50 protein-coding genes, 1 tRNA gene and 1 pseudogene (1 of these 52 only partly in view) are annotated in these 57,225 nt (G+C 70.0%); 27 read left to right on the forward strand and 25 right to left on the reverse strand.

Features of this window, described 5'->3' with window-relative positions; genetic code table 11:
- The 6 genes from pflA to EV684_RS24645 all read left to right on the forward strand — a co-directional run.
- A partial coding sequence (gene pflA / locus EV684_RS07285; RefSeq protein WP_132645707.1) for a pyruvate formate-lyase-activating protein occupies positions 1-699 on the forward strand: 699 nt, incomplete at its 5' end.
- A 91-nt stretch (positions 700-790) separates the two neighbouring features.
- Positions 791-2,278 (forward strand): bifunctional enoyl-CoA hydratase/phosphate acetyltransferase, encoded by a 1,488-nt coding sequence (locus tag EV684_RS07290; protein ID WP_132645709.1) that lies wholly within the window; start codon positions 791-793, stop codon positions 2,276-2,278.
- A 7-nt stretch (positions 2,279-2,285) separates the two neighbouring features.
- The gene (locus EV684_RS07295) at positions 2,286-3,548 is read left to right on the forward strand and encodes an acetate/propionate family kinase (protein WP_132645711.1); all 1,263 of its coding nucleotides are present in this window, start codon (positions 2,286-2,288) and stop codon (positions 3,546-3,548) included.
- Positions 3,515-4,450, forward strand: coding sequence for a formate/nitrite transporter family protein (locus tag EV684_RS07300; RefSeq protein ID WP_132645713.1), 936 nt, complete (start codon positions 3,515-3,517; stop codon positions 4,448-4,450). The genes EV684_RS07295 and EV684_RS07300 overlap by 34 nt, the downstream gene beginning before the upstream one ends.
- Before the next feature lie 15 nt (positions 4,451-4,465).
- Positions 4,466-4,798, forward strand: coding sequence for a hypothetical protein (locus EV684_RS07305; protein WP_132645715.1), 333 nt, complete (start codon positions 4,466-4,468; stop codon positions 4,796-4,798).
- A gap of 8 nt (positions 4,799-4,806) precedes the next feature.
- On the forward strand, positions 4,807-5,451 hold the full coding sequence (locus tag EV684_RS24645; protein ID WP_375138634.1) for a YidB family protein: 645 nt from the start codon (positions 4,807-4,809) through the stop codon (positions 5,449-5,451).
- On the opposite strand, the gene btsR is transcribed toward EV684_RS24645, so the two are convergent.
- The 12 genes from btsR to ilvD all read right to left on the reverse strand — a co-directional run bounded on the left by btsR (position 5,452) and on the right by ilvD (position 22,637).
- The gene (btsR, locus tag EV684_RS07315) at positions 5,452-6,165 is read right to left on the reverse strand and encodes a two-component system response regulator BtsR (RefSeq protein ID WP_132645719.1); all 714 of its coding nucleotides are present in this window, start codon (positions 6,163-6,165) and stop codon (positions 5,452-5,454) included.
- A 14-nt stretch (positions 6,166-6,179) separates the two neighbouring features.
- Positions 6,180-7,877 carry a sensor histidine kinase gene (locus EV684_RS07320; protein ID WP_132645721.1) on the reverse strand — a complete coding sequence of 566 codons (1,698 nt, stop codon included), beginning with the start codon at positions 7,875-7,877 and terminating at the stop codon, positions 6,180-6,182.
- A gap of 153 nt (positions 7,878-8,030) precedes the next feature.
- Positions 8,031-10,172 (reverse strand): putative bifunctional diguanylate cyclase/phosphodiesterase, encoded by a 2,142-nt coding sequence (locus EV684_RS07325; RefSeq protein ID WP_243651097.1) that lies wholly within the window; start codon positions 10,170-10,172, stop codon positions 8,031-8,033.
- A gap of 181 nt (positions 10,173-10,353) precedes the next feature.
- Positions 10,354-12,108, reverse strand: a complete 1,755-nt coding sequence (locus EV684_RS07330) for a methyl-accepting chemotaxis protein (RefSeq protein ID WP_132645723.1) — start codon at positions 12,106-12,108, stop codon at positions 10,354-10,356.
- A gap of 268 nt (positions 12,109-12,376) precedes the next feature.
- The gene (locus tag EV684_RS07335; RefSeq protein ID WP_132645725.1) at positions 12,377-14,137 is read right to left on the reverse strand and encodes a methyl-accepting chemotaxis protein; all 1,761 of its coding nucleotides are present in this window, start codon (positions 14,135-14,137) and stop codon (positions 12,377-12,379) included.
- 14 nt (positions 14,138-14,151) lie between these two features.
- Entirely contained in the window at positions 14,152-15,864 is a 1,713-nt protein-coding gene (locus tag EV684_RS07340; RefSeq protein WP_132646291.1) for a methyl-accepting chemotaxis protein, read from the reverse strand.
- Positions 15,865-16,246: 382 nt separating this feature from the next.
- Positions 16,247-16,753, reverse strand: coding sequence for a copper chaperone PCu(A)C (locus tag EV684_RS07345; protein ID WP_132645727.1), 507 nt, complete (start codon positions 16,751-16,753; stop codon positions 16,247-16,249).
- A complete protein-coding gene (locus tag EV684_RS07350; RefSeq protein WP_132645729.1) occupies positions 16,750-17,976 on the reverse strand; it encodes a hypothetical protein in 1,227 nt (408 codons plus the stop codon). Before EV684_RS07350 ends, EV684_RS07345 begins: the two co-directional genes overlap by 4 nt.
- Entirely contained in the window at positions 17,951-19,132 is a 1,182-nt protein-coding gene (locus tag EV684_RS07355; protein ID WP_132645731.1) for a methanobactin export MATE transporter MbnM, read from the reverse strand. The genes EV684_RS07350 and EV684_RS07355 overlap by 26 nt, the downstream gene beginning before the upstream one ends.
- Entirely contained in the window at positions 19,129-20,055 is a 927-nt protein-coding gene (locus EV684_RS07360; protein ID WP_132645733.1) for an MbnP family copper-binding protein, read from the reverse strand. Before EV684_RS07360 ends, EV684_RS07355 begins: the two co-directional genes overlap by 4 nt.
- A 209-nt stretch (positions 20,056-20,264) precedes the next feature.
- Positions 20,265-20,651, reverse strand: coding sequence for a DUF2946 domain-containing protein (locus EV684_RS07365; protein WP_132645735.1), 387 nt, complete (start codon positions 20,649-20,651; stop codon positions 20,265-20,267).
- 126 nt (positions 20,652-20,777) lie between these two features.
- Entirely contained in the window at positions 20,778-22,637 is a 1,860-nt protein-coding gene (gene ilvD, locus EV684_RS07370) for a dihydroxy-acid dehydratase (protein ID WP_132645737.1), read from the reverse strand.
- Between the two features lie 157 nt (positions 22,638-22,794).
- On the opposite strand from ilvD, the gene EV684_RS07375 reads away from it, so the two are divergent.
- Positions 22,795-23,562 (forward strand): hypothetical protein, encoded by a 768-nt coding sequence (locus EV684_RS07375; protein WP_132645739.1) that lies wholly within the window; start codon positions 22,795-22,797, stop codon positions 23,560-23,562.
- Positions 23,563-23,590: 28 nt separating this feature from the next.
- Here the strand turns inward: EV684_RS07375 and EV684_RS07380 are convergent, their stop codons facing one another.
- The 6 genes from EV684_RS07380 to EV684_RS07405 form a co-directional block, all read right to left on the reverse strand.
- Positions 23,591-24,136 (reverse strand): DUF2062 domain-containing protein, encoded by a 546-nt coding sequence (locus EV684_RS07380; RefSeq protein WP_132645741.1) that lies wholly within the window; start codon positions 24,134-24,136, stop codon positions 23,591-23,593.
- Complete coding sequence (locus EV684_RS07385; protein ID WP_207896846.1) at positions 24,133-24,390, reverse strand: type 2 periplasmic-binding domain-containing protein; 258 nt, start codon at positions 24,388-24,390, stop codon at positions 24,133-24,135. The genes EV684_RS07380 and EV684_RS07385 overlap by 4 nt, the downstream gene beginning before the upstream one ends.
- Positions 24,375-24,497: a hypothetical protein gene (locus EV684_RS24535; protein WP_259375548.1), complete on the reverse strand. Its 123-nt coding sequence runs from the start codon at positions 24,495-24,497 to the stop codon at positions 24,375-24,377. Before EV684_RS24535 ends, EV684_RS07385 begins: the two co-directional genes overlap by 16 nt.
- A 377-nt stretch (positions 24,498-24,874) precedes the next feature.
- Positions 24,875-25,021: a hypothetical protein gene (locus EV684_RS24305; protein WP_242478567.1), complete on the reverse strand. Its 147-nt coding sequence runs from the start codon at positions 25,019-25,021 to the stop codon at positions 24,875-24,877.
- Between the two features lie 54 nt (positions 25,022-25,075).
- On the reverse strand, positions 25,076-26,347 hold the full coding sequence (locus EV684_RS07400; protein WP_243651098.1) for an MFS transporter: 1,272 nt from the start codon (positions 26,345-26,347) through the stop codon (positions 25,076-25,078).
- A gap of 10 nt (positions 26,348-26,357) precedes the next feature.
- Positions 26,358-27,704 (reverse strand): LysR substrate-binding domain-containing protein, encoded by a 1,347-nt coding sequence (locus tag EV684_RS07405; RefSeq protein WP_132645743.1) that lies wholly within the window; start codon positions 27,702-27,704, stop codon positions 26,358-26,360.
- Between the two features lie 164 nt (positions 27,705-27,868).
- Between EV684_RS07405 and EV684_RS07410 the strand changes: the two genes are divergently transcribed.
- From EV684_RS07410 to EV684_RS07435, 6 genes are all read left to right on the forward strand, one after another.
- Positions 27,869-28,819, forward strand: a complete 951-nt coding sequence (locus tag EV684_RS07410; RefSeq protein ID WP_200222372.1) for a carbamate kinase — start codon at positions 27,869-27,871, stop codon at positions 28,817-28,819.
- A gap of 8 nt (positions 28,820-28,827) precedes the next feature.
- On the forward strand, positions 28,828-30,357 hold the full coding sequence (gene fdrA / locus EV684_RS07415) for an acyl-CoA synthetase FdrA (protein WP_132645745.1): 1,530 nt from the start codon (positions 28,828-28,830) through the stop codon (positions 30,355-30,357).
- A gap of 2 nt (positions 30,358-30,359) precedes the next feature.
- A complete protein-coding gene (locus tag EV684_RS07420; RefSeq protein WP_132645747.1) occupies positions 30,360-31,778 on the forward strand; it encodes a YlbE family protein in 1,419 nt (472 codons plus the stop codon).
- A gap of 9 nt (positions 31,779-31,787) precedes the next feature.
- Positions 31,788-32,483, forward strand: coding sequence for a DUF5058 family protein (locus EV684_RS07425; RefSeq protein WP_132645749.1), 696 nt, complete (start codon positions 31,788-31,790; stop codon positions 32,481-32,483).
- Positions 32,458-33,183, forward strand: a complete 726-nt coding sequence (locus EV684_RS07430; protein ID WP_207896848.1) for a hypothetical protein — start codon at positions 32,458-32,460, stop codon at positions 33,181-33,183. Before EV684_RS07425 ends, EV684_RS07430 begins: the two co-directional genes overlap by 26 nt.
- A gap of 122 nt (positions 33,184-33,305) precedes the next feature.
- Positions 33,306-34,055, forward strand: coding sequence for a DUF2877 domain-containing protein (locus tag EV684_RS07435; RefSeq protein ID WP_165908422.1), 750 nt, complete (start codon positions 33,306-33,308; stop codon positions 34,053-34,055).
- A 213-nt stretch (positions 34,056-34,268) separates the two neighbouring features.
- Here EV684_RS07435 and EV684_RS07440 read toward each other — a convergent pair whose 3' ends face one another.
- Positions 34,269-35,033 carry a WYL domain-containing protein gene (locus EV684_RS07440; protein WP_200222373.1) on the reverse strand — a complete coding sequence of 255 codons (765 nt, stop codon included), beginning with the start codon at positions 35,031-35,033 and terminating at the stop codon, positions 34,269-34,271.
- Positions 35,034-35,281: 248 nt separating this feature from the next.
- On the opposite strand from EV684_RS07440, the gene EV684_RS07445 reads away from it, so the two are divergent.
- The 6 genes from EV684_RS07445 (at position 35,282) to EV684_RS24650 (ending at position 44,714) form a co-directional block, all read left to right on the forward strand.
- Positions 35,282-36,766, forward strand: a complete 1,485-nt coding sequence (locus EV684_RS07445) for a DUF3375 domain-containing protein (RefSeq protein ID WP_207184493.1) — start codon at positions 35,282-35,284, stop codon at positions 36,764-36,766.
- Positions 36,747-37,487 carry a DUF4194 domain-containing protein gene (locus EV684_RS07450; RefSeq protein WP_132645755.1) on the forward strand — a complete coding sequence of 247 codons (741 nt, stop codon included), beginning with the start codon at positions 36,747-36,749 and terminating at the stop codon, positions 37,485-37,487. The genes EV684_RS07445 and EV684_RS07450 overlap by 20 nt, the downstream gene beginning before the upstream one ends.
- Complete coding sequence (locus EV684_RS07455; protein ID WP_132645757.1) at positions 37,484-40,840, forward strand: ATP-binding protein; 3,357 nt, start codon at positions 37,484-37,486, stop codon at positions 40,838-40,840. Before EV684_RS07450 ends, EV684_RS07455 begins: the two co-directional genes overlap by 4 nt.
- The gene (locus EV684_RS07460) at positions 40,815-42,050 is read left to right on the forward strand and encodes a Wadjet anti-phage system protein JetD domain-containing protein (protein ID WP_132645759.1); all 1,236 of its coding nucleotides are present in this window, start codon (positions 40,815-40,817) and stop codon (positions 42,048-42,050) included. The genes EV684_RS07455 and EV684_RS07460 overlap by 26 nt, the downstream gene beginning before the upstream one ends.
- An 897-nt stretch (positions 42,051-42,947) precedes the next feature.
- Positions 42,948-44,483, forward strand: coding sequence for a DNA recombination protein RmuC (locus EV684_RS07465; protein WP_455431287.1), 1,536 nt, complete (start codon positions 42,948-42,950; stop codon positions 44,481-44,483).
- A 57-nt stretch (positions 44,484-44,540) separates the two neighbouring features.
- Positions 44,541-44,714, forward strand: coding sequence for a metallophosphoesterase family protein (locus EV684_RS24650; protein ID WP_338100672.1), 174 nt, complete (start codon positions 44,541-44,543; stop codon positions 44,712-44,714).
- Positions 44,715-44,778: 64 nt separating this feature from the next.
- Here EV684_RS24650 and EV684_RS07475 read toward each other — a convergent pair.
- Together EV684_RS07475 and EV684_RS07480 are read right to left on the reverse strand one after the other, a co-directional pair.
- Positions 44,779-44,866, reverse strand: a tRNA-Ser gene (locus EV684_RS07475).
- Between the two features lie 65 nt (positions 44,867-44,931).
- Positions 44,932-45,756, reverse strand: coding sequence for a symmetrical bis(5'-nucleosyl)-tetraphosphatase (locus EV684_RS07480; protein ID WP_132645761.1), 825 nt, complete (start codon positions 45,754-45,756; stop codon positions 44,932-44,934).
- Positions 45,757-45,822: 66 nt separating this feature from the next.
- On the opposite strand from EV684_RS07480, the gene EV684_RS07485 reads away from it, so the two are divergent.
- Entirely contained in the window at positions 45,823-47,121 is a 1,299-nt protein-coding gene (locus EV684_RS07485) for a hemolysin family protein (protein ID WP_132645763.1), read from the forward strand.
- Positions 47,118-47,876, forward strand: a complete 759-nt coding sequence (locus tag EV684_RS07490) for a SapC family protein (RefSeq protein WP_132645765.1) — start codon at positions 47,118-47,120, stop codon at positions 47,874-47,876. The genes EV684_RS07485 and EV684_RS07490 overlap by 4 nt, the downstream gene beginning before the upstream one ends.
- 4 nt (positions 47,877-47,880) lie before the next feature.
- Here EV684_RS07490 and EV684_RS07495 read toward each other — a convergent pair whose 3' ends face one another.
- Positions 47,881-48,861: a tRNA dihydrouridine synthase gene (locus EV684_RS07495; protein WP_132645777.1), complete on the reverse strand. Its 981-nt coding sequence runs from the start codon at positions 48,859-48,861 to the stop codon at positions 47,881-47,883.
- 96 nt (positions 48,862-48,957) lie between these two features.
- On the opposite strand from EV684_RS07495, the gene EV684_RS07500 reads away from it, so the two are divergent.
- A complete protein-coding gene (locus EV684_RS07500; protein ID WP_132645779.1) occupies positions 48,958-50,331 on the forward strand; it encodes a leucyl aminopeptidase family protein in 1,374 nt (457 codons plus the stop codon).
- Here EV684_RS07500 and EV684_RS07505 read toward each other — a convergent pair whose 3' ends face one another.
- The 3 genes from EV684_RS07505 to EV684_RS07515 all read right to left on the reverse strand — a co-directional run bounded on the left by EV684_RS07505 (position 50,332) and on the right by EV684_RS07515 (position 53,143).
- Positions 50,332-51,396, reverse strand: coding sequence for a hypothetical protein (locus EV684_RS07505; RefSeq protein WP_132645781.1), 1,065 nt, complete (start codon positions 51,394-51,396; stop codon positions 50,332-50,334).
- A gap of 97 nt (positions 51,397-51,493) precedes the next feature.
- Positions 51,494-51,796 carry a VanZ family protein gene (locus EV684_RS07510; RefSeq protein WP_243651100.1) on the reverse strand — a complete coding sequence of 101 codons (303 nt, stop codon included), beginning with the start codon at positions 51,794-51,796 and terminating at the stop codon, positions 51,494-51,496.
- A 54-nt stretch (positions 51,797-51,850) separates the two neighbouring features.
- Positions 51,851-53,143 (reverse strand): DUF4397 domain-containing protein, encoded by a 1,293-nt coding sequence (locus EV684_RS07515; protein WP_132645785.1) that lies wholly within the window; start codon positions 53,141-53,143, stop codon positions 51,851-51,853.
- A 196-nt stretch (positions 53,144-53,339) separates the two neighbouring features.
- Between EV684_RS07515 and EV684_RS07520 the strand changes: the two genes are divergently transcribed.
- The 5 genes and pseudogenes from EV684_RS07520 to mdeB all read left to right on the forward strand — a co-directional run.
- Positions 53,340-54,071: a response regulator gene (locus EV684_RS07520; RefSeq protein WP_132645787.1), complete on the forward strand. Its 732-nt coding sequence runs from the start codon at positions 53,340-53,342 to the stop codon at positions 54,069-54,071.
- Between the two features lie 366 nt (positions 54,072-54,437).
- Positions 54,438-55,010: pseudogene (locus tag EV684_RS24655) on the forward strand (histidine kinase dimerization/phospho-acceptor domain-containing protein); the annotation flags it as partial.
- A gap of 268 nt (positions 55,011-55,278) precedes the next feature.
- Entirely contained in the window at positions 55,279-55,467 is a 189-nt protein-coding gene (locus EV684_RS24660; protein WP_132645791.1) for an ATP-binding protein, read from the forward strand.
- A 127-nt stretch (positions 55,468-55,594) separates the two neighbouring features.
- Positions 55,595-55,807, forward strand: coding sequence for a hypothetical protein (locus tag EV684_RS07535; RefSeq protein WP_132645793.1), 213 nt, complete (start codon positions 55,595-55,597; stop codon positions 55,805-55,807).
- A gap of 40 nt (positions 55,808-55,847) precedes the next feature.
- Positions 55,848-57,225, forward strand: the 5' portion of a protein-coding gene (mdeB, locus tag EV684_RS07540) for an alpha-ketoglutarate dehydrogenase (protein ID WP_132645795.1). Its footprint extends 1,217 nt past the window's final position; 1,378 of the gene's 2,595 nt are visible here — the first part of the coding sequence; it begins with the start codon at positions 55,848-55,850; its stop codon lies beyond the right edge, outside the window.

Consider the following 57,225-nt stretch of genomic DNA (forward strand, 5'->3'; position numbering starts at 1 on the left):
GAGACCTGCGGGACGGTGGATGGCCCGGGGATCCGCTACGTGCTGTTCCTCTCGGGCTGTCCGCTGCGCTGCGCGTACTGCCACAACCCCGACACTTGGCATCGTCACGACGGCACGCTCACCAGCGTCGCCGAGATCCTGACGGACATCGGCCGCTACCGCGGCTTCATCCAGGCCAAGGGGGGCGTGACGCTCAGCGGCGGCGAGCCGCTGACGCAGCCGCGCTTCGTCAAGGCGCTGCTGCGCGGCTGCAAGGCGATGGGCCTGCACACCGCGCTGGACACCTCGGGCTACCTGGGCGCCAAGGTCGACGACGAGATGATGGCCGACCTGGACCTGGTGCTGCTGGACATCAAGGCCTTCAGCGAGAAGAGCTACCACCGGCTGACCGGCGCCGAGCTCAAACCCACGCTGGACTTCGCGCGCCGGCTGGCCGCCGCGGCCAAGCCGATCATCCTGCGCTACGTGCTGGTGCCCGGCTGGACCGACCACGACAGCGAGATCCGCGCGCTGGCTGCCTTCGCCGCCCGGCTGGGCAACGTGCAGCGTGTGGATGTGCTGCCCTTCCACCAGATGGGCGAGCACAAGTGGCACGAGCGTGAGCTGAACTACCGCCTGGCCGGCGTGGCGCCGCCGTCCGAAGAGCTCGTCGAGCGCACGCGCTCGATGTTCCGCGAGGCCGGATTGCAGGTCACCTGAGCGCCCGCCGAACCCCGCCCCCGACCGAATCAAGACACCGGGCACGACCCCGGTCGGGCCTCCTGTTGCCCGCGAAACCGCACAGACCGCCATGCTGACCGAAACCCGCCCCACCGCCGCGCTGCACGACGGCGCCCGTTTCCAGGCCGCCGCCGCGACGCCGCGCCCTCCCGTGATCGACGCCGACGACGGCGTCAGCGAGAACCTGCCCTACGACGAGATCCTCGTCGGCCAGTCGGCCGCCCGCACGCGGGCGCTGACGATGGACGACGTGCGGCTGTTCGCCACGGTCTCCGAGAACCGCAACCCGGTGCATCTGGACCCGCGTTTCGCCGCCGGCAGCGGCCACGGCAAGGTCATCGCCCACGGCATGTGGACCGGCGCGCTGGTCTCGGGCCTGATCGGTTCGCGCCTGCCGGGCCCGGGCACGGTCTACCTCAGCCAGGACCTGCACTTCCTGCACCCGATCAGCGTCGGCGACCGCATCACCGCCACGGTGACGGTGGTCGAGAAACGCGACGCCGACCGTGTGGTCGTGCTCGATTGCGGCTGCGTCAACCAGGACGGCATCCTCGTGGCCGGCGGCATCGCCGAAGTCGTGGCGCCCGTGGCCAAGGTCCGGACCGCGCCGGTCGATCTGCCCGAGGTGCAGCTCATCGGCCACCACCAGCACGACGCGCTGCTGAAGAAGTGCGAGCGCCTGGCGCCGGTGCCCACCGCGGTGGCCTACCCCTGCAACGAACCCTCGTTGCGCGCTGCGGTCGACGCCGCCGAGGCCGGGCTGATCGAGCCGGTGCTGGTCGGGCCGGCGCGGCAGATGAAGGCCATCGCCGCCGAACACGGGCTGGACATCTCGGCCTGCCGCATCGTCGACGTCGAGTTCCCGAAGGACGCCGCCGAAGCCGCCGCGCGCCTGGCACGCGACGGCGAGGTGCAGGCGCTGATGAAGGGCTCGCTGCACACCGACGAGCTGATGGGCGCGGTGGTGCGCAAGGACAACGCGCTGCGCACCGCGGCGCGCATCAGCCACGTCTTCGTGATGCACGTGCCGACCTACGAACGCACGCTGCTGATCACCGACGCGGCGATCAACATCTCGCCGACGCTGGACGACAAGATGCACATCGTCCAGAACGCGATCCACCTCGCGCAGGCGCTGGGCGTGAAGACGCCCAAGGTGGCGATCCTGTCGGCGGTCGAGAACGTCAACCCGAAGATCCCGTCGACGCTGGAAGCGGCGGTGCTCTGCAAGATGGCCGACCGCGGCCAGATCACCGGCGGCGTGCTCGACGGCCCGCTGGCCTTCGACAACGCGATCTCGGCCGAGGCCGCACGCACCAAGGGCATCGTGTCGCCGGTGGCCGGGCAGGCCGACATCCTGCTCGTGCCCGACATGGTGGCGGGCAACATGCTCGCCAAGCAGCTCAGCTTCCTGGCCAACGCCGACGCCGCGGGCATCGTGCTGGGCGCCAAGGTGCCGGTGATCCTGACCAGCCGCGCCGACAGCCAGCGTTCGCGCCTGGCCTCGTGCGCCATTGCCGCGCTGCTGGCCCAGGCCCGGCGCGCCGCCGCCGAGTGAGGCCGCGATGAGCCGACACCAATCCTGCCTGGTGCTCAACGCGGGCTCGTCGAGCCTGAAGTTCGCGGTGCTGCGCCGCGACGAGGCCACCGAGGACCTGCATCAGGTGCTGAACGGCCAGATCGCCGGCATCGGCACCGACGCCCGCTTCGAGGCCCGGGACGCCAACCGGCGCGTCGTCGCCCAGCGCCGCTGGAGCGCCGAGGACTCGCAGCGCCGCCCGGCGCTGCTGGAGTACCTGCTGGCCTGGCTGGGCCAGGCGCTGCCCGAGGACCGCATCGTCGCCGCCGGCCACCGTGTCGTGCACGGCGGGCGCGGTTTCAGCCGCCCGGTGCGCGTGACGCCCGAGGTGCTCGCCGAACTGCAGGCCCTGGTGCCGCTGGCGCCGCTGCACCAGCCACACAACCTGGCGCCGATGCGCGCGCTGGCGGCCAGCCACCCCGAACTGCCGCAGGTCGCGTGTTTCGACACCGCCTTCCATGCCGAGCTGCCCTGGGTGGCGAGCACCTACGCGCTGCCACAGGAACTGAGCTACGAAGGCGTGCAGCGCTACGGCTTCCACGGCCTGTCCTACGAGTACGTCTCGCAACGGCTGGCGGCGCTGCGGCCCGAGCTGGCCAACGCGCGCGTCGTCGTCTGCCACCTGGGCAATGGCTCCAGCCTGGCGGCCGTGCACGCCGGCCGCGGCGTCGACACGACGATGGGTTTCACGGCGCTGGACGGCGTGCCGATGGGCACCCGCAGCGGCTCGCTGGACCCCGGCGTGCTGCTGTACCTGATGCGCGAGAAAGGCATGGGCGCCGACGCGCTGGAGGACCTGCTGTACCGGCGCTCGGGCCTGCTCGGCGTCTCGGGCGTGTCCAGCGACATGCGCGCGCTGGAGCAGTCCACCGACCCGGCGGCGCGCCGCGCGATCGAGCTGTTCTGCTTTCGTGTCGCCAAGGAGGTGGCGGCGATGGCCGGCTCGATGGGCGGCATCGACGCCCTCGTGTTCACCGCCGGCATCGGCGAGAACTCGCCCGGCGTGCGCGCCGAGGTCTGTTCGCGCCTGGGCTGGATGGGCCTGGCGATCGACGACTACGCCAACGGCCGCAGCGCGCTCGAGATCTCCGCCGACGACTCGGTCGTGCCGGTGTTCGTGCTGCCGACGAACGAGGAAAAGATGATCGCGCTGCATACGCTGGCCGTGCTGGCCGCAAGCGCGCCGAACGGCCGTGAGGCCGATGAAGGACAACCATGCTCGACCGCACGCACCCCCGCCACCTGCTGAACGGCGAGGAGCCGGCTGCCGCCTACGGCGCGGCCGCCCCGCGTTCGCTGTTCGATCCGCTGGCGCCCGACGCGGTGGCCTGCGCCGCCGAGGAGATGGGCGTCAAGAAGGCCAAGGCCGCGCCGGCCCAGCAGTTCGGCCTGGCCGTGCTCGGCGGCGCCTTCGTCGCGCTGGGCGCGATGTTCGCCACGATTGCCATCGCCGGCGCCGAGCACATGCTGCCCTGGGGCGTGATGCGCCTGCTGATGGGCGCGGCGTTCTCGATGGGGCTGATGCTGGTCGTCGTCGCCGGCGCGCAGCTCTTCACCAGCGACGCGCTGATGGTCATGGCCTGGGCCAGCGGCCGGCTGGACACGCGGCGCATGCTGCGGGTCTGGACCCTCGTCTGGTTCGGCAACCTGGTCGGTGCGCTCGGCACCGCGGTCATCGTCTTCCTCGGCGGCCAGTACGGCTTCGGTCACGGCGAGGTCGGCGCCAGCGCGCTGTACCTGGCCGCCAGCAAGGCCAGCCTGCCGCCGTTGAAGGCGTTTTCGCTGGCCATCCTGTGCAACGTGCTCGTGTGTCTCGCGACCTGGCTGTCGCTGGCCGCACGCAGCGTGACCGACAAGATCGTCGCGATGTTCCTGCCGATCACGGCCTTCGTCGCCGCCGGCTTCGAGCACTGCGTGGCCAACATGTACTTCGTGCCCTACGGCCTGATGGTCAAGTGGTTCGCGCCGGCGAGCTTCTGGGCCGAGCCCGCGGCGCAGGCCCGGGCGGCCGCCGAGATCCCGGTGGGCCAGTACCTGATCAACCTGGGCGTCGTGACGCTGGGCAACTGGGTCGGCGGCGCGCTGCTCGTCGCCGGCGCCTATTGGTGGCTGTTCCGGCGCGGCGCACGCGCCGCGGCCAAGACCGCCTGAACGGAGGAGGACGCGATGTCCGGATTCATCGACTACACCGCCACCGCGCGCGAGACCGAACGCGCGCTGCTGCGCGCCGGGCTGGCGCTGGGCCTGGACTGGGACGATGCCGTCGCGGTGCAGGCGCTGGCACGCGAAACGCTGGACCGCCGCCAGGGCCGACGCCGCGCCGCCGCGCGCGTGCCACACGGGCCCGAGCGCCAGCGGCTGAACCTGTGTGCGCTGGTCGTGCTGCGCCGGCGCATCGAGGTCGAGTACGACCATGCCGGAGCCTGCGTCGCCGGCCGGGCCTGGCAGGCGATGTCGCAGGCGCTGGACCGCGAACTCGAGGGTCGCCTCGTCGCCTGAGGTCCGGCGTGGCGCCGGCGAGACGCGCCGCCGGACTTTCCGGCGAGCGGTCGCAGATCGGCCCCGAGCGGTTCCCGGGCAGGCCCCGGCGGTATTTTCTCCGGGGTTTCTTCGGTGAATTTCGGGGGGCATCCGGCGGCCGCTTCGCGGGAGCCCTGGACAGTATCTCCGGGCTGGATTATGTTGGAACCAGAAGATTCTCCGGGGAGACCGGAGCGAAACCAGTCGAGGTTGTGATGTGCTGTGAATTCGAAGAAATGGCGATCGGTCTCGCGCGCAAGGCGCGGCGTTGTGGCGGCGAGAACAGCAAGCTCGTGCAGTCGCTGATGCGCCTGCTGCGCCAGCACGACGGCGGCCTCACGTCGCTGGCGGCACGTTTCGACGCCGAAGGCTGCGGCGAGGCGATGCGTGGCTGGATCACCCACGGCGCCGACAACACGATGGACGGCGCGACGATGCGCCGCGCGCTCGGCGAGCGCCTGTACGACAAGCTGGTGCGTCGCCTGGACCTGGACCCGGTCGACGCCGCCCAGGTGCTGGCCGAGATCGTGCCGATGGCCGTGAACCGCCTGACACCCGATGGCCGCATCGACGTGCAGCCGGTGCGCGCGGGCGTGCAGGGCTGGTTCGCGCGCGTCGTCGCCGCGGTCTGATCAGGCGAAGCCCAGCTTCTCCTTCAGTTCGCCGAGCAGCCGGCGGCTGACCGGCACGCGCCGGCCGCCGTGGGTGACGATCTCGGCGCCGCCGAGCTCCTGGAACACGATCTCGAGGATCTGCTCCGGGTTCACGAGGTACTGGCGGTGGCAGCGCAGCAGCGGCGTGCGCTCCTCCAGCGTGCGCAGCGTCAGCTCGGTGAAGTGCTCGACGCCGTCGGTCGTCACGAGGAAGACCCCGGTGCCGGTGGAGTTGGCGTACTCCACCTGCTCGACCTTGACCAGCTGCACGCGCTGGTGGCCGGGGCAGGGAATCTGGCGCAGCGGTGCTGCCAGCTTGGAGAGGTCGGCCGTCGGCGCGGCGTCGCGGCGCAGGCGCTGCAGCGTGACGTCCAGCCGCGCCGGGTCCACGGGCTTCAACAGGTAGTCGAAGGCGTCCTGCTCGAAGGCCTTCAGCGCGTACTCGCTGTACGCGGTGAGGAAGACCACGCGAGGCATCTCCTCGGGGTCGAGCATGCCCAGCAGTTCCAGGCCGCTGATCTGCGGCATGTTGATGTCGAGGAAGACGACGTCCGGGTGCAGGTGGTTGATCGCCGCCAGCGCCTCGACGGCGTTGGCGCACTGGCCGACGATGCTCACGTCGGCCACCCGGGACAGCAGGCGCGCGATCTCCTCGCGTGCCGGGGTTTCGTCGTCGACGATCAGGACGTTCATCACAGCCTCGCGGTTCAGGGCTCGCCGGTGGACAAGGGCATGCGCAGCGTCACGCGCGTCATGACCTCGGGCTCGCATTCGATGTCCATGCCGTAGCCGGCGCCGTAGCGGTTGGCGATGCGGCGGCGCACCAGGTTCACGCCCAGGCCGTCGTTGCCTTCGGCCGGCGGCTTGTACAGGCCGGCATTGTCCTCGACGCACAGCCGCAGGTCGTGGCCTTCCTGGCGCGCCGAGATCTTCACCCGGCCGATGCCCAGCAGCTGCGAGGTGCCGTGCTTGATCGCGTTCTCGACCACCGGCTGCAGCGAGAACGCCGGCAGGCGCACGTGCTGCAGCCGGTCGGGCACGTCGAACTCGACCTGCAGCCGGTCGCCGAAACGCGCCTGCTCGATCTCCAGGTAGGACGAGACGTGGGCCAGTTCCTCGATCAGGCGCGCGTCCTCGCTGGGGCGCTTGAGGTTGCTGCGGAAGAAGGTCGACAGGCTGAAGACCAGCGTGCAGGCGCGTTCCGGGTCGCGGCGGATCACCGCGATCAGCGTGTTCAGCGCGTTGAACAGGAAGTGCGGGTTGATCTGGGCCTGCAGCAGCTTGATCTCCGACTGCGCCAGCATCTCGCGCTGACGCAGGTAGCGCCCGGCGAGGATCTGGTTGGACAGCAGCCGGCCGATGCCTTCGCCGAGCGTGCGGTTGATGTTGGAGAACAGCCGGCTGCGCGGCTCGTAGAGCTTGATCGTGCCGATGACCTGGTTCTCCTCGTCGGTCAGCGGGATGATCAGGCACGAGGCCAGCGGGCAGCGGGCGTGGATCGAGCAGCGGTAGGGCACCTCGTTGCCGTCGGCGTAGACGACTTCGTTGCGCTCGATCGCCTGCTGCGTCAGCTTGGACTCGATCAGCGTGCCCGGCAGGTGGTGGTCGGCGCCGATGCCGGTGAAGGCGACGAGCTGGCGGGTGTCGGTCATCGCCACCGCGCCGACGCCGGTCTCCTCCTGGATGACCTTGACGACGCGGGTCGCACGCGCCGATCCGTCGGGGTCGAAACCTTCGCGCAGCAGGCCCTCGACGCGCGCGGCGATCGCCAGCGCCTTGGTCGAGAAGACGGTCGACTGGCGTTCGTAGAGCTTGCGCCGGTCGACGAGGATGCGCATGAACATGCCCGCGCCCAGCGTGTTGGCCACGCCCATCGGGATCGCGATCTGCTCGACCAGGTGCCAGTTCGCCGGTGCCTTGAGCATCAGCAGCAGGATCGCCATCTCGACGACGATCGACGCCAGCGTCACCAGCGCCACCGGCACCGGGCGGAAGACGGTGGCGGCCTTGCCGCGGCGGATCATGTAGAGGTGGTAGCCGCCGCCGATCAGGCCGCCGACGACGGTGGCGATGGCGCAGGGCAGGGCGGAGCTGCCGCCCAGCGAATAGCGGTGCAGGCCGCCGGTCAGGCCCACCGCCAGGCCGACCACCGGGCCGCCGAGCACGCCGCCGAGCACCGAGCCGATGGCGCGCGTGTGCGCGATCGAGTCGTCGATGTGCAGCCCGAGGTAGGTGCCCATGATGCAGAACAGCGAGCAGACGACGTAGCAGGCCGTGCGCTGCGGCAGCCGGATCGTCACGTGCATCAGCGGAATGAATATCCGGGTGCCCGCCAGGAGATAGGCCACGACGAGGTAGACGCAGGTTTGCTGCAGTAGCGTGAGGCTTAGCGCAATGGAATTCATGAAAATCGGCCCCAACGACCGAAAACCGCCTGCGATGCAGCGTGACAACCGTCAGTTTGGCAGTCGCCGGGTATTCCGGCAACCGCTTCCAGATATCTCGCGGAGAAACACTGCGGTGTTCCCCGGGAAGCGTGCCGCGGGCTGCGTCCGGCGTCAGCCCACGGGGCCGGCCGAGGCACCACGAATCAGCGCCTCGAGGTCCGCCGCCGGCATCGGCCGGCCGTACAGCCAGCCCTGCGCCGACTCGCAGCCGGCCTCGAGCAGCAGCTCGCGCTGCGTCGGCGTCTCGACGCCTTCGGCGACGGTGTGCATGCGCAGCGTGCGCGCGAGGTTGACGATCGCGGCGACGACGCTGTTCTCGCTGGCGCCGGGCGCCAGGCGCGAGACCAGCGAGCGGTCGATCTTCAGCGTGCCGGCCTGGAACAGGCTCAGGTGCGAGAACGAGGTGTAGCCCGAGCCGAAGTCGTCCAGCGCGATGCGCAGCCCCATCGCACGCAGCCGTGCGATCTGGCGCGCCGAGCCTTCGGGGTCGTCCCAGGCCATGGTCTCGGTGAGCTCGATCTCCAGCCAGGCCGGGTCGACGCGGTGGCGCTGCAGCAGCTCGGCGACGAGGTCGGCCAGCCCGGCCTGGCGCAGCTGCACGGCCGACAGGTTGACCGCCATGCGCAGCGGCCGCAGCCCGGCGTCCAGCCACGCACGCTGCTGACGCAGCGCGGTGTCCAGCACCCAGCGGCCGATGACCGCGATCTGGCCGCTGCTCTCGGCCAGCGGCACGAACTCGGCCGGGCCGATCCAGCCCAGCTCGGCGTGGTTCCAGCGCAGCAGCGCCTCGACGCCGACGACGTGGCCGTCGGCCGCCGAACACTGCGGCTGGTAGTGCAGCTGCATCTCGTGGCGTTCGAGCGCGCGGCGCAGCGCGTTCTCCACCCGCAGCGTGCGCGCCATCTGGGCCTGCATCTCGGCGGTGTAGAAGCTGAACGTGGCGCGGCCGGACATCTTGGCGCGGTACATCGCCGCGTCGGCGAAGGCGAACAGCGTGTCGTAGTCGGCCGCGTCGGTGGGGAAGATCGCGACGCCGATCGACGGCGTCACGGTCAGCTCGTGGCCCTCCAGCTGCAGCGGCTCCTGCACGATCTGCAGCAGCTTGTGCGCGACGTGGGTGGCGCCGGCCGCGTCGGTGCCGGGCAGCACCAGCACGAACTCGTCGCCGCCGACGCGCGCCAGCGTGTCCTGGTCGCGCAGCACCGGGCGCATGCGCTGCGCCAGCGCGACGAGCAGGCGGTCGCCGACCGGGTGGCCCAGCGTGTCGTTGACGTTCTTGAAGTGGTCCAGGTCGAGGAACATCAGCGCGACCGTCTCGCCGTGGCGCACCGCGATCTGCAGCGCCTGGGCGGCGCGCTGCTGCAGCAGCGCGCGGTTGGGCAGGCCCGTCAGCGGGTCGTAGTACGCCAGGCGGCGCACGTTCTCCTCGGCATGCTTGCGCGCGGTGATGTCGCTGAACGAGGCGACGTAGTTCTGCGTCTGCCCGGCCTCGTCGACGACGCGGCCGACGGACAGCCACTCCGGATACACCGTGCCGTCCTTGCGCCGGTTCCAGATCTCGCCTTCCCAGCGCCCGCGTGTCTGCAGCTCCTGCCAGAAGCGGCGGTAGAAGTCGTCGTCGTGCAGCCCGGACTTCAGCAGCCTCGGGTTCTGGCCGATGACCTCGTGCTCGGCGTAGCCGGTGATGCGCGTGAAGGCGTTGTTGACGGCGACGAAGCGGCCGCCGAGGTCGGCGATCGCCAGCGCCTCGTTGCTCTGCTCGAACACGCGTGCGGCCAGCGACAGCTTGTTCATCGCGTCGCGGCGCGCCGTCACGTCACGCTGCACGCCGACGAACTGCGTCAGCGTGCCGTCGTCGCCGCACACCGGGACGATCTTCAGCTCGTTCCAGAAGGGCGTGCCGTCCTTGCGGTAGTTCAGCAGTTCGGCACGGAAGGGCTCGCCGCGGTCCAGTGCCGCGCGCATCGCCTGCACCGTCTCGGCCGAGGTGCCGGGGCCCTGCAGCAGCGCGCACGACGAGCCGATCATTTCCTCGGCCGTGTAGCCGGTGAGCTCGACGAACGCGGCGTTGACGTAGGTGATGCGCCGGTTGGCGTCGGTGATCAGCACACCCTGCGAGATCGCGTCGAGCGCGCTCTGGTGCAGCTTGAGCAGGCGCAGCACGGCGTCGTGCACGGCATGGAACTCGGCGTCCCCGCCTGCGGGGTGGCCGGTCTCGTCCATGCCCGGGCGGGCCGGGTGGGGGGTGCGCACCGGGGCGGTCTTTCGATTCGTGGGTCCGCCGGCCTGACGAAGACAGTCCGGGAGAACCCCGATTCTGGCCCCGTCGGCGCGGGTCACGGCGCCGGAATCGATGAAGTCGTGAGTTGCTGCCGCGATTGATTCGATTCACGGGACGTCCGGCGCCTGGCGGCGCCGGACATCGGGCCGCGGCTCAGAAGCTGGTCCAGTCGTCCTCGCCTGCGGGCGCGGCCACGCGTGCCGCATTCGGGCGTGCCGGGGCGACCGGGGCGGCCGGCGCGGTGGCCGTGGTCGACGCGGGGGCGGTCTGGCGTGTGGCCGCTGCCGCGGGGCGCGGCGCGGTCGGGCGCGGCGCGTGCAGCTTCGCCGCCGCCGGGGCGGCCGCCGCCGGCGTCGTCGCGGCGCCGCCTTGCGCGAGCTTGAAGACGCCGACGAGTTCGGTCAGGCGCGCGGCCTGCACCCGCAGGCTCTCGGCGGCGGCGGCACTTTCTTCCACCAGCGCGGCGTTCTGCTGCGTGACCTGGTCGAGCTGGCCGACGGCGTCACCGACCTGGCCGATGCCCGAGGACTGCTCGACGGTGGCGTTGGTGATCTCGCCGATGAGCTGGCTGACCCGCTGCACCTGCGAGACGATGTGCGTCATCGACTCGCCGGCCTCGTCGACCTGGCGCGTGCCGATCTCGACCTTCTCGACGCTGGCGCCGATCAGACTCTTGATCTCCTTGGCCGCTTCGGCCGAACGGCTGGCCAGCGTGCGCACCTCGCCGGCGACGACGGCGAAGCCGCGGCCCTGCTCGCCCGCGCGGGCGGCTTCCACCGCCGCGTTGAGCGCCAGGATGTTGGTCTGGAAGGCGATGCCGTCGATGGTGCCGATGATCTCGGCGATCTTGCGCGACGACTGGGCGATGTCCTGCATCGTCGTGACGACGGTGCCGACGAGGGCACCGCCCTGCGAGGCGGCGTCGGCAGCGGCACCGGCCATGCGGTTGGCTTCACGGGCGGTTTCGGCGTTCTGCTTGACGGTGCTGGAGAGCTGCTCCATCGAAGCCGCGGTTTCCTGCAGGTTGCTCGCCTGTTCCTCGGTTCGCTGGCTCAGGTCGGCGTTGCCGGTGGCGATCTGCGAGGAGCCGGTGGCGATGCTGTCGCTGCTGGCGCGCACCTGCGCGACGATGCGGCTCAGGCTCTGCTGCATCGCGGCCAGCGACTCGAGCACGCTGTTCCTGGGCGCGTGCTCCGCGCCGGCCACCGGGCTCAGGTCGCCTTCGGCGACACGCTGGGCGATGCGGCCCAGCTCACCCGGCTCGGCCCCGAGCGCGGCCTTCAGGTTGCGTACCACCAGCCAGGTGGCGGCGGCGCCGATGGCGGCCATCAGCAGTGCCAGGACGGCGAAGACCATCGAGTCGAAGCCGGCCTTGGCCACCGCGCTCGCGCCCAGTTCCCTGGCCAGTTGCTGCTGCATGTGCATGGAGTCGTCGACGGCCTTGAAGACGATGCGCTGCTTCTGCAGCGACTCGCCCATCAGCAGCACGGCGGCGGCCTGCGCCTCGCCCTTGTCGTCCAGCGCCAGCGCCTCGTCGATGAGGCGGTTGTAGTCGGGGCGCGTGTCGTTGATCGTCTTCAGCAGGGCCCGGCCCTCGGGCATGACGATGATCTTGTCGAGTTCCCCGAGCAGGCGGCCGTTCTCGGCGCGCATCTCGGCGATCTTCTTGCGTTCGGCGGCTTCGATGGCCGGATCGGCGACGATGACGATGTTGCGCGCATAGCGCGCGATCGCGTTCATGTTGTCCTTGACCGCGGAGAACTTCTCCACCTTGCTCATGCGGTCGGACGCGAGCGTGTCGATGTCGGACGACAGGCCCCGCAGTTGCAGGGCCGAGTAGAGCGCCGTCGCGACGCCGAGCGTGGCGACGGCGGCAAAGCCGATGATCAAGCGGGTGGCAACCCTCATTTCAGATTTCTGGGCCATCGCGGACTCCTGATGCGACGTGGTCGGGCGCGTGGCGCCCTGATGGAACAAGTCAGTTCTAGCAAGCGAGATCGGCTTGTTTCCATACACGCTATAGGGAGTCTTTCGGTGCCACGTGACGCGCTTCACGGGTGCTGAACTTCGTCGCGGAGCCGCCGGGGCCGTGGCAGCGCGCAGCCATGTCCAGGTGTTTGGCCGGCCATGGGCGCGCGCGCCTGCGAACCGGCGCCGGGCGCCGGAGCGTCGTCTGTCAGAAGCTGGTCCAGTCGTCCTCGCCTGCGGGCGCGGCCACGCGTGCCGCATTCGGGCGTGCCGGGGCGGCCGGGGCGGCCGGGGCGGTGGCCGTGGTCGACGCGGGGGCGGTCTGGCGTGCGGCCGGTGCCACGGTGCGTGGCGCGGTCGGGCGCGGCGTGGGCAGCTTTGCCGCGGCCGGCGCCGTCGCGGCGCCGCCCTGCGCGAGCTTGAAGACGCCGACGAGTTCGGTCAGGCGCGCGGCCTGCACCCGCAGGCTCTCGGCGGCGGCGGCACTTTCTTCCACCAGCGCGGCGTTCTGCTGCGTGACCTGGTCGAGCTGGCCGACGGCGTCACCGACCTGGCCGATGCCAGAGGACTGCTCGACGGTGGCGTTGGTGATCTCGCCGATCAGCTGGCTGACCCGCTGCACCTGCGAGACGATGTGCGTCATCGACTCGCCGGCCTCGTCGACCTGGCGCGTGCCGACCTCGACCTTCTCGACACTGGCGCCAATCAGGCTCTTGATCTCCTTGGCCGCTTCGGCCGAACGGCTGGCCAGCGTGCGCACCTCGCCGGCGACGACGGCGAAGCCGCGGCCCTGCTCGCCGGCACGGGCGGCTTCCACCGCCGCGTTGAGCGCCAGGATGTTGGTCTGGAAGGCGATGCCGTCGATGGTGCCGATGATCTCGGCGATCTTGCGCGACGACTGGGCGATGTCCTGCATCGTCGTGACGACGGTGCCGACGAGGGCACCGCCCTGCGAGGCGGCGTCGGCGGCGGCGCCGGCCATGCGGTTGGCCTCCTTGGCGGTCTCGGCGTTCTGCTTGACGGTGCTGGAGAGCTGCTCCATCGAGGCGGCGGTCTGCTGCAGGTTGCTCGCCTGTTCCTCGGTGCGCTGGCTCAGGTCGGCGTTGCCGGTGGCGATCTCCGACGAACCGGTGGCGATGCTGTCACTGCTGGCGCGCACCTGGCCGACGATGCGGCACAGGTTGTCGTTCATCTGGCCCAGCGAGCGCATCAGGTCGGCCATCTCGTCGCGGCCCTCGGCTTCGATGCGGCGGCTGAGGTCACCCTCGGCGACCGCAGCGGCCAGGTCGACGGCACGGCGCACCGGGGCGACGATGGAGCGGGTGATCAGCACCGCGGCGCCGATGCCCAGCGCCAAGGCCGTGACGACCATCGCGATCAGCACCATCCGGGCCTGCGAGTAGGTGGCGGCCGAGTTGTCAGCCTGCGCCTCGGACAGCTTGACGTTGTAGTCCCACCATTGGCCGACGGCCGAGAGCGCAGCCTCGTACGCCGCGGTGGATTCGCCGGAGTACGCCGCCGCCGCCTTCGCGGCCATCGATGCGTCGGCCGACATCTGGCGCGACATCGGTTGCAGCGTCTGCCAGGTGGCGAAGTAGGCACCGATGGTCTTGCGTGTCTGGGCGAGCAGTTCGCGGTCCTTGTCGTCAGACGTCAGCGACTTCTCGTAGAGGTCGAGCTTGTCGTGGACGATCTTCTGGCGCTCGGTGATCAGCTTTTCGAGCCGGTCCATGTCGCTCGTGCGATCCGACAGGATGTGCTGGGCCTCGAAGCGCCGCGAGTCGCCGAGTGCGACCGACAGTTCGCGCTGCGCCTCGTACGAGGGCACGAGGTTCTCGGCGTAGTAGGTCGAGTTGTCCGCCAGCTTGGACATCTGGAACGCGGCCACAGCGGCCATGACGCCCAGCAGCGCGAGCAGGAGGCCGAAGGCGAGCGCCAGGCGCTGGCCGATCTTGAGGTAGCTGAGCATGGTGATGAAGGCTCTCAGAAGCTGGTCCAGTCGTCGGCCCCGGCGGGGGTCGACACACGTTCGGCCGGAGTGCCGGAGACCGGCGCGGCCTTGCGGCGGGCGGCCACCGGCGGCACGGTCGGCTGGGTGCGCGCCGGCGCGGCCGGGCGTGCCGCGGCGGTCGTGGCGGTCGCGGTGGGGGGCGCGCCGGCGTCGGTCTTGAAGACGCCGACGAGCTCGGTCAGGCGGGCGGCCTGCAGGCGCAGGCTCTCGGCCGCGGCGGCGCTCTCCTCGACGAGCGCGGCGTTCTGCTGGGTGACCTGGTCGAGCTGGCCGACGGCGTCGCCGACCTGGCTGATGCCCGAGGACTGCTCGACGGTGGCGTTGGTGATCTCGCCGATCAACTGGCTGACACGCTGGACCTGCGAGACGATGGCGGTCATCGACTCGCCGGTCTCGTCGACCTGGCGGGCGCCGATCTCGACCTTCTCGACGCTGGCGCCGATCAGGCTCTTGATCTCCTTGGCCGCTTCGGCCGAGCGGCTGGCGAGGTTGCGCACCTCGCTGGCGACGACGGCGAAGCCGCGGCCCTGTTCACCGGCACGCGCGGCTTCGACGGCGGCGTTGAGCGCCAGGATGTTGGTCTGGAAGGCGATGCCGTCGATGGTGCCGATGATCTCGGCGATGCGCTTGGAGGAGTGGCTGATCTCCTGCATCGTGTTGACGACGGTGCCGACCATCTCGCCGCCGCGCGCGGCGGCCGCGGCGGCCGAGGAGGCCATGCGGTTGGCTTCCTGGGCGGTCTCGGCGTTCTGCTTGACGGTGCTGGAGAGCTGCTCCATCGAGGCGGCGGTCTGCTGCAGGTTGCTGGCCTGTTCCTCGGTGCGCTGGCTCAGGTCGGCGTTGCCGGTGGCGATCTGCGAGGAGCCGGTGGCGATGCTGTCGCTGCTGGCACGCACCTGGCCGACGATGCGCGTCAGGCTCTGCTGCATCGCGGCCAGCGACTCGAGCACGCTGCTCCGGGGCGCGCTGTCCGCGCCGTCGACCGGGCTCAGGTCGCCTTCGGCGACACGCTGGGCGATCAGCCCCAGATCGGCCGGCTCGGCACCCAATGCGGCCTTCAGGTTGCGCACCATCAGCCAGGTCACCACCGCGCCGGCCGCCGCCATCAGCAGCGCCAGGCCGGCCATCAGCATGCCGCTGGTGCTCGCCGAGGCGAGGGCGTTCTTCGCCAGCGTTTCGGCTTTGGTCTGCTGCAGATCGATCGACTCGTCGACGGCCTTGAAGACGATGTTCTGCTTCTCCCGCGCGACGTTCATCAGCAGATCGCCGGCGGCCTGCGCGTCGCCCTTGGCGTCCAGCGCCAGCGCATCGTCGACGAGACGGTTGTACTCGGGGCGCGTGTCGTTGATCGTCTTCAACAGCGCCCGGCCTTCGGGCAGCACGACGGACTTGTCCAGTTCGCCCAGCAGCTTGCCGTTCTCGGCGCGCAGGTCCGCGATCTTCTTGCGTTCGCCGTCTTCGAAGGCCTTGTCCTCGGTGATGACGATGTTGCGCGCATAGCGCGCGATGGCGTTCAGGTTGTCCTTGACGCGCGAGAACTTCTGAACCTTCACCATGCGGTCGTTGGCAACTTCGTCGATGTCGTGGGACATCGTTCTCATCTCGACCGTGCCGACCACCGCGGCGGTGACGCCGAGGGTGGTGACGACTGCGAAGCCGATGATCAGCCGCGTGGCGACTTTCATGTTGGACGTGGTGGCGCGCACGGGACCTCCGGGGGGCGTTGGGGGCTCGGCGCACGGTGATAGGCGCCGTCATATCTGCACAAATGATCGGCGTGGCGTCCTCATGATTGAGGGTGGTGGGCGCCGACCAAGGGTTAACCTCCACATGACGAGAGGCTTATTCGCCAACTCGGACACGCCGAAGCCTGCTCTTTCCGCCTCGTGGAGTCATCTGCTGCAGCGTCCTCCTGCGTGAACGGGCGTCGTCCCGCACACGGGGTTGCGCTCCGTTCTCGCCGACGGACTGCCGCTGTCAGCAAATGCGTCAGATATTAGAAATGAGTTATTTGTTCAGTGTGCGACGCTGGCCGTGAAGGTCGTCACGGCCTCCCGATCGGCGTGATCAGTGCTCGTGTCCGCCGGCGCTCTTGCGCGGGCGTTGCACCCACACCGTGACCTCGACCGTGCCCGCGTGCTCGAAACGCAGCGTCAGCGGGAAACGCTCTCCGTCGCGCAGCGGCGCCGACAGGCCGAACAGCATCAGGTGGGCGCCGGCTTCGCCGTGGCGCAGCCGGACGCTGGCGCCGGCCGGCAGCTCCAGCGCCTCGATGGCGCGCATGCGCATCACGTTGCCGTCCATCGTGCTCAGGTGGACCTCCACGCGTTCGGCGCGCGGCGTCGAAGCGCCGAGCAGGCGGTCGGCCTGGCGCCCGCGGTTCTCGATCTTGCGGAAGTAGACCGCTCCGGTGGCCAGCCCTGCGGGTGTCGGCGTGGCGTACGGGTGGTCGATGGCGAGTTCGCCGGCGCGTGTGCCGTGCGCCCGCGCGCTGCCGGCGCAGGCGGCGGCCAGCAGCAGGCCGAAACGGCGGCGCGTCAGGCGCGAACGGTCGGCGGTGTCGTGGGCATTCACGGCCTGATCTCCTTCAGGTCGGGTTCGCTCCAGATCAGGCGCAGCGCGAGCTGCGACAGGTGTTCGCCGGCCCCCCACTCGCGCCCGGTCTCCAGCGCCAGCGTCAGGCCCGGACGCCAGGTCCAGAGCGCCGCGGCGGTGGCGCGGTGGCGGCTGTCGGCCGCGTCGAACCCGGCGGCGCGCGCCAGCGACACGGTGCCGACGCCGTCCAGCTTCTGGCGCGGCACCAGCCGCTCCAGGCGGCCGGCCAGCGTCCAGGCCGGCGCCGCGCGCCAGGCGGCGTCGACCCAGCCGCCGGTCACGCGCGAGCGCAGCCCGGCGCTGCCGTCGGTGGCGTAGAGCTCGCCGCGCTCGCGGCGCAGCATCCCGGCGGCGGCCAGCGTCCAGTCGCCCGCGTCGTTCTGCCACTGCAGGCTGGCGGCCAGCACGTCGGCCGTGCCGTCGAAACACACGCGCTGCTGCAGGCTGGCGCGGCAGTCCAGCGTGCCGTGCGTGTGCGCCGGCGCGCCGACGGTGGCGGCTGCCGAGCCGCGTGCGTCGGGCTGGAAACGTGCCGCGCTCAGCTGCGCGTCGACGTGGCCCCAGCCCAGGTGCAGGCGCAGCGACGGCACCGCCGGGCCGTGTTCGGCGCCGGGGAAAACGCGGCCGCGCCACAGCCCGGCCTCGACGCCGCGCAGCCCGTCGGCCAGCGGGTCGCGCCAGGCGAGCGAGGCGCCGTCGTCGATCCACTCGTCGTCGAACACGGCGCGTTTGGCCAGCGGCGTCTGGATGAAGCGGTCGTAGTGGCCGGCGCCGTCGATCACGCCACCCAGGCGCACCGTGTCGCGGCCGAGCTGCAGCGCGTACTCGCCGCCGTGGCCGGCCCAGCGCAGGTGCAGCCCGGCGGCCTCGACGTGGGCGCCGTCGCCGTCGTGCCAGCCGACGGCCGCGGCGGCGCCGAAGTGGGGCGTGAAGCGGGCCGCGGCGTCCAGCGTCGCGTGTTCCAGTGTCAGGCCGCCGCGCTGATCCTCGGGCGGGCTGCCGCGCTGCAGCACGCCGGGCAGCGTGGCGGCGGGCCAGCGGCGGCCGGCGTCGGCGGCGAAGACGGCTGCGGCGGCGCCGACGCGCCAGCCCGGGTCTTCGGGCAGCGGGTCGGCACCCGCCTCGTGGGCCTGGGCGGCACCGGCCAGCAGGGCGGCGGCCAGGGCGCACAGCGCGTCAGTGCGTGGTGAACGGGTCGGCATGGTTCGGGTCGGTGAGGAAGTCGTGGTCGGTCAGCGTCTTCAGGAAGGCGACGATGTCGGCCTGTTCCTGCGCGTCGAGTTCGATGCGGCTGACCAGCGGGTCCTTGTAGGGGTTGGCGCGCCCGTCGCCGGCGTAGGGGCCCGAGGCGATGTGGCGCCCGCCGGCGGCGTAGGTGGCGACGACCTCGGCCAGCGTCGCGATGCTGCCGTCGTGCATGTAGGGCGCCGTGACCTCGACGTTGCGCAGGCTGGGCGCGCGGAAGGCGCCCATGTCGGCGGCCTTGGCGGTGAGTTCGAAGACGCCGCGGTTGTCTTCCGGATAGGCGCCGGTGCCGCCCAGGTTGTAGAGGCCGGTGTTGTGGAACGGCGTCTCCACGACGCGGCTGCGCGCGTGCACGATCTGGTCGTTGAAGTTGAAGCTGCCGTGGCAGTGGAAACACTCGGCCTTCTCGCCGAAGAACAGCTTCATGCCGCGCTGTTCGGCCTCGGACAGCGCGGCCTGGCCGGCCAGCCACTGGTCGTAGCGGCTGCGGCCCGAGATCAGCGTGCGCTCGAAGGCGGCGATCGCCTTGATGACGTTGGCCCAGCTGACGGGTTCGGCCTCGCCGGCGAAGACCGCGGCAAAACGCGCCGGGTAGCCGGCAATGCCGCTGTCCGCGCGCAGGCGCTGCAGCACCGCGGCCTTGTTGGCGTCGTTGACGCCCATCTCGACCGGACGCTCGCCGAACAGCGGCGTCTCCATCTGCCGCTCCAGCGTCACCAGCGACGGGTTGGCCCAGGTCAGCGTCGCGTTGTAGACGACGTTGGACAGCGGCTGCGCCGCACGCGGGTGGGCCTCGCCGGTGGAGCCGACGGCGGTGGCGCGGCCGTCGGTGAAGGCCAGCGCCTGCAGGTGGCAGCTGCCGCAGGACTGCTCGCCGTTGCCCGACAGACGCGGGTCGTAGAACAGGAAGCGGCCGAGCTCGACCTTGGCCGCCGACATCGGGTTGTCGGCCGGCACCTTGGGCTCGGGGAAGTGGGCCGGCAGCGTCCAGGTCCACGCGGCGCTGCCGCCGGTCTCCTCGTTGAGCGTCGTGCCGCCGCCGCCGCAGGCCGCGACGGCGGCCAGCACGGCGGCGGCGGCGCCCGCCGCGATGACGGGGGCGCCGCGCTTCACTTGGCCACCGCCCGGAACAGCGTCTGCGCCGCGCCGCCGTCGACCGGCAGCCCGCTGCCGCTGCCGTCGGCCTTCCAGGCTATGGCCAGCGCCTCGAACACCGCGGCGCACTCGGGGTCGGTGCCGCCGGACATGCAGCCCGGGGCGCCGGCCTGGTTGCGCGTGATGTCGTTGCCGGCCAGCAGCGCACGCAGGTCGACGGCGATCTTCTGCGTCGCCGGGTCGAAGGCGGCGAGCGCGAAGTCCATGCGGTTGGCGGCGACGCAGGAGACGGTCTCGCCGTTGGCCGGGTTGCCGCTGCAGCCGGTCGAGCCCAGATGCACGTAGAAGCTGTGCGCCGTCCAGTCGCCTTCGGCGCCATCGGGGTCGACGACCTCGATCTTGGCGAACTTGCGCCCCGACTGCCAGCTCCAGGCCATGGCCTGCACGTCCAGCGGCGCCGGGGCCGAGGCGTAGTCGGTGTGGTTCAGCGCGAACGGCACGCCCATCGTCATCTTGACGCCGACGTAGTCGCCCGCGGGTACCGTGCCGGTGAGCGTGGCGTGGGTTTCGGCGGTGCCGGCGCTGCAGCCGCCGCTGCCGTCCTCGAGGTCGATCAGCGTCACGGCGTTGCCGCCGGCGCTGTAGTTCCAGTCGTCGTTGGCCGGCAGGGTGAGCGCGACTTCGCTGCCGTTGGCCTTCACCAGCTTCACGTTGGAGACGTAGAAGCGGAAGTCCTGCACCTTGGCGTCGACGGCGCCGCTGCCCAGGCCGCTGACGGTGCTGCCGCAGCCGATCGGCGTGCTGCCGGCGACGGCGGCGAACTCGATCGTGACGGTCCTGGGCGTGTCGTCGCCGTCGCTGCCGCCGCCACCGCCGCAGGCGGCGAGCGTGGCGAGGGCGGCCAGGGGCAGGGCGGAAAGAATGAAGCCTTGTCGGGTCATGGGAATCTCGTGTTCGGAGGGCGGCACCACGTGTCGCGGGGCCGCATGCGGGCTCGGGAGGCGGCGGACGCGGACGGCTGCCGCAGGCCCCGCGCGTGTCGCGCTGGCCTCGGGCTTGTCCGATGGGTCCGGGGGCGGTCAGTCCGCCGCGATGAAACGGCGCCGGCCGGCGCGCCGCGTGCTGCAGCGCGTGGTGGCGCGTCGGGCGTTCAGCTCAGCACGAACGGCGGCGCGCGCGGCTGTGCGCTGCGCCAGGCGTGCGCTGTGCGCGGCGCGTGCCGAAAGGCGGGGGGCAGGGTGGCGTCGCGGCCGGCGGGCGGCACGACGAGCCGGTCCGCCGGCGGCAGGCCCGGCGTGGGCGCGTGCAGTGAGCAGAAAGGGCAGTGCTCCAGGCCATGGGCCTGGGCGGGGAGCGAGTCGGTGTCTTCGGCGCCGGCGGCGACCCAGCGCGAGCCTTCCGCGGTGCAGACCTCGACCCAGCCGACGCCGCGCGAGAACTGCAGCGCATGCGAGACCGAAGGCGCCAGAGCCGCGAACAGCAGCACCAGGCACGACAGCCAGGTGGCGAAGCGGCGGTTGACGCAGGTCCACGACATTGCAAAGAAGTGTACGTGGACCTCGCCAATGCGCAGTGTTTTTGCGCTGGCGCAACCGACTGCGCCGCTGCGGCATGCGGCGCCCGGTGCGAATCGGTGTTAGCCGGGCCCGAGGCCCGGCCCTGGTCAGCCTTCGAGCTTGGACAGGTCGCGCACCGCGCCCTTGTCGGCCGAGGTGGCCAAGAGCGCGTAGGCCTTCAGCGCCGCCGAGACCTTGCGCGGGCGCGGCTGGGCCGGCTTCCAGCCGAGCACGTCCTGCTCGGCGCGGCGCGCGGCCAGCGTCTTGTCGTCGACGAGCACGTCGATGCGGCGGTTGGGGATGTCGATGCGGATGCGGTCGCCGGTCTTCACCAGGCCGATCGTGCCGCCGGCCGCCGCCTCGGGCGAGCAGTGGCCGATCGACAGCCCCGAGGTGCCGCCGGAGAAGCGCCCGTCGGTCAGCAGCGCGCAGGCCTTGCCCAGGCCCTTGCTCTTGATGTAGCTCGTCGGGTAGAGCATCTCCTGCATGCCGGGGCCGCCCTTGGGGCCCTCGTAGCGCACGACGACGACGTCGCCGGCCTTCACCTGGTCACCGAGGATGTGCTCGACGGCCTCGTCCTGGCTCTCGACGACGTGCGCCGGACCTTCGAAGACCAGCAGGCTGTCGTCGACGCCGGCGGTCTTGACGACGCAGCCGTCGGGCGCGATGTTGCCGCGCAGCACCGCCAGCCCGCCTTCGCGCGAGAACGCGTGTTCGTTGGAGCGGATGCAGCCTTCAGCGCGGTCCAGGTCCAGGCTGGGCCAGCGGCTGGCCTGGCTGAATGCGACCTGGCTGGGCACGCCGGCGGGGCCGGCGAGGTAGAAGGTCTTCACCGCGTCGCTGGGCGCGCGCGCGATGTCCCACTCGTCGAGCGCGTGCTTGAGCGTCGGCGCGTGCACCGTCGGCACGTCGGTGTGCAGCTTGCCGGCGCGGTCGAGCTCACCCAGGATGGCCATGATGCCGCCAGCGCGGTGCACGTCCTCGATGTGGTACTTCTGCGTGTTCGGCGCCACCTTGCACAGCTGCGGCACGTGGCGCGACAGGCGGTCGATGTCGGCCATCGTGAAGTCGATGCCGGCTTCCTGGGCGATCGCCAGCAGGTGCAGGATGGTGTTGGTCGAGCCGCCCATCGCGATGTCCAGCGTCATCGCGTTCTCGAAGGCCTTGAAGCCGACCGCACGCGGCAGCACGCTCTCGTCGCCGCCTTCGTAGTGGCGCCTGGCGAGTTCGACGACCAGGCGGCCGGCGCGCTTGAACAGCTGCTCGCGGTCGGCGTGCGTCGCCACCACCGTGCCGTTGCCCGGCAGCGCCAGGCCCAGCGCCTCGGTCAGGCAGTTCATCGAGTTGGCGGTGAACATGCCCGAGCACGAGCCGCAGGTCGGGCAGGCCGAACGTTCGACCTCGGCGACGGTCTCGTCCGAGACCTTGGGGTCGGCGGCCATGATCATCGCGTCGATCAGGTCGAGCTTGCGGAACTCGACGGTCTGCGTCGCCGGGTTGGCCAGCCGCGTCTTGCCGGCTTCCATCGGCCCGCCGGAGACGAAGACCACGGGGATGTTCAGCCGCATCGCGGCCATCAGCATGCCCGGGGTGATCTTGTCGCAGTTGGAGATGCACACCAGCGCGTCGGCGCAGTGCGCGTTGACCATGTACTCGACCGAGTCGGCAATGATGTCGCGGCTGGGCAGCGAGTACAGCATGCCGTCGTGGCCCATCGCGATGCCGTCGTCGACGGCGATGGTGTTGAACTCCTTGGCGACGCCGCCGGCGGCCTCGATCTCGCGCGCGACGAGCTGCCCCAGGTCCTTCAGGTGCACGTGGCCCGGCACGAACTGCGTGAAGCTGTTGGCGACGGCGACGATGGGCTTGTCGAAGTCGCCGTCCTGCATGCCGGTGGCGCGCCACAGCGAGCGTGCACCCGCCATGTTGCGGCCGGCGGTGGAGGTCTTGGAACGGTAGGCGGGCATGGGCGGCACTCGTGGCTGGGGTTGTCCTGGCGGCGACGGCCCCGCAGCGCGGGGCGGGCCGACCCGGGATTCTCGCGCAGGCGTGCGCGGGTGGCCGGGGCGACTTGTATACCGTTGACAGTTGGTGGGGGCGGAGCTCGCCAGGGGGAGGCGTGGCATGAGCAGCCTACTCCCTGCGGTGGAAGCCCGCGTGGTGGTGGCCCGCCTCGGCGCCGTGGCGAGCGGCGACGCGAACAGAATGGCCAGCGCATCCATCGTCACACTCGAGGAATTTCCCGATATGTTGCCGCGCCTGCTGATCGGACTTTTTGCTGCCACCTCGATCTTTCTATCCGGTTGCGCTGGCACGCCGCTGAAGGCCGATGTCACCGCCCGCGAGTTGGACTCCAAGTCGGTCGTCATCCTGTCCGTCTCGCACGACGCCAGCGTCGGAGCCGGTGCGAAGGCCATCGTTTACCTCGACAACGAGGGTTCCGAGCGTGCCGTTCTGGTGTCTATGGATGACGTGATCCTGATGCCGCCCGAGAGCGACTTCTCCAGTCGGCGTGGGCTGTTGTACGTGCTCGAGCTGTCTCCTGGCCGGCATTCCATCGACGCCTGGCAGGTCTATTCCGCGGGTGTGCGGATGTCCAGCGAGGCCCCGAAACTCGAGTTCGATCTGCCTCCCGGCCAGGTGATCTACCTGGGCAACCTGCACGCCGAGCTCCTGCCCGGGCATCGCATGCTGTTCGGCTGGCGCGCCGCAGCAGACGCCCGCATGGTGGTCCGCGACGCCAGTCAGGAGGACATCGTGCTGGCCGAGCGGCGAGTGCCTGCACTCGCCGGTCGGGTTCGCGCGGCCCTGCTGACGCAAGGCCTGTGGTCTGAGGAGAGCGCCGGCTACCGCCGCATGGATCCGATCATCCTTGCGCCGGTGGGGCGTTGAACGTGATCTCGCGCTCGGTGCCCGCGGTTCAGCCCCTGGGCAGGCTGACTCGCCTTCGCCGCTTCCAGAGCACCTTGAGCCGCCAGATGGCCGAGACCACGAAGTAGGTCGTGATGCCGACGCCGGTGGCCATCATCGCCAGCCCCAGCAGCAGCGGCTTGCCGACGCCGAGGATGCGCTGGACGGCCCGCTGCCACCAGCTGACGTCGGCGGCGGGCTCGACCTCGGGCGCCACCAGCGCCGCCGGCGGCTGTGCGGGCTCGCCGAGCACGGCGCTGCCCAGGCGCCAGGCAGCGTAGTACAGCGGGCCGAAGGTCAGCGGGTTGCTCACCAGCGTGCTGGCGACCGCGGCGGGCACGTTGGCGCGCAGCGCCACGGCGGCGGCGGCGCTCAGCGGGATCTGCGCCAGCGGGACCAGCAGGCCGAAGAAGAAACCCAGCGCCATGCCCAGGGCCAGGCCGCGCCGGCTGAGGTGCCACAGGCGGGGGTGGTGCAGCGCCGGGCCGAGCCAGCGCAGCCAGCGGTTGGAGCGGATGGACTCGGCATCGGGCAGCCAGCGCCGCAGCGGTCTCACGTGCCGGCCTCCCGGCCACGGCGCGCCGCCGCGCGGGCGCCACGCCTGCCCTGCAGCGACGGCGCGGCGAAGACGCCGATCGCCGAGCCGCCCAGGTGGTGGCTGAAAGCCTTGACGCTGACCGAGTTGTGCCGCGGCGCGTCGGCGATCACCAGGTCCAGCGTGTGCGTCGCCAGCCCGGACAGCAGCCGGTCCAGGCGCCATTCACGGCAGACGATGCTCACCGGCTGCGCCACCTTCAGCGCCGGCTCCACGAGGTGTGGGCGATCGACTTGGGCACCCGGTGCGGCTGCCGGCTGGCCGCCGCCACGCTGCCGGTCCCGGCGACTTGCAGGAAGTAGTGCAGGTGCTTGTAGTTCACGGCGTGCGCGTTCCCCAGGGCCGCCCGGTGCTGCGGCGCGGGCGTCATCAGATTTGTGCGACGGTTCGGCGGCGAACCATCGAGTCTACGTTCGAGCGCACGGCGCGCCGCGTGTTCCGTGCAGGCCGTGGGGCGCCGGCGCCCGGTGGGGGGTCAGCCCAGTAGCGCGACGGCCGCGGCGCCCGGCGCGACGACGATCACCGGCGACACGCGGCCGTGGATCAGCGGCCCGAAAGCCGCCGGCGCCAGGCCGAAGTCGGCGTGGCTGCCGATCGCGGTGGTCCAGACCGGGGCACACCGCGCCCTGAGGTGCGGTTGACGGTGAAACCGAACTCGACGTCCTTGCCGGCGTTGGACAAGGTGCCGCTGCTGACCTCCTAGTCGTCCCGCACCCACGGGCAGCCCTGGGTGCCGACGTCCCGGTCGTGGTACTCGATGCGCCCGATCTCGCCGCTGGCGAGGTTCAGGCGAGCGCTGGCGGTGACGATGTCGTCGGCGAGTTCATCGGTGAGGGTGATCGGCACGGGAAGGTCCAGGGTGGGCGATAGTCCGCTGAATCTTGTGCCCTGCCGCGGCGCTCAGTAGCGCAGCTCCGTCCTGATCGTGCACCACAAGGCCACGAGCAGCGTGGCGCACAGGTACAGCGCCACCGCATAGCCGCTGTCGAAGCGGTTCAGCAGCATCAGGCAGATCGTTGGCGCCAGCGCGCCGCCCAGGATGCCGGCGGCCTGGAACCCCAGGCCGGTGCCGGTGTAGCGTACGTTCACCGGGAACAGCGCGGGCAGGTGCGCGGCCAGCGGGGCCCACAGCGCCGCCAGCAGGAACAGCGCGACGAAGGCCCCGGCGATGATCCACGGCAGTTGCATCGTGTCGAGCAGGTAGACGTAGGCGAAGCACCACACGATGTTCAGCACGGCGCCGATGGCCAGCACGCGCTTCGTCCCGTGGCGGTCGCTCAGGTAGCCGAACAGCGGAATGCCGCACATCTGCCCGACCGCCGCCGCCATGCCGACGACCAGCGCCGTCTCGCGCGGCAGGCCCAGGTGGGGCAGGTACACGAGCGGGAACAGCGCGAACACGTAGAAGGCGATGTCGCTGCCGGTGCGCGTGCCGACGGCCAGCAAGACCGGCTTGAGATGGTTGCGCGCGACCTCGAGCACGGGCGCCACCGGCTCCTTCTGCTGCATCTGCAGGAACTCGGGCGACTCGGCGAGGTGCAGGCGCATGTAGACGCCGACGCCCACGAGCAGGGCGCTGAGCAGGAACGGGATGCGCCAGCCCCAATCGAGCAACTGGGCCTCGGTCGTCAGGCTGGTGACGGCGGCGAACATGCCGCCGGCCAGCAGGAAGCCCAGCGGCGAGGCCATCTGCACGATGCTGCCCAGCAGCGCCTTGATCCTGCTGCCTTTGGCGTACTCGCTGACCATCAGCGTGGCGCCGCCCCACTCGCCGCCCAGCGCGATGCCCTGCAGCACGCGCAGCAGGCACAGCAGGTAGGCGCCGGTGGCGCCGGCCGTCGCGTAGTCGGGCAGGCAGCCGATCAGGAAGGTCGACGCGCCCATCAGGACCAGCGCGACGACCAGCACGTCGCGACGTCCGATGCGGTCGCCGAAGTGGCCGAAGATCACCGCGCCGAGCGGCCTTGCGATGAAGGCCACGCCGTAGGTCACCAGCGACAGCAGCAGCGCCAGGTTCGGGCTCATCTGCGAGAAGAACACCCGCGGGAAGATCAGCGCCGCCGCCGACCCGTAGATGAAGTGGTCGTAGAACTCCAGGGTCGTCCCGACCATGCCGGCCAGCGTCACGCGCAGCATGGCCGATCGTTTCGGAACTTCGTTCTCGGTGGACACGGTCGGCCTTTCAGTGGGTCGGCACAGGGAAGAGGTTGCCGATGGCCTGGGTGAACGGCTGGATCAGCGGATGGCGCTGGCGGAACAGGTCGTGGACATACGAATCGATCACCCCGCTCTGGTTCTTGGGCCGCACCAGCGACATCGGCGACGGCGCCCGGAAGACGCCGGGAACGTTCAGCCGGTGCAGCCGGCCGGCCTCGACATGGGGCTGGGCCACGACCTTCGGCAGGAAGCCGACGCCCAGCCCCAGCAGGTGCGCGTTGATCTTCGTCTCCATGTCCGGCACCAGCATTTCCTGCTGCCCCGTCAGGCGCCACGCCTGCCGCTTGTGCAGGTGGCGCGAGGTGTCCTCGATGTTGATGACGGGGCAGCGCCGCACGTCGTCCTCGGTCAGCGTCGACGCCCGGCGCACGAGCGGATGGCCGGCGGCGCAGACGAAGTCCCACTCGATCAGCCCCAGCGGCAGGCAGTGGTAGGTGTCGTCGATGGCGTGCAGGCCGGGCGCGCCGATGCCGGCGTGGGCGTTCTCGTGGATCACGTAATCCCAGACCCCCATGTTCACGGCGCGCTCGATGCGGAAGATCGTGCCGGGGAATCTCTCGTAGAGGTGGACCAGCAGCCGGGCCGCCCCGAGGGATTCGTACAAAAGATTGTTGAAGACCAGCGTGAAGCTCGGCTCGACACCCGAGGCCACCTTCTTGAGCTCTCGCGGCAAATCCTGCTGCCAGTCCAGCAGGTATTTTGCCTTTTCGATCAGGAGCAGGCCCGCGGCGGTAGGCGTGACCGAATGCGTGGTCCGGTTGATGAGCTTGATGTCGAGTATCTCTTCGAGATTTTTGATGCGATAGCTGATTGCCGACGTCGTTTTGTGCATCATTTCGGCGGCAACCGAGAAACTCTGGTGCTCGACCACCAGGAGAAAGGTATAAAGAGTTTCGAGGTCGAAGTTGTGCGGCGGCTTCGAATAACTTGTCATGGGGCGTCGTTCCCGAGGTGATGTCCGCACGGAGGTGCCGCCCACGCCGTCGTCCGGCGGCGTCGCGGCGAGCGCGAGACTAAGCCCTTGCGGGCTTCGCGTCATCGTCGCTTGCCCCGGGGCGGGCGCCGTCCGCATGCCGGCCCCGCCCGCGGCCGTGCCGGCCCGCGCGACGGGGTGACGCCGGGCAGGCTCCCGGTCGCGCCGGGACGCGCGGGTGACGGCGGCGTCGGCCTTGACGGCGTCGGCGTGGGCAGCGGGTGATCGCGGACGAAACATCTTGGGCGGTGATTCGATGGCGGCGACGACGGCCTCGGCGCGCGTCGCGGCGCCGCGGCGGTGATGGTCCGGCAGCGAACCCGGGAGAATTTCAGGCAAATCCTAGCGGGTAAATTCGCGGCGCCGCGGCAAACTTGTTGAAAAATTTTGCATGCGGATCGCATGAGTTTTCCGGAAAGCCGCTCGGGGCGCCGTCTAGAGTTGCTCTGCGGGCAATTGGTTGCCACGCAAGCCTTTCGGAGCAGCAAATGACAGGTGGAAAATTGGCTGTCGTCGCGATCGGTGGCAATGCCCTGATCAAATCGGCGGCGGAAGCCGAGGCCCAGGATCAGTACGACACGATCCGCGGCATCGCGACGCACGTCGCGAACATGATCGACGCCGGCTGGCGGGTCGTCATCACGCACGGCAACGGCCCTCAGGTGGGTTTCCTGCAGCGCCGTTCGGAAATGGCCCGGGGGGAAGTCCCGGTGGCGCCGCTGGAGCATTCGGTGGCCCATACCCAGGGCTCGATCGGATTCATGTTCCAGAACGCCCTGCACAACGAGTTCATCCGCCGCGGGCAGGCCGCGCGACGCGTCGTGACGGTCGTCACCCGCGTCGAGGTCGACGCCGCTGACGCGGCGTTCGCGAATCCCGACAAGCCGATCGGCGGCCACATGTCGTCGGAGCGGGCGCACGAGCTGGCGGCGTCGCAGGGCTGGTCGATCGCCGAGGATTCCGGGCGCGGCTGGCGCCGGGTAGTGGCGTCGCCCAAGCCCCGGGCGATCCTGGAAGAAGACAGCATCCTGCGGCTGCTGGCCGACGACACCGTGGTCATCGCCTGCGGCGGCGGCGGCATCCCGGTCGTGCGCAGCGCCGAAGGCGGCCACGAGAGCGTGCAGGCGGTCATCGACAAGGACCGTGTCTCGGCCCTGCTCGCCGTCAGCCTGCAGGCCGACCTGTTCGTCATCCCGACGGCGGTCGACAAGGTCGCGATCCGCTTCGGCCAGCCCGACATGCAGCCGCTCGGTGTCGTGCACGCCGACGAGGCCCGCCGCTACATGGCCGCCGGCGAGTTCGGCGTGGGCAGTATGCAGCCGAAGGTGGAGGCCATCCTGACCTACCTCGATCGGCGTCCCGGCGGGCGTGGCGTGATCACGTCCATCCACCAACTGGAGCAAGCCGTCGGCGACCGTGCCGTCGGCACGCAGTTCCACACCGAACAAGCCTGAGGTCAGACATGAAGTCGATTGGCTACATCAAGAAGAACACCTACTTCGATTCCGTCACGCTGATGGGCATCTCGAAGGGGCTGCTGGAGCTGCCCGGCGTGCTGCGCGTCTCGGTCAGCATGGGCACCGAGATGAACAAGCAGCTGCTGGCCGACGGCGGTTTCGACACCACCGAGGCCGCCGGCGCCGAGCCCAACGACGTGATGATCGTCTGCCAGCTCGACGACGCCCAGGACGAGTCCGCGACGCTGCAGGGGATCGAGGCGGCGATGAGCCGCCGCGCCGAAGCCGACGACTCGAAGCAGGCCAACCCGCGCACGCTGCAGGCGGCGGTGCGCCAGCTCGACCCGAACGTCGCGGTCATCTCGCTGCCGGGGCTGTATGCCGCGGCCGAGGCGCGCAAGGCGCTGCTGGCAGGGCTGCACGTCATGCTGTTCAGCGACAACGTCAGCCTCGAAGACGAGCGCTCGCTGAAGGAGCTCGCCCGCGACAAGGGCCTGCTGATGATGGGCCCCGACTGCGGCACCTCGATCATCGGCGGCACCGCGCTGTGCTTCGCCAACCAGGTGGAGCGCGGTTCGGTGGGCATCGTCAGCGCGTCGGGCACCGGCGCGCAGGAGATCTCGGTCCTGCTGAGCCGCGCCGGTGCCGGCGTCAGCCAGCTGATCGGCGTCGGCGGCCGCGACCTGAGCGCGCAGATCGGCGGCCTGATGATGTTCGAGGCGCTGGACGCGCTGGCGAACGACCCTGCCACCGAGGTCGTCGTGCTGATCTCCAAGCCGCCGCACCCGAGCATCGCCGAGGAGATCCGCCGCCGCGCCCGCGCCTGCGGCAAGCCGGTCGTGCTGTGTTTCCTCGGCGCCGCCGGCTCCGGCGAGCCCGACGGCAACGTGCTCGGCGCCTCGACGCTGGAGGCCGGCGCCGCGCAGACCCTGCGCGCGCTGTCGCGCCCGGTGCCTGACTGGATCGGCCAGGAAGGGCGGCTGCCGGCCGACTGCACGCCCTCCAGGAACGGCTACGTGCGGGCGCTGTTCTGCGGCGGCACGCTGACCGAGGAGTCGCGCCTCATCTTCCGCCAGGAGCGGCCGAACGCGCCGTGCTTCGGCAACACCGCCAAGAAGGCCGAGGAGCAGCTCGCGGACCCACTGCGCAGCCAGGCCCACACCTTCCTGGACATGGGCGACGACGTGTTCACGCGCGGCAAGCCGCACCCGATGATCGACCCGGAGGTCCGCAATGCGCGCATCGTCGCCGAGGGTTCGGACCCCGAGACGGCCGTGCTGCTGCTCGACTTCGTGCTCGGCTACGGCGGGCACCCCGATCCGGTCGGCTCGGCGCTGCCGGCGATCGAGAAGGCGCTGGCCGAGGCCCGGCGCCAGGGGCGCCGGCTGACGGTCGTCGCCTACGTGCTGGGCACGCCGAAAGACCCGCAGAACTTTGCCGACCAGTGCGCGCGCCTGCGTGATCTCGGCGTGCTGCTCGGTGAGACCAACGCCCATGCCGCCCGACTGGCGGCCCGCCTCGTCCAGGAGAACTGATGATGTCCAAAGTCCAAGAACTGTTCGGCTCGCCGCTGAAGGCGGTGAACCTGGGAACGGAGAACTTCTTCCACGACCTGCTCGACCAGGGCGTGTCGGCGGTGCACGTCGACTGGACGCCCCCGGCCGGCGGCAACCCCGAGCTGATGCGCGCGCTGTCGCTGCTGGAGAGCCCCGAAATCGATGCGGCCAACCAGGTCGCCATCGACCGCTTCCTCGCGGCCTCGCCGTTCCTGGTCGACTGCCGCCAGGCGATCGACGTCATCCCGGGCATGAAGCCCAACATGGTGCTGCACGCCGGGCCGCCGATCAGCTGGGACCGCATGTGCGGCCCGATGCGCGGCGCAATCATCGGCGTGATCATGCTGGAGGGCTTCGCCAAGACGCCGGAAGAGGCGGAGCAGGTCGCGGCCTCCGGCCAGATCGAGTTCTCGCCGTGCCACGACCACGACACCGTCGGCGCGATGGGCGGCGTGATCTCGGCGCACATGGCGGTCCACGTGTTCCAGAACAAGAAGCACGGCAACTTCGCCTATTGCGCCGTGCCCGAGGGCATGGGCGGCAAGCTGCTGCGCTACGGCGCCTTCGCGCCCGAGGTGCTCGAGCGGCTGCGCTGGATCGGCAGCGAGTACTGCAGCGTCATGCACGAGGCGCTGTCCAACAGCGAGGGCATCGACGCGCGTTCGCTGCAGTTCCAGGCGCTGCACATGGGTGACGAGGGCCACAACCGCAACAAGGCCGGCACCAGCCTGCTGCTGCGCGCGCTGTTCCCGCTGCTGCTGAAGACCGGGATCTCGCACGAGCGCCTGTCGCGCGTCGTCGACTTCGTCAACGGCAACGACGGCTACTTCCTCAGCATCAGCATGCCGGCGTCCAAGGTCTGCCTGGACGTGGCGCGCGACGTCCCGAACAGCACGATGGTGACGGCGATGTGCCGCAACGGCGTCGACTTCGGCATCCGCGTCTCCGGCCTCGGCGACACCTGGTTCGTCGGGCCGGCGCAGCGTGTCGTCGGGCTGTACTTCCCGGGCTTCGGCGACGACGACGCCAACCTCGACATGGGCGACTCCTGCATCACCGAGACCGCCGGCATCGGCGGCTTCGCGCTGAGCGGCGCGCCGGCGATCGTGCAGCTGATCGGCGGTTCGCCGTCCGAAGGCATCGAGATCTCCAAGCGCATGTACGACATCACGCTGACCGAGAACCTGAACTACTCGCAGCCGGTGCTGAACTTCAGGGGCTCGCCGACCGGCATCGACATCCGCAAGGTCGTCAGCACCAACATCCTGCCGGTCATCACGACGGGCAGCGTGCACAAGGAGCCCGGCATCGGGCAGGTCGGCGCCGGCATCACGACGCCGCCAATGGAGTGCTTCAGCCGCGCGGTCCTGGCGTTCGCGCAGCAATGGGCGCAGAACTGAGGCAAGGCCATGGACGAGATCATCAACAGCCCGCTGTTGTGGGCACTTTGCAGCGTCACGGTCGCGGTCGTGGCGTTCCAGGCGGTCGCGTACTTCCGCCTGACCAAGCGCCAGGCCGCGCGTGTCGACGTCAGCGAGGCGCAGTGCCGACAGGCCATGCGCATCGGCATGATGACCGCGGTCGGCCCGGCGCTGGGCATCCTCATCGTGATGGTCGGCCTGATGGCCGTGCTCGGCAACCCGCTGACCTGGATGCGGCTGTCGATCATCGTGTCGGCGACCAATGAGCTGGCCGCCGCGAAGATCGGCGCCGAGGCCGCGGGCGTGACCTTCGGCGGCGCCGACTACACGAAGGAGGCGCTGATGGTGTCCTGGTTCGGGATGTGGCTGAACGGCGTCGGCTCGCTGCTGGCGGTCGTGCTGTTCGCCAAGCACCTGGCCGGCATCCAGCGCAAGGTCGTCAGCCGCAACCCGCGGATCCTGGCGATCGTCAGCGGCGCCGCGATGTGCGCCATCTACGGCAACCTGAGCTCGGGAACGCTGCTCGGCGGTGGCGACTTCGTCGCCGCCTGGGCCGCGGCCGGCATCGCCACCTTCGGCTTCTATCAGATAGCGCAGCGCGTCGAGAAGCTGAAGGAATACAGCCTGGGTCTGGCGATGATCGTCGGAACGCTCGCCGGTGCCGCCTGGCACGGCCTCGCCTGAATCAGAGGTGAATGAAATGGACAATGCTGTCTACGAAAAGGAATGGGTTCGCCCGGTGCACCTCATCGGGAGAATCACGCTGATCGGCGTGTGCCTGTCGTCCTTTCTTCCGGTCGCGTACCTGTACCTGGTGCATGGCGTCGTTCCGCCGATGGACTGGATCATCAAGGACGTGCTGCTGATCACCGCGTCGTTCGGCTTCATCTGGCTGATCGAGCCGATCACGTTCTACCCGGCCCTCGGGATGATCGGCAGCTACCTCGCGTTCCTCACCGGCAACATCGGCACCAGCAAGCTCCCGGCGTCGGCCGTGGCGCAGGACATCATCAAGGTCGAGCCGGGCTCGCGGCAGGCCGAGGTGGTGTCGTCGATGGCGATCATCGGGTCGATCATCACGACGGTCGGCTTCGTCTGCGTCGGGGCGCTGGCGGGCACGGTGCTGCTCGCAGCGCTGCCGGCCGAGGTGCTGAACGCGATCAAGTCCTACACGGTGCCGGCGGTGTTCGGCTCGCTGATGGTCTCGTTCGCCATCAAGTACCCGAAGGTGATCCCGGTGGCGATCGGCGTGCCGCTGCTGCTCAGGCTCTTCGCCAAGGGCTTCGTGCCCGGTTATCTGTTCATCGTCTTCACGATCGTGGCCACGATTGCGGCGGCGCTGCTGATCTACAAGAACCAGATCTGGAAACAGCAGGAAAGCTGAACCGGTCGATCACGTGACCCTGCGCCGGAGGAGACTCCGGCGCTTCTTCGCCGTCTGCCATGCGGTCTCTTGAAGTCATCACGCGCTGCGGCCTGACGCTCGGCCCGTCCGGCGACGGCGTGGTGCATTCGTCGTTCCGCCAGGCGCTGAACTTTCGCCTCGACGGCGAACTGTTCAGCCTGCTGGGCCAAGGCCAGGCGCTGGCGCCTGCCGGCATGATCGTCGGCGGCCGGCCGGACTTCACGCGCTTCGCGCCCGGCGTGCGCGTGCTCCTGACGGCCGACGAAATCGTGGTGGCCGGGCAGCCGTTCTCGCTGCGTGCCGCCGCGGTGGCGAGCACCGCGATCGCCGATCACGGGCCGCCGGACGAGCGGCGGATCTCGGAACTGGCGGCCGTGCTGTCGCAATGGCTGTCGCGCGATCCTCCCGCGCACGGCTGGTTCGACTCGCTGCACGACGAGGCTTCGCCTTACGCGCCGGCGGTGCGCCGGGGCTGGCTGGCGTTGCAGGCGGCGGTGCGGGCGGGCGACGAGGACGCGCTGGTGCGCGCGTGTTCGGGCCTCGTCGGGCTCGGGCCGGGCCTGACGCCGTCGGGCGACGACTTCCTGCTCGGCATGTTCCTGGTGCTGCACTGGCGGGCGCCTGCGCTGGGCGCCAGGATCCTGGCCCAGGCCGCGCATGGCGCGTCGACGACCGACGTCAGCCAGGCCATGCTCCGGCGAGCGCTGCAGGGGTACGCGAGCCTGCTCTATCTGGCGGTGCTGGACCCCGGCACGGACCTGGAGTCGGCCTTGGCGAGGGCCGGGGCGTTCGGCCACTCGTCCGGGCACGACTGCCTGTGCGGGATGCTGTTTGCGGTGCAGCACGGGTAGGGGGGCCGGGGGGCGGTGACGCCCGAACTGCACGGCCGATTCCTGGGTGCGGCTGGAGGGGAGCAGGTCAGCGGGTGGAAGCGTGTCAAGTTCTTGTTGAGCGGCACGCAAAACTGCCTGCGGGCTTAGAACGTTGGAGCAGTCCGCGCCAGTGGCGCGACCTGAGCCGCGGGGGTCGTTGGCAATACGCCCGAGTACCCCGGTGCTGCTTGCTCAGTCGGCAGGTGCGAGCAGCGCTTGCACTTCCGCCCGGTTCCTCAAGGCAATCTGTTGCTCCTCGGGTTTGGTAGCGCCTGTGAGGTCCAAGCGCAGGTGCCTCAAGGCGTAGAACAAGAACGCCTGCCTGCACTCGAAGACGGCATAACCGTTCTGCATCCCGTAGTCCAGTTCGATGGCCCGCCTGTGCGATGCAGACAAGTCCGGGTGCGGCACCAAGACAAGCGGCACGAGCCTGTGCCAAGCCAGGTCCTGTTCGGGTCTGGCCCCCGCCTCCTCGAAGCCATCGACTTCGAGCATCCGGGCGATGACGAAGTCCAGGAACTGCTTACGCGTGTGGCAGTAGGCGCGCACATGCCAGCGAAAGCCGTCATGCGCCAATGCATGCGGCGTCATCGTGCGAGACACCGGCTGTGGTCGACTCATCGACTGGTACAGCACGCGCAGGGCGCACTTGTCCCGGATGGCTCGGAGCAGTGCCACCAACACCTCGGTTTGGAAGGTCCGACCCGGACTGGGGACTGTGGCCACCGCTGGAGTCCATCCGAGCAAGCTGGTCTGGTCGGCGTTAAGACCCGCCGCATGGGCCAGCAACTCGTTCAGAAAGCGGCCCGGGTCGCTCGACGGGTACAGCGGAGCGAACTCCGGAGTCGATACGTAGACCCGCGCGCTTCGGTCGTAGGCGAGGTTGGACGGAGCCAACTCGGAGTACTTCGCAATGTCCAGTGAGGACTGCGGCACTGAGATGCCGAAGAAGTCCATCAGGTCGCTGCGGTTGAGCCGTCCATCCCAGCGGAGCCTGAAGTCGATGAATTCCAGGCGCCTGTCTTGACTCCACCGGCCAGATGACGGGCCGCCAGCGGCCGCTGTGGCGCCCGCGGAACTCCGTGGTACTTCAGTCATCGTTGAATTGTGGCGCCAGGACAAAAACTAGACTAGCATAAAAACTAGTCGTATAGTGTGCCGCGAGAGGTTGCACTGGAGATGCTTGTGGACAGCGTCATCGGTCGTTGGAGCACTGGGAGCGTCGGGTGAAAGCGCTGCGGGCTGCGGCTGCTTTGCGCAACCTCCGGGAGCAGCCACTGTGGCGGCTCCTTGCGGCGATAAGGGCGCCGGTCGTGCTCGCGCTGCTGCAGTCGCTGTTCGGGGACACCGACAAGTCGCTGCCCAGTTCAGTCGTGCTGGAGCGTGTGGCGCGGGACATCGATGCGCTGCGTTCGAGCGGCGAGGACCTGCCGCAAGCGCCACAGGCCTATATCGCCGAATGGCTTGTCCAAGGTTGGCTCACCCGGCGCTTCCCCGCTGGTGCTCCCGAGGAAGAGTACGAACTTTCCGCTGAGGCGTTGACTGCGCTTCGGTTCGTCACGGGGTTGCTGAAGCCTCGGACGACGGCCACGGAAAGCCGGCTTTCGGTGGTCATCCACCAGTTGTCGCGGCTGTCTGAAGAGACCAACTCGAACCCCGAGGCCCGCTTGGCGGCACTGCGAGCCGAGCGTGACCGCATCGACGCGGCCATCGCGGAGGTCCAGCGCGGCGGCGTCACCACCCTTGCGCCTGACCGCGCTTTGGAGCGCGCACGCGAAGTCATCGCGCTCGCCCAGGAACTGGCGGGGGACTTTCGAAGCGTTCGTGACGAGTTCGAGCGCCTGAACCGCGGCCTGCGTCAGAGCTTGATGGAGAACGAGGGCAGCCGTGGCGACGTTCTCGAGCAGCTCTTCGCGGGTGTCGACCTCATCGGCGAGAGCGACGCGGGCCGGACGTTCAACGCCTTCTGGCGCTTGTTGACCGACAGCGAGCAGGCGGCGACCTTGCGCGAGTCACTCGACGAGGTGACGAGCCGACCGTTCGCCCGGCAACTGGAGTCACCCGAGCGCAAGTTCCTCCTGGGCCTGACGGGCACCCTGCTGGATGAAGGCCGCGGTGTGCACGACGTGCTCCAGAACTTCGCCCGCAGCCTCAAGAGCTTCGTGCAGAGCCGCGAGTTCCTGGAGCACCGGCGCCTGCACGGCCTGCTGAAGGAGGCGACGCAGGCCGCGCTGAGTGCCAAGGACGCCATCCGCGCGAACGAACAGGTGGATTTCGAGCTCATGCAGTCCAGCAGCCGCATCCGGTCGGTGTCGCAGTGGGCGCTGTACGACCCGGCCCAGCGGGTGACTGACTCGTCGATGTTGGCCGCGGAGCCCTCCGAACTCGACCTGGAAACCGTCGGCGAGCTCGTCCGGCAGTCCGAAATCGACTTCCGCACGCTCAAGGCGCACGTGCGGACCCTCCTGGAGCGTCAGTCCCAGGCAACGATTGGCCAAGTTCTTGCCGAGTTTCCGGCGGAGCAGGGCCTGGGAAGCGTTGTCGGCTACGTGGCCCTTGGCTCCAAGTGCGGAGAGGTCACGGACGGCTTCGAGGTCGTCTCGTGGGAGGGCGGTGACGCGGTGCAGCGGCGCGCCAGGGTACCGACCATCTACTTCATGAGGGAGCGCTATGTTGAGCTCGTCGACTGACCTGTCGGAGGAACCGCTGGCGACCGACACCGGTACCCACGGCGCGGCCGGCGATGCCTGCGCCTTTCTGGGCGATACCGGAGCGCTTCCCGTGGACACCCGGCGTGTCTTGGTCCAACTGCTGCTGGGGCCGTCGGTCGACGCCCGGCGCCAGTCCAAACTCTGGCCGGTCCTGCTGCGGGACGAGTCTGTCATCCGGTCGCGCTTGCACGAGCTCTTCCTTGAGGTCGTCATCGACCACGAGCAGCGCGTCGCGTTCACTCGTCAGGTCGTCTCCGACGAGCTCGATGTTCCCGTGCTTCTGCGAAAGGCGCAGCTGACATTCCTCGAGACGGCGCTGCTGCTCTACCTGAGGCAGAGGCTCACGCAGGCCGATGCGCAAGGCGAACGTGCCGTCGTGTCTCTCGACGAGCTGCAGGAGCATCTCTCGGTGTTCGAGCGAACCGGCAACTCCGACCGCGCCCGGTTCCAGCGCCAGAGCGTGAACGCCGTCGACAAAGCCAAGAAGCTCAGCCTTCTGCAGGCGATTCGAGGCTCGGGGGACCGCTACGAGGTCTCGCCGACGCTGAAGCTGCTGTTCTCCGCCGAGGAAATCCAGCACCTGACGCGGACCTACACGGCCCTGGCATCCGGCCATCGCGACGGCGCCGTGGGTAGCGAAGCTCGCGAAGAAGACGACGGGGAGGACTTGCCGATGACCGACGACGAGGAGTCGCTGTGAACCCCGTTGGCCAAGGCAGCTTGCTGGACGGCAGCGGCGAGCAGTTCCGTCTCGCCCGCATCCAGACCTTCAATTGGGGCACGTTTTCGAACGTCTTCGACTTCCGAATCCCGAAGGAAGGCTACCTCTTCGTGGGTCCGTCCGGCTCCGGAAAGTCCACCATCCTGGATGCCCACGCCGCGTTGATGACCCCGCCGAAGTGGGTCGACTTCAACGTCGCAGCGCGGGAAGCCGAACGTCACGGTCGCGACCGCAACGTCATGACCTACCTGCGCGGTGCTTGGGCGCAGCAGACGGGAGATTCCGGCGAGTTCGTCTCGCAGTACCTGCGAAGCGAAACGACCTGGTCGGCCATCGCCGAAACCTACCGCGACGACCACGGGCGCATCGTCGTCCTGGCGCAGGTTTGGTGGGTGAAGGGCAAGTCCACCGCTCGCGCGGACGCGAAGGGGCTGTTCCTGACCCTCGAGCGCGAGTTCGACGTTCAGGAACTCGAGTTCTTCGCCAGGAGCGACTTTGATACGCGGCGCTTCAAGCGCGACCTCCCCGACGCGAGAGTCCATACCGAGTTCAGCGCGTACCAGGAGCGTTTTCGCCGGTTGCTGGGCATCGACAACGAGCGAGCGCTGCGTCTTCTGCACAAGACCCAGTCGGCCAAGAACCTCGGGGACCTCAACGTCTTCCTGCGCGACTTCATGCTCGACGAGCCGGAGACCTTCGGCATCGCCACGAGCTTGGTCAACGAGTTCGGCGAGCTGAACGCCGCTCACCAGGAAGTCGTGGCCGCACGCAAGCAAGTCGAGACGCTCAGGCCGGCACGAGACGAGTACGCCGAGCTGGAGGGCGTCAAACGGCAGCGCAACGACCTTCTGGCCGTTCAGTCGGCCATCGACCAGTACCGGGAGCATCGCCGCAAGCTCTTGCTCGACGAGCGCATCGCCGAACTGGAGGTCGACAGAAAGGGCTCCGCGCAGGAAAGCCAGCGCCTGGCGGCCATCGCCGCCAACGAGGCTGAAAAGCTTTCCGACCTGCGAGGGCGCAGGTCGGAGATGGGGGCGGACGTTTTGGCCCGCCTGGAGAAGGACATCGAGCAGGCCGAGGCCGAGAAGCCCCTCCGCTTGACCAAGCGTGACCAGGCCGCGGCTGCGTGCCAGGCGATGGGATGGGCGGTCCCCGACAGCGTGGTCGGGTTTGTTCAGCGTGTGGAAGCGGCCAAGCAGCGGGTCCTGAATGCCCGCGAGATCAAGGTCGAACTCGAGAGCCGCAAGGACGGGTTGAAGGAGCAGCGGCGTCTGGCTGCCGACGAGTTCAAGAGGACGGTTACCGAGGTCAGGGCGCTCGAGCGCCAAAAGTCCAACCTGCCGGCTGAACTCGTGGACCTTCGAGCGGACATGGCTCGCGACCTCTCCATCCCCGAGGAGAAGCTACCCTTCGTCGGCGAGCTTATCGAGGTGCGGCCGGATGCCGCCGCGTGGCAAGGCGCCATCGAGCGGGTGCTCGGCGGCTTCGCCCGTTCCATCCTGGTCGACGACAAGCACTACGCGGCCGTCTCCGCCTACGTGAACGACCGGACCATCCAAGGGCGGCTCGTGTACTTCCGCGTCATCCCGCAGGTCACGGCCCGCAGTCCGGGGCCCAACTCCCTCGTGCGCAAGCTCAACGTCGCCCCCGGCCCGTTCGGCGAGTGGGTCAAGGATGAGCTGAAGGTGCACTTTGACTTCGAATGCGCCGAAACGCTCCAAGCGTTCCGCAACGCTCAGCGTGCCGTGACCCGGGAAGGGCAGGTCAAGCACAACACGATGCGGCACGAGAAAAACGACCGGTACCCGGTCAGCGACCGGAGCCGCTGGGTGCTGGGCTTCGACAACAAGGCGAAGCTGGCGCTGTACCGGGATAAGGCCGCGGAGCTGGGCGCTCGCGTTGCCGGTTTGGAGGCTACGCTCAACAAGCTGGTAGACGAGGAAGACGTCCATCAACAGCAGTTGCTCCACTGTCAGACGCTTTCGAACCTCTCCTGGAACGAGGTCGACGTCGGCTCTCTGCTTTCCCGCATCGACGACCTGAAGGGGCGTTTGGCTGCTGAACGCGCGGCGAGGCCCGACCTCGCCGTGCTGGACGACCGCATCAAGGCCCAGCAACAGGTCTACCAAGCGGCCCTGGACTCCAAGCACGGGGAGGATGTGCGTGGCGGGGGCATCTTGCGCGAGTTGAAGGCCCTGGAGGTCAAGCGCGATGAGCTCGTGCGCATGTGGCCGACCTGCGACAGAGTGCCCTCGTTCGCGGAGGCCATCGCGGCGCGATTCGCGGCGACGGGAAAAGCCTTGACGCTGGAGAGCCTGGACCAGGTGGCGGTGCAGGTTGAGCGGGCGCTCGGCACCGAGCTGCGAGCGCTGGACACCCGCATAGGCGAGCTCGGCAGCTCCATCGTGCGGCGGTTTGCGGAATTCAACCGCCTCTGGCCGGCGGTGGCTGGAGGACTCGACGCGACGCTCGCCAGCGCCGAGGACTATCTGGCGAAGCTCAAGCGACTCGAAGACGACAACCTGCCCGCGTTCGAAGACCGGTTCTTCAAGCTGCTTCGCGAGCAGAGCGACCAGAACCTGACGCTGCTGGCCACCAAGCTGGACGAGGAGCGCTCGGCCATCCGCTCGCGCATGGAGCTCGTCAACGAGAGCCTGCGCACCGCGCCGTTCAATTCGGGCACGCATCTCGTCATCCAGACCCTGGAGAAGTCCCTCGAGGACGTTCGGCTCTTCCGCGCGAGCTTGAGGGAGTCGCTGAGTCATTCGTTCTCGAACGACCGCGCGCTGGCCGAGGAGCGCTTCGAGGTCTTGTCGGTACTGGTCAAGCGTTTGGCCAGCCAGGAGACGGTCGACAAGAACTGGCGCAGCCTCGTGCTCGATGTCCGGCAGCACGTCGAGTTCGTCGCCCGAGAGTTCGACGAGGACGACATGGAGGTGGAGGTCTACCGCAGCGGCGCCGGCAAGTCCGGCGGCCAGCGCCAGAAGCTCGCTGCGACCTGTCTGGCAGCGGCGCTGCGCTACCAGCTCGGCGGCCAGGACCGGGCGCTGCCGAGCTACTCCACGGTCGTGCTCGACGAAGCATTCGACAAGGCCGACTCCGAGTTCACCGCGATGGCGATGAACATCTTCAAGACCTTCGGTTTCCAGATGATTGTGGCCACGCCGCTGAAGTCGGTGATGACGCTCGAGCCGTTTATCGGCGGCGCGTGCTTCGTGACCATCAAGGACCGGAAGAGGTCGGCCGTACTCCCCATCGACTACGACGAGGACACCCGCCGACTGAAGCTCCCCCTAGAAGCGCGCCATGCCGAAGAAGCTGCTGCTTCCTGAAGCCGTGCGTGACCTCCTGGTCCGCCGCTTCAACAACCAACACCAGGCCTGGCTGATAGGCGGCGGAAGCTGGCCGCTGGTCGTCTCGCTCGGGATACCGACCGAGAAGGACATCGCCGGGGACCCGCAGGCTGTCCGCGCGTGGGCCGATGCCTGGCAGGCGCGAACCGGCCCCGGCCGGGTCGTGTGCGAGGAGCGGCAGTTCGCCCGGCTGGGACGGCACAGTCTTCCGGTCCACCTGGAACTTTCGGACGCTGGTCAGGTCGCCGCGGTAGTGGGTCAGGCCCGCCGCTGGACGACGGCCTCCGAGCGCTTCCGTGAGCTGGTCGAGCGCTGGCCAGTGCCCGCGCTCCGTGCAGAGCTCGCGTCTCGATTCGATGTCCTGGCCGACTACTCCAAAGACGACTTCATCCGATTGACTTCACTGCTCGCATGGCTGGAGCGGAACCCGAAGTCCGGTCTTTACCTGCGGCAGGTACCCGTGGAAGGGCTGGACACCAAGTGGCTCGAGAAGCGGACGGCGCTCGTCGCGGCGCTTCTGCGGGCTTTGCGGAACTCAGATGGCTCGGAGGAAGCGGACTTTCATGAGCTTTGCGGTCTGCGCAAGCCCGCGCACCGCGTCCGCATCCGGCTGCTGTGCCCCTCGCTGCGAAGTCTGGTCGGCGGTCTGGGCGACCTCGAGGCACCGGTGGGCGAACTCGCGAGCCTGCCGCTGAGGCCAAAGTCTGTCGTCATCGTCGAGAACCTCGAGACGGGGCTTGCGCTGCCGGACATCCCGGGAACGGTCGCCATCATGCGGCTCGGGAACGCGGTCAGCGCCTTGGGTGCGCTGCCCTGGCTGCAGGGCGTCCCCGCGGTTTACTGGGGCGACATCGACACCCATGGCTTCGCAATCCTGAACAGAGCGCGCGGCCCACTGCCACAGTCTCGGTCGGTCCTGATGGACGAAGAAACGCTGGTGGCCCATCGCGCGCTGTGGGGGCTAGAGGCCTCGCAATGCTCCGACCTCCAGTTCGACCGGTTGACGTTGGATGAGCGCGCCGTGTATCAGAACCTGCGGGCGGGCACCTGGGGTCCCCGTGTCCGCCTGGAACAGGAACGCCTGGATTGGCCGAGCGCGGTGGAGGCTTTGATGTCGGCGCTCGACGACGTGCAGCACGCATCAACCGCCGACGAGGCGAAATTCGCCGAAGCGGCTCTCCCGAACTAACAACAAACCATGACCGAAACACAGTTCTTCGTTCTGCTGGCGCTCGGCGCTGGGCTGCTCCTTCTTCAACTCATCGTGCTGCTTCGCAAGGTGAAGCTCGAGACGCCGCCTGAGCTGGCCGCCCGGCTGTCGTTGCTCGAGCAGGCGTCGCAAGGCCTGGTTCAGACGGTCTCGCGCAGCGAAGGCGGCATGCAGCGCATCGAGCAGCAACTCCGGGCCTTCACCGAGACGACCGGTGACAGCCTGTCGGCAGCCCGGAAGGCCATCGACGAGCAGTTGGAGCGGTCGGTCGCCGAGGCCAGAAGCGGACGTGGCGAGCTGAGCCAGTCTTTTCAGTCGTTCGAGGGGCGCCTTGCGCAGCAGATTACCTCACTGGCCGGTAACGTCGATGCGCGGCTCTCGGCACTGCAGACGACGACCAGCGAAAGCCTGGAGGCCAACCGCAAGGTCGTGGACGAGAAGCTGGGCCAGTCGCTGGAGGAGGCCCGGAGTGGCCGCGTCGAACTGACCAACGCGTTCGGTGCGTTCGAATCGAAGCTAGAGCAGCGGTTCGCGACCTTCGACCAGGCGCTCGGGGGCCGGTTCGACGCGTTGCAGGCCGCGCTCACCGACCGTCTGGATGCGTCGAGCAAGGCGCTGCTTGACCTGCTCACCCAGGCGCAGACCGATGCCGCGCTTGCTCGCGCCGAAACCACACAAGCGTTGACCGGCTTCCGGACGGAGATGGCGACCCACCTCGCAACGGTCTCTCAGGAGACGGTCATGTCCAGAGAGGCACTGGCCGCGAGCGCTGCGGCGTTCGAGCAGCGCATCCAGGAGCGCTTCGAGGCCCTGACAAACGCCACTCGCGGAACGCTCGATTCGCTGAAGGCCGATGTGCTGAACCAGCTGGGCGTCATGTCGACCGCGATGAAGGAGCAAATGGACCTCAATGGAACCCAGGTCGAACAGCGGTTCGCCGCGTTCGGCACGGAGCTGGGGACCCGCTTCGAAGCACTTCAGGCCGCGCTTAACGACCGACTCGAGGCGTCGAGCAAAGCACTGCTGGACCTGCTTAGCCAGGCGCAGACCGACGCCGCGCATGCTCGCGCCGAGACCGCGCAGGCCTTGACTGGTTTCCGGACCGAGATGGCGACTCATCTCGCAACCGTCTCGCAGGAGACCGTGAAATCGAGAGAGGCGCTGGCCGCGAGTGCGGCCGCCTTCGAGGAGCGCATCCAGGAGCGGTTCGAGGCCCTGACGGTCGCGACCCGAGGAACTCTCGATTCCCTGAAGGCGGATGTCCTCAGTCAGCTTGGCGTGATGTCGACGGCGATGAAGGAGCAGCTGGACGGCAATGGAAACCAGGTCCGCAACCAGTTCGCCACGTTGCAGGACGCAGTCGCTCAGCAACTCGGCGCCATGGCGCAAGGCTCGCAGACCAATTCCGAGCAACTACGCAGTGCGCTGAACGAGCGGCTCGCGGCCATCCAGAAGGACAACACCGAGAAGCTCGAAGAGATGCGGCGCACCGTCGACGAGAAGCTGCACGCGACCCTCGAGCAGCGACTCGGAGACTCCTTCAAGCTGGTCAGCGAGCGCCTGGAGCAGGTCCACACCGGCCTGGGCGAGATGAAGAACCTCGCGGGTAGCGTCGGCGACTTGAAACGTGTCATGACCAACGTGCGCAACCGCGGCACATGGGGCGAGGTGCAGCTCGGCGCCATCATCGAGAGCCTGCTGACGGCGGAGCAGTTCGCGCGCAACGTGAAGACCGTTCCGGGGAGCAACGACCTCGTCGAGTACGCGGTGAAGATGCCGGGCAGGTCAGACGACGCGCCTGTCTGGCTTCCGATGGACTCGAAGTACCCGGTGGAGCACTACCAGCGACTGCTCGATGCGCACGAGACGATGGAGAAGACGGTCATCCAGCAAGCGATGGGCGCCTTCGAGTCTTCCATCCGCGCCGAGGCGAAGAAAATTGCGAGCAAGTACGTCAGCCCCCCTCACACGACCGACTTCGCCATCCTTTTCTTGCCGACCGAGGGCCTGTTCGCCGAGGTGGCGCGCATCCCCGGTCTGGTCGAGGCACTGCAGAACGAGCATCGAGTCGTCGTCGCCGGGCCGACCACGCTGGCGGCGATGCTCAACAGTTTGCGACTCGGCTTCCGGACGCTGGCAATCGAGAAACGGTCGTCGGAAGTCTGGGGCATCCTGGGCAGCGTCAAGACAGAGTTCAGGAAGTTCGGCGACATCGTCGAATCGACCAAGAAGTCTATCGACGCCGCGGCCAAGAAGTTCGACGAGGTGGGCGTACGTACCCGCGCGGTTGAGCGGAAGCTTCGCGATGTGCAAGAGCTGCCTGCTGTGGAGCGCGCGCCGGCGCTGACGGCGGGCGACCTGTTGCCACTGGAGGAGGACGGCGCCACCTCCGGGGTGGCGCTTCCGGGCTGATGCTGGCCGCGATGCGCAATGGCGACCGCGAGCACCCAAGCGATGAGCCCGGTCGTGATGGTTGGGCTGAATTCCGACACGCATGGCCTCCTGCGGCCCCAGGCGCTGGACGCGCTGGCAGGTGTCAACCACATCGTCCACGCCGGCGACATTGGGTCGCTGGACATACTCCGGCGCTTACCACAACTCGTCAAAAAAGCAAAATGTGTCCTATGGGTAGTGAAGCCATAACGCGGCAGACGGCCACTTTATGGTTAACGGCACATTCCATCCGCTGGGTCGCGATGGGCCCCCCTGGCGGAAGCGGTGAGATTCGAACTCACGGACGGTTGCCCGTCGCCGGTTTTCAAGACCGGTGCAATCGACCACTCTGCCACGCTTCCAGGGTCGTCCGGCCTTGCGCCGGAACCCTCGATTCTAGGTCGGCGCGCGCCCCTGCGGCGCGGGCTCAGGCGCCCGGCCGCTGCGCCTGGCTGCAGCCGACCTGCACCAGCTCCTGGCGGCCGCCGTCCACGCGCACCGCGCTGAGGCGGCCGCCCCAGACGCAGCCGGTGTCCAGCGCCATCAGATCGGGCTCGACCACCAATCCCAGCGTGCTCCAGTGGCCGAAGGCGATCGGCTCGCCGGTGGTCCTGCGGCCGGGTACCTCGAACCACGGCATCAGCCCCGGCGGCGCCTCGGCGGCGCCGTCCTTGGTCTTGAAGTCCAGCGTGCCGTCGGCACGGCAAAAGCGGATGCGCGTCAGCGTGTTGACGACGAAACGCAGCCGGTCGGTGCCGCGCAGCCCGTCGTCCCAGCGCGCAGGCTCGTTGCCGTACATGCGCTGAAGGAAGGCCTGCAGGTCCGGGCCGCGCAGGCAGTCCTGCACCTCGGCGGCCAGCGCCAGCGTCTGCGCCCTGTCCCATTGCGGCACCACGCCAGCATGCACGCACAGCCAGCCGGCCTCGACGTGCGCCAGCGGGCGCTGGCGCAGCCATTCGACCCAGGCCGCGGCGTCGGGCGCGGCGAGGATCTCGCCCAGCGTGTCGTTCCTGTGCAGCGGCCGCACGCCGTGCGCCACCGCCAGCGTGTGCAGGTCGTGGTTGCCCAGCAGGCACACCGCGGCGTCACCCAGCTCGCGCAGCCGGCGCAGCACGGCCAGGTTGGCCGGTCCGCGGTTGACCAGGTCGCCGAGCACGACCAGGCGGTCGCGCGACGGAGAGAAGCCGGTTTCGGCGAGCAGCCGTTCCAGTGCGTCCGCACAACCCTGCACGTCGCCAGCGAGGTAGATCATGGCGCGGATTCTGCTACGCTCGCCCGCCTTCCCACAGCCCGTCGCCGCCGTGTCGCGGCGGCTCGAATGGACGTCTCCCTCCTCGTCTTCCTCATCCTGCTCAACGGCGTGTTCGCCATGTCGGAGATGGCGCTCACCGCGTCACGCAAGATCCGGCTCCAGGTGATGGTGGAAGACGGCGCCCCCGGCGCCCGGGCCGCGATGGCCCTGCATGACGACCCCACGCGTTTCCTGTCGGTGGTGCAGATCGGCATCACCTCCATCGGCGTGCTCAACGGCATCGTCGGCGAAGCCGCGTTCTCGGCGCCGCTGGGCGACTGGCTGATCGAGCTCGGCGTCCAGGAGAACACCTCGCGCATCGGTGCCACCGCGATCGTCGTCGTGCTGATCACGATCGTCACGATCATCTTCGGCGAGCTGGTGCCCAAGCGCCTGGGCCAGCTCTACCCCGAGACGGTGGCGCGCCTGGTGGCGCGGCCGATGACCTGGGTCTCGCTGGCCGCGCGGCCGCTGGTGCTGCTGCTGTCGGCGTCGACGATGGCGGTGCTGCGCCTGCTGGGCATCCGCGAGGACACGCAGCGCGCGGTCACCGAAGAGGAGATCGCCGCCAGCCTGGAGGAAGGCCTGGACGCCGGCGTCATCGAGGCCCAGGAGCACCAGATGGTGCGCAACGTCTTCCGCCTCGACGACCGCCAGATCGGTTCGATGATGATCCCGCGCGCCGAGATCGCCTGGATCGAGGCCGACGCCCCGATCGGCGAGGTGCTGGCGCAGATCGCCGAGCATGGCCACTCGCGCTACCCGGTGTGTCGCGGCAGCCTGGACGACGTCATCGGCGTGCTCGGCGCGCACGCGCTGCTGCAGCCGCTGGCGCGCGGCGAGACGCCTCAGCTGCAGACGCTGCTCACGCCGCCGGTCTTCGTGCCCGAGACGCTGTCGGGCATGGAGCTGCTCGAGCACTTCCGCCAGTCGCGTGCCGACCTGGTGTTCGTCGTCGACGAGTACGGTGCCGTTCAGGGCGTGATCTCCGAGCGCGACCTGCTCGAGGCGATCACCGGCGAGTTCGGCAACCAGACCGACGAGGACGCCTGGGCCGTGCAGCGCGAGGACGGCAGCTGGTTGATGGACGGGCTGATCCCGGTGCCCGAGCTGAAGGACCGGCTCGAGCTGAAGGAGCTGCCCGACGAGGAGCGCGGCCGCTACAACACGCTGGCCGGCATGGTGATGCTGCTGCTGGGCCGGCTGCCGAAGACGGCCGACGCCGTGTCCTGGCAGGGCTGGCGCTTCGAGGTCGTCGACCTCGACGGCAAACGCGTCGACAAGGTGCTCGTCTCGCGCACCGACAACACAGGAGAGAACGAATGATCATCCCGCTGCTGCACCGCAAGCCGGTGCCGGTGGACCTGGGCCAGCACCGCGCGCTGAAGCTGGCGCTGCCGGTGCGCGACTGGAGCGTCGCTGGCGAGCTGAACTCGGTCTTCATCGCCGCGATCGAGTTCGTCGACGCGGCACGCGAGTACCCGATCTTCTTCGTCACGACCGGCAAGGACGATGCGGGCAAGCCGCAGATCGCGCCGATCGCGGTGTTCGGCCTGCAGCCCAAGCAGAACCTGTTCGTCGACCAGGGCCAGTGGCGCGCGCAGTTCATGCCCGCCGTGCTGACGAGCTATCCGTTCTGTGTCGGCCGGCTGGACAACGAGCGCTTCGCGGTCTGCCTGGATGCCGACTGGAAGGGCCTGGGCGACGAGGGCGAGGCCCTGTTCGACGCCGAGGGCAAGCCCGGCGCCTCGCTGCAGGCCGTGCGCGGCCAGCTCGAGGCGCTCGAAGGCGAGGCGCAGCGCACGCGCGTGCTCTGCCAGCGCCTGGCCGAGCTCGACCTGCTGCGGCCGATGCGTTTCGACGCCAACCTGCCCGACGGCAGCAAGCTCACCGTCGACGGCTTCCTGACCGTGGACAACGCCAAGGTCCAGGCGCTGGACGCGGCGACGACGCACGAGCTGCTCAAGAGCGGCCTGCTGGGCCTGATCTACGCCCACTTCGTCTCGCTGGGCCACATGCGCAAGCTGCTCGAGTGGCACCTCGAACGCCTGCCGGCCGCCCCGGCCGCCCCCGCGGCCTGACGCGTCAGGCGCCGGCTTCGGCCGGCGCCGTCTCGCCGAACATCAGCGCCTCGACGCGGCGCGCGTCGTTGGTTTCGCGGATGCGCGCGAAGGCCTCGCCGGCCTCCGGGAAACGCCGCCGCATCAGCCCCAGCCACTGCTTGAGCCGTCCGGCGCGGTGGCGCGGCTCCACGCGTGCGCCCACGCTCGCCCAGAAGCGCCGCAGCTCGGGCTGCAGCGCCGCCCAGTCGGGCGCCGGCTCGCCGCGGATCGTGCGCGCCAGCCCCGGGTCGGCGACCATGCCGCGGCCCAGCATCAGCGCGTCGCAGCCGCTCTCAGCCAGGCAGCGGTGCGCGTCGTCCAGCGTCCAGACCTCGCCGTTGGCGACCACCGGCAGCGCCACCGCCTCGCGGATCTCGGCGATGCGGTGCCAGTGCGCCGGCGGCCGGTAGCCCTCGGCCTTGGTGCGTGCGTGCACGACGAGCTCGGCGGCGCCGCCGTCGGCGATCGCGTGCGCGCAGTCCAGCATGCGCGAGTCGTCCAGGTGGCCCAGGCGCATCTTGGCCGTCACCGGCAGCGCGGCCGGCACCGCGCGCCGCACCGCGGCGACGATGGCGTGCACGAGTTCGGGTTCGTCCAGCAGCACCGCGCCGCCGCGATGGCGGTTGACCACCGGCGCCGGGCAGCCGAAGTTGAGGTCGATGCCGGCCGGCGACAGTTCGGCCAGGCGCGCGGCGTTTTCGGCCAGGCAGACCGGGTCGCCGCCCAGCAGCTGGGCACGCACCGGCGTGCCGGCGGCGGTGCGGCCGCCGGCCAGCAGCTCGGGTGCGATGCGCGTGAACACACGCGCCGGCAGCAGCTGGTCGGTGACGCGGATGAACTCCGAGACGCACAGCTCGACGCCGCCGACACGCGTCAGCACGTCGCGCAGGCTGTGGTCGAGCAGGCCTTCCATCGGTGCGAGCAGCAGGCGCGGGGCGGCGGGCGGGGCAGGGTGCGCGGACATCGGGGCGCGCATGATGCCGCAAGCGGCCGCCGGCCGCGCCCGCGACGCGGGACAATCACCGCTTTTGCCTTGTCGCCCGCGGGCGACCTGCCGCCGATGTCCGTCCTCCTGAAGAAGCCCACCGCCCGTGCGACGCCGATCCGCGTCGTCGACCGTTCCACCATTGCCGAGCAGCTCGCCGCCGCCCCGGCGCCGACGCGCCGCTGGCTCGAGGCCACGGGCTTCACCGGCGCGCCCGACACGCACGCGCTGGTGCCGGCGGCCGACGGGGCCGTCGCCGAGGTCTGGGCCGGCGTGCGCGCGGCCTCGCATCCGTGGGCGCTGGCGGCGCTGCCGCGGGCGCTGCCGGCCGGCAACTACCGCCTGTCGGCCGAGGGCCTGGCCGTCGCGCCCGAGGTGGCGGCGATGTCCTGGGAGCTGGGCGGCTACCGCTTCGACCTCTACAAGCCGGCCAAGACCGAGCCGGCGACGCTGCTGCTGGCCAAGAGTGCGGCGGCCGAACGCGGCCTGCTGCTGGCCACGGTCATCGCCTCGGTGCGCGACCTGGTCAACACGCCGGCCGAGCACATGGGCCCGGCCGAACTGGCCGAGGCCGTCAAGCTGGTGGCCGAACAGCACGGCGCCGAGTTCCGCCAGACGGTGGGCGACGCGCTGCTGAAGGCCGGCTTCCCGGCGATCCACGCCGTCGGCCGCGCCGCGGCGCGTGCACCGCGGCTGATCGAGCTGCACTGGGGCGACCCGAAGCACCCGCAGCTGACGCTCGTGGGCAAGGGCGTGTGCTTCGACACCGGCGGGCTGGACATGAAGTCGGCCGACGGCATGCGCCAGATGAAGAAGGACATGGGCGGCGCGGCCAACGCGCTGGGCCTGGCGCAGATGGTGATGGCGCTGGGCCTGCCGGTGCATCTGACGCTGCTGATTCCGGCGGTCGAGAACGCCGTCGCCGGCAACGCCTACCGCCCCGGCGACGTGATCCGCACGCGCAGCGGCCTGCACATCGAGATCGGCAACACCGACGCCGAAGGCCGCGTCGTCCTCTGCGACGCGCTGGCCTACGGCGCCGAAGCCAAGCCCGAGCTGATGATCGACCTGGCGACGCTGACTGGCGCGGCGCGCGTGGCGCTCGGCGCGCAGCTGCCGGCGCTGTTCTGCCGCGACACGGCGACCGCACGCGAGCTCGTCGACCTGGGCCTGGAACTGAACGACCCGCTGTGGCACATGCCCCTGTGGCGCGACTATCACGGCGGCATCGAGAGCGAGATCGCCGACATCGTCAACACCGGCCGCGGCCCCCAGGCCGGCGCGATCAACGCCGCGCTGTTCCTCGAGGACTTCGTGCCCGAGGCGCTGCCCTGGCTGCACGTCGACCTCTACGCCTGGAACGACGCCGCGCGCCCCGGCCGCCCGGCCGGCGGCGAGGCGCAGACGCTGCGCACGCTGCTCGCCTGGCTGGAAACGCGCTACCGCTGATCAGGCACGCGCCGCGCCGGGCGCGGCCGGCCGGCGCGGCGGCACGACGACCCGCAGCGCGCGTGCCGGCGCCACCGGCGTGCCCACCGGCTGCGCCGTGCCGGGCGTCACGCGCCGCGGCTGGCGCGCCGTGGCGGCGTCGACCGCGCGCTCCAGCAGCCGCAGCACGCCGGTCTCGCCCAGGCCGAAGGCGAAGGCCTGCCAGCGCTGGTTGACGCGGCGGTCGGCCCAGGCGTCTTCGAGCGCCTGGCGCACGGCCCGCGGGTCCTCGCCGGCACGCGCTTCGATGATGCGTGCGGCCAGCGCGCCGGCGAGCAACTGGAAGTCGTGGCGCAGCGCGTCGCCGCCTTCGGGCGGCAGCAGCGCGGCCAGGCGGCGGATGCGCTCGCTCCAGCCGCCCGAGGCGAACTGCAGCGTCACCAGCGCCTGCAGGCGCTGCGCGGCGTTGACCGGCCGCAGGCCCGGCGGCGGCAGCACGCGAAGCGGCACACGCACCGACTCGACGAAAGGCAGCGGCGTCGCCAGGCTGGCCAGCACCGCCAGGCGCCAGGCTTCGGCCGGCGCCAGACCGCCCGGGGCGTCGGCCAGGCCGGCCTGGGCCTGCGCCGCGCGGCGCAGCAGCGCTGCGGCGTCCAGGCCTTCGCGCGCCGCCTCGGCCTGGGGGCAGAGCATCGCCAGCGCGCCGGGCGCGTAGCCCTCATCCGGGCCCAGGCGGGTGACGACGGGCGCATCGGCGCCGCCGAAAGCGCGCCGCGTCACCGGGCAGTGGCTGATTTCGATCTCGCAGAGGTGACGCCATGTGACACGCGTCGGGTCGAGCGCGAGGCCGCGCCGCCAGGCGTCGGTGCGCAGCGCCAGCCAGCGCCGCACCAGGCGCGTGGGGGTCAGCGTGCGCCGGCCGAACACCGCCTTGGCGGCGCGCCAGCCCTGGCCCACCGGCGTGCCGTCGAGCAGCAGCCCGGGCGCCGGCACGAGGCCGTGGCGGGCGTGGTCCCAGCCCAGTTCGAAGCCGCTGCGGTCGCAGGCCTCGGCCTGCGGGTCGAAGTCCAAGATCGCCTGGTTCATCACGGTCTCCCGGTCGGCGGCCGGGCCCGATGCCCGACGCTGGAAGACAGTGTGGAGGCTCAGTGGCTCATGGACAGAGCCACCACTGTAAAGAAGCTCAGGTGTGGCTGCCGCGCCCGAAGAGCCGCGCCAGCCCCCAGGCCAGCACGATGCCGGCCGCGTCGGCGAGCACATCGGCGGCGTCGGCACTGCGTCCGGGCACGAAGGCCTGGACGAACTCGATCAGCAGCCCGTAGGCCAGCAGCGCGGCCCCGATGCGGGTGAAACCGCGTCCTGGCCAGGCCCGGGCCGCGGCCAGCCCCATCGTGAAAAAGGCCAACCCGTGGTTGGCCTTGTCCCAGCCGGTGTCCGCCTGCGGCGGCGGATTCGGCGTGAACGCCAGCCAGGCGACGCCCGACACCAGCAGCAGGAGCAGCAGGCGCCAGGCGAGGCGGGCGGGCGGGGGGGAGTTCAGTCAGCGATCCTTGCGCAGGACACCGGTCGGCGTGCTGTTGCCGCCGAGCAGGAACACAGTGTAGACGCCGTAGGACTGCAGGTTGGCGTCCTCCTGCGTGTACAGGTAGTCGCCGCCCGAGGAGGTCGTGATGTCGATGCGCGCCTCGTCGTTGTAGGTCGCGGTGACGAAGCTCGACGCGCTGCCCGGGGAGACGTCGGTGACCAGCGCCGCGTAGTCCACCGACAGCGTGATCGGGTCGGTCGTCGAGGCGGCGTTGATCAGGCGCATGCGGTAGCGCGTGGACGAGGTCGGCAGGCGGTTGTCGTCGCTGATCAGTTTCACCGCGGCGTCGCTGCCGGCGGTGCCGTAGGCGATCAGCGTGTAGTCGGCACCGGGCTTGAAGGTCTGCGTCGCCGAGCTCACCGTGGTGCCCGCGACCTTGACCGTCAGCGCGCCGTCGCCGGCGCTGATGCGCTGGTAGCTGCCGACCGAGGGCGAGACCAGCGTCGCCAGCGTGCTGCCGTCCAGCGTGGCGTTGACCGTGCCGCGCGACTCGGCGCCGGCAATGACGCGGATGCGCGCCTGGGTGTTCTTGGCCGTCGTCAGGTCGCCCTGCTGCACCAGCACCAGGCCGTTGACCAGCACGCCGCCGGTGCCGGCGGTGATGATCAGCGTGGAGTACTCGTACTCGTTGATCGTGATGTCGCTGACGTCCAGGCGCACGTCGTCGACGTCGCCGGCGGTCGTGACACGCAGGCGGTAGCTGCCGATGCCGACGTCCTTGTAGCTGCCCAGCGTCGACGAGCTGACGCTGCTGGCCAGCGCGCTGGAGTCGGCCAGATCGGCGTCTTCCTGCGTCAGGTAGACGTCGAACGAGCCGGCGTCGGTGGTCGCGTTGTAGACCCGCAGCTGGCCGTAGCCGTCGTCGATGTCGTCGGTGTCCGAGTCTTCGGGCAGCGTGACGAGCTTGAGCGCGCCGCTGCGGCCCCAGACGATGCCGGTGTAGTGCTTGCTCTTGGACAGCGAGTAGGTGCCGGTGACGAGCGTCGACGAGGCGCCGTTGGCGCGCACCTTCAGCGTGTAGCTGTCGGCGTCGATCTTGGTGTAGGCGGTCACGGCGTCGGAGGCGACGGCCGAGAACTCGGTCGTGCCGTCGACGTCGAGGTCGATCGAGTCGACGTCGGTACTGGCATTGAGCACGCGCAGCTGGGCCGAACCGTCGCTGCTGCCGCCGCCGCAGGCAGCCAGCAGCAAGGCGGAAGCCGCGAACAGCGCGTACATGCCGCGCCGCGCGAACAGGGATAGCATCATCGTCGTTCCTTCGAAGGGTCTGGCGCCTTCGGGCGCCGCCCCGCGATTGCACCGCCGGCACGCGACGCCGACATTGCCTGTCGGTTGCCGTCGGAAACCGCTGATGACGCCGGATGTCGGCCGCCCCTGCACGCCGCGCTACCGCATCTCAACGCTGCGCTACATACGGAAACACGGCGCGACTACGCTGCCGGCCATGGACACGACCCCGCACCACCTCTTCGTCGTCGAGGACGACCCCGCGATGCGCGACATGCTGTCGGCCTACCTCGAGAAGCAGGGGTTGTCGGTGACGCCGATGTCCAGCGCCGAGGAGATGATGCGCCGCATCCATCGGCGCCGGCCCGACCTGATCATCCTCGACGTGATGCTGCCCGGCGAGTCCGGCATCGACGCCTGCCGTCGCCTGCGCTCCGAAGGCGACCGCGTGCCGGTCATCCTGCTGACCGCGCGTACCGAGGAGGTCGACCGCGTGCTCGGGCTGGAGATGGGCGCCGACGACTATCTCGGCAAGCCGTTCTCGGCGCGCGAGCTGCTGGCGCGCATCCGGGCGGTGCTGCGCCGCACGAACTCGCTGCCCGGCGTGCCGGCGCCCAGCGACCGCGAGGTGCGCATCGGCGCGCACACCTTCGTGCCGGCGACACGCAGCCTGCACGCAGCCAGCGGGGAGCTGCGTGTGCTGTCCACCGTCGAGTACTCGATCCTCGCCGAGCTGGTCGCCAATCCGCACGTGCCGATCTCGCGCGAGCGGCTGCTCTCGGTGTCGCACACGCGCGGCGAGGAGCTGCTGGCGCGCACCGCCGACGTCGCGGTGATGCGGCTGCGCAAGATCGTCGAGCCCGACCCGGCGATGCCGCGCTACATCCAGACGGTGCGCGGCCACGGCTACATGTTCGTGCCCCACCTGCCGCGGCCGCTGGCCGCCTGACGCGGCGCGATGGGCAACGCTGCCACCGGCACGCTGGTCGGCCGCCTGACGGCCGGCGTCGCGCTCGTCGGTGCGCTGGCCTTCCTGACGCAGGCGCTGGTGCTGCATTTCTGGCTCTCGCCGGTGCTCGACGAGCTCGGGCACGAGACCGCGGCGCACGCGGCGACGATCGCCACGGCGCTGGCGGCGGCGGCACCGACGGACCGCCCGGCACTGGCGCGGCGCCTGTCCGACGACCGCGTGCAGGTCGGCATCACGCCGCCCTGGGGCCCGCCGCCTGGCCAGGACGCGCGTGGCCCGGGCTCGCCCGAGGACCCGGGGCCCGGCGACGGGCCGGGTGGCGCCGAGGGGGCGCCGCCGGCGCTGATGGCGTCGTCCACGAACCGCGGGCTGGACCGCGTGCAGCGCGAGCTGCAGCGGCGGCTGGGCCCGGACGCGGTGGTGCGCGACGGCTTCGGCCCCGCGGGCCCGTTCACGCTGCTGATCGGGGTCTCGGTGGACGGGCAGCGCTGGTGGATCGCGTTCAACCACCAGCTGCCGCGGCCGGCGCTGTTCGAGACCCTGCTGGCCTGGCTGGGCGTGCTGTCGGCACTGGTCTTCGGCGCGCTGCTGCTCTCGGCGCGTTTTGTCGCCCGGCCGATCCGGCACCTGGCCGACGAGATCTCGCGCCAGCGTGCGCCGCTCAAGCCGATCGCCGAGCACGGACGCGGCAGCGAGGAGCTGCATTCGCTGGCCGCCTCGTTCAACTCGCTGGTGCGGGTCGTCGAGGCCGGGCGGCAGACGCGCCAGAACCTTCTTGCCGGCCTGTCGCACGACCTGCGCACGCCGCTGGCGCGGCTGCGCCTGCGCGCCGAGACGCAGTGCGAGCCGGCGGTGGGCGACGCGCTGGCCGCCGACCTCGGCTCGCTGGAGCGCATCGTCGACCAGTTCCTCGCCTACGTGCAGCTGGAGCGTGCCGACGCCGTCGGCCGTGCCGCGCCGCTGTCAAGCAGCGTCGAGGACGTCGTGCGTCGCCACGTCGAGCACGGTGACCCGGTCGAAGCCGCCATCGCGCCGCTGGACTGGCCGATGCCGGACCTGCCGGTGCAGCGCCTGGTCGGCAACCTGGTCGACAACGCGCTGGCCTACGGCCGCGCGCCGGTGCGCGTGGAACTCGTCGAACACGAAGGGGGGGGCGCTGCTGCGCGTGCTCGACCACGGCCACGGCATGAGCGCCACCGAGTTCGAGCTGGCGCAGCAGCCCTTCGTGCGCCTGTCGCCGGCGCGCAGCGGCGAAGGCCACTGCGGGCTCGGGCTGGCGATCGTGGCCGAGATCGTGCGCCAGTGGGGCGGCGAGCTGCGCCTGGCGCCGGCCGGTGTCACGACCGGCATCGAAGCGACGATCCCGCGCCGCTGAGCGCAACACGGACGCAACGCTGCGTCATCTTCACGGTTTTTCACGGCGCTCTTCGGCGATTCGGCGCGCCGGGGCGGGAAGACGATGCAGGCCTCGGCGGAGCGTCAGCCGCCGATGGAGAAAAGCCATGACCCGACCCCCTTCCCGAAGCGAGCGGCGGCCCTGCGTGCCGAGCCCGGACGCCAGCACGCCCGACGACGATGCAGCGCTGTCCGCGCTGTTCGAAGCCTTCCGCGACGGCCGCAGTCCGGCGGCGCAGATCGCCGGCCGGTTGCGCCGGGCGCTGGGCGACGAGGCCGAGCCGGCCCGTGCACGCCCCGGGGATGCGCGTCCGTCCTAGACTTGCGGCCCCCGGCCCACGAGGCCGGCATGGAGCCGCGATGGGTGCACCCGAATCCCTTGAATCCCCCGATACCGACCCGCAGGAGACGCGGGAGTGGCTGGAAGCGCTGCAGGCCGTCGTCGCCGACGCGGGGCCGGAGCGCGGCCTGTACCTGCTCGAGCAGCTCGAGCGCCAGGCCCAGCAGCTCGGCGTCGTGCCGCACGTGCCGCCGTACTCGGCCTACCGCAACACGATCCCGCTGGAGCGCCAGGGCGCCTACCCGGGCGACCTGCGGCTGGAAGAGCGGCTGCTCGCCGTGCTGCGCTGGAACGCGCTGGCGATGGTCGTGCGCGCCAACGAGGCCTACGGCGAGCTCGGCGGTCACATCGCCAGTTATGCCTCGGCCGCCGAGATCTTCGAGGTCGGCTTCAACCACTTCTTCCGCGGCAGCGCCGCCGCCCAGTCGGGCGACCTCGTCTTCTTCCAGCCGCACTCGGCGCCGGGCATCTACGCCCGCGCCTTCCTCGAAGGGCGCTTGAGCGAGCAGCAGCTCGCCAACTACCGCCAGGAGATCGCCGGTCCGGGCCTGTGCTCGTACCCGCATCCCTGGCTGATGCCCGAGTTCTGGCAGTTCCCCACCGGCTCGATGGGCCTGGGGCCGCTGAACGCCGTCTGGCAGGCGCGTTTCATGCGCTACCTGCAGGCGCGCGGGCTGCTGCAGACCGAGGGACGGCGCGTCTGGGGCGTGTTCGGCGACGGCGAGATGGACGAGCCCGAGTCGATCGCCGGCCTGACGCTGGCCGCGCGCGAGCAGCTCGACAACCTGTGTTTCGTCGTCAACTGCAACCTGCAGCGCCTGGACGGCCCGGTGCGCGGCAACGGCCAGATCATCCAGGAACTGGAGTCGCTGTTCAAAGGCGCCGGCTGGAACGTGATCAAGGTGCTGTGGGGCAGCGACTGGGACGCGCTGTTCGCGCGCGACACGCGGCACGTGCTGCTGAAGGCGCTGGCCGGCACCGTCGACGGCCAGTACCAGACGCTGGGCGCCAACGACGGCGCCTACAACATCGAGCACTTCTTCCGCGTGAACCCCGAGGTGCAGCGCCTGGTGGCGCACATGAGCCCGGCCGAGATCGACGCCTTGAAACGCGGCGGCCACGACCTGCGCAAGCTGCACGCCGCCTTTGCCGCCGCCCGGGCGCACCGCGGCCGGCCGACCGTCATCCTGGCCAAGACCAAGAAGGGCTACGGCATGGGCGGCGCCGGTGAGAGCCGCATGACCGCGCACCAGGCCAAGAAGCTCGACGTCGAGGCGCTGAAGGCCTTCCGCGACCGCTTCGCCTTGCCGCTGGACGACGCCGACGTCGCCGCGCTGAAGTTCTACAAGCCGGCCGACGACAGCCCCGAGATGCGCTACCTGCGCGAGCGCCGCGCCG

It is taken from the genome of Rubrivivax gelatinosus (assembly GCF_004340905.1).
GTDB classification, from domain to species: Bacteria; Pseudomonadota; Gammaproteobacteria; order Burkholderiales; family Burkholderiaceae_C; genus Rubrivivax; species Rubrivivax gelatinosus.

What these genes read in the sequence shown, in the direction of transcription:
- EV684_RS07290 (WP_132645709.1), top strand. Translation starts at nt 791, where the DNA reads ATGCTGACCGAAACCCGCCCCACCGCCGCGCTGCACGACGGCGCCCGT.
- EV684_RS07295 (WP_132645711.1), top strand. Translation starts at nt 2,286, where the DNA reads ATGAGCCGACACCAATCCTGCCTGGTGCTCAACGCGGGCTCGTCGAGC.
- EV684_RS07300 (WP_132645713.1), top strand. Translation starts at nt 3,515, where the DNA reads ATGCTCGACCGCACGCACCCCCGCCACCTGCTGAACGGCGAGGAGCCG.
- EV684_RS07305 (WP_132645715.1), top strand. Translation starts at nt 4,466, where the DNA reads ATGTCCGGATTCATCGACTACACCGCCACCGCGCGCGAGACCGAACGC.
- btsR (WP_132645719.1), bottom strand. Translation starts at nt 6,165, where the DNA reads ATGAACGTCCTGATCGTCGACGACGAAACCCCGGCACGCGAGGAGATC.
- EV684_RS07320 (WP_132645721.1), bottom strand. Translation starts at nt 7,877, where the DNA reads ATGAATTCCATTGCGCTAAGCCTCACGCTACTGCAGCAAACCTGCGTC.
- EV684_RS07330 (WP_132645723.1), bottom strand. Translation starts at nt 12,108, where the DNA reads ATGAGGGTTGCCACCCGCTTGATCATCGGCTTTGCCGCCGTCGCCACG.
- EV684_RS07335 (WP_132645725.1), bottom strand. Translation starts at nt 14,137, where the DNA reads ATGCTCAGCTACCTCAAGATCGGCCAGCGCCTGGCGCTCGCCTTCGGC.
- EV684_RS07340 (WP_132646291.1), bottom strand. Translation starts at nt 15,864, where the DNA reads ATGAAAGTCGCCACGCGGCTGATCATCGGCTTCGCAGTCGTCACCACC.
- EV684_RS07350 (WP_132645729.1), bottom strand. Translation starts at nt 17,976, where the DNA reads ATGCCGACCCGTTCACCACGCACTGACGCGCTGTGCGCCCTGGCCGCC.
- EV684_RS07360 (WP_132645733.1), bottom strand. Translation starts at nt 20,055, where the DNA reads ATGACCCGACAAGGCTTCATTCTTTCCGCCCTGCCCCTGGCCGCCCTC.
- EV684_RS07365 (WP_132645735.1), bottom strand. Translation starts at nt 20,651, where the DNA reads ATGTCGTGGACCTGCGTCAACCGCCGCTTCGCCACCTGGCTGTCGTGC.
- ilvD (WP_132645737.1), bottom strand. Translation starts at nt 22,637, where the DNA reads ATGCCCGCCTACCGTTCCAAGACCTCCACCGCCGGCCGCAACATGGCG.
- EV684_RS07375 (WP_132645739.1), top strand. Translation starts at nt 22,795, where the DNA reads ATGAGCAGCCTACTCCCTGCGGTGGAAGCCCGCGTGGTGGTGGCCCGC.
- fdrA (WP_132645745.1), top strand. Translation starts at nt 28,828, where the DNA reads ATGAAGTCGATTGGCTACATCAAGAAGAACACCTACTTCGATTCCGTC.
- EV684_RS07420 (WP_132645747.1), top strand. Translation starts at nt 30,360, where the DNA reads ATGTCCAAAGTCCAAGAACTGTTCGGCTCGCCGCTGAAGGCGGTGAAC.
- EV684_RS07425 (WP_132645749.1), top strand. Translation starts at nt 31,788, where the DNA reads ATGGACGAGATCATCAACAGCCCGCTGTTGTGGGCACTTTGCAGCGTC.
- EV684_RS07440 (WP_200222373.1), bottom strand. Translation starts at nt 35,033, where the DNA reads ATGGACTTCTTCGGCATCTCAGTGCCGCAGTCCTCACTGGACATTGCG.
- EV684_RS07450 (WP_132645755.1), top strand. Translation starts at nt 36,747, where the DNA reads ATGTTGAGCTCGTCGACTGACCTGTCGGAGGAACCGCTGGCGACCGAC.
- EV684_RS07460 (WP_132645759.1), top strand. Translation starts at nt 40,815, where the DNA reads ATGCCGAAGAAGCTGCTGCTTCCTGAAGCCGTGCGTGACCTCCTGGTC.
- EV684_RS07465 (WP_455431287.1), top strand. Translation starts at nt 42,948, where the DNA reads ATGTCGACCGCGATGAAGGAGCAAATGGACCTCAATGGAACCCAGGTC.
- EV684_RS24650 (WP_338100672.1), top strand. Translation starts at nt 44,541, where the DNA reads ATGGTTGGGCTGAATTCCGACACGCATGGCCTCCTGCGGCCCCAGGCG.
- EV684_RS07480 (WP_132645761.1), bottom strand. Translation starts at nt 45,756, where the DNA reads ATGATCTACCTCGCTGGCGACGTGCAGGGTTGTGCGGACGCACTGGAA.
- EV684_RS07485 (WP_132645763.1), top strand. Translation starts at nt 45,823, where the DNA reads ATGGACGTCTCCCTCCTCGTCTTCCTCATCCTGCTCAACGGCGTGTTC.
- EV684_RS07490 (WP_132645765.1), top strand. Translation starts at nt 47,118, where the DNA reads ATGATCATCCCGCTGCTGCACCGCAAGCCGGTGCCGGTGGACCTGGGC.
- EV684_RS07495 (WP_132645777.1), bottom strand. Translation starts at nt 48,861, where the DNA reads ATGTCCGCGCACCCTGCCCCGCCCGCCGCCCCGCGCCTGCTGCTCGCA.
- EV684_RS07500 (WP_132645779.1), top strand. Translation starts at nt 48,958, where the DNA reads ATGTCCGTCCTCCTGAAGAAGCCCACCGCCCGTGCGACGCCGATCCGC.
- EV684_RS07505 (WP_132645781.1), bottom strand. Translation starts at nt 51,396, where the DNA reads ATGAACCAGGCGATCTTGGACTTCGACCCGCAGGCCGAGGCCTGCGAC.
- EV684_RS07515 (WP_132645785.1), bottom strand. Translation starts at nt 53,143, where the DNA reads ATGATGCTATCCCTGTTCGCGCGGCGCGGCATGTACGCGCTGTTCGCG.
- EV684_RS07520 (WP_132645787.1), top strand. Translation starts at nt 53,340, where the DNA reads ATGGACACGACCCCGCACCACCTCTTCGTCGTCGAGGACGACCCCGCG.
- EV684_RS24660 (WP_132645791.1), top strand. Translation starts at nt 55,279, where the DNA reads ATGAGCGCCACCGAGTTCGAGCTGGCGCAGCAGCCCTTCGTGCGCCTG.
- EV684_RS07535 (WP_132645793.1), top strand. Translation starts at nt 55,595, where the DNA reads ATGACCCGACCCCCTTCCCGAAGCGAGCGGCGGCCCTGCGTGCCGAGC.